Consider the following 57671-nt stretch of genomic DNA (forward strand, 5'->3'; position numbering starts at 1 on the left):
ACGATGGCCCCATCCCGGGCGTCGGTCTTCGCTTCAGCAGTGTGGAGGTCCGCGATCCGGCATATGGTGAAGCCCGCCCGAACCCACGAGCACTTTGTCGGCCTGCGCGACACCGATCGGCAACGCGCCGATCGTGGCTGGTCGGTCCATGGTGAACAGGATCTGGCCGTGTCTCTTCTGCCGCCCGACCGGGTCCCGCAGCTTGGCTTCCTCGTTGGGCACGGCCTTGGCGAAAAGGTGCCTGCCAGCCCGGTTGAGGGCGACCGCACTGTCATGAGTGCTCCCATCCCTGGCTTCGCTAGCCTGGAACCGCGGCATCAGGTCTTGGCATCCAAATGGCGAACGGTCTGGGACGAGTCCCGACCCAGCCCCTCTCAGCGATCACTTGATGCCAGTCAGGCCCGGTTACAACGCCCGCACAGGTCACGCCGATTGAGGCTGCGAAGAAGACTACGAAGAAAGTAACGGGGCATAAGTGCCATTTACGGATGCCGCTTTCGAAGCTCAAATTGAATTCGCGCCCATTTGACCGTTCGATTTTGTCTTCGCGCTCTCCGTCCAGAGCCGCACCGACACGTAGAGATTTCTGCGCAACTCGGGTTCGCCCTTCGCTCTGTTTGCCGAGGATCGGCAACGCTTCACCTTAGACACGATTGGCTCGTTCCGGAATTGCCCGTTCAACTCGCTTCGAGCACCCCTACACGCCATTAAACGAGCGCGCCAGTAGAGGATCGTTCGGTTAACCACATGCGTGTGCGTGATACCAGCGCGAAACCCGCAGAGTCCCGACGAGCCATTGCTCTGGCACCTGTTCGAAACTAAGACTGAGGCACCGGGCACCTTTCTGCGTCTCACCTCACGTCAACTCCCGGGATAGCGCGTCACCGTCGACCAGCTGCCGAACACCATTGAGGAGCACAGACATCATGTATGAACTTTCAAGTCGCCGCCGAATGCTGCTGCGCAACATGGCTGTACTCACCGGGGTCGGGCTGGCTCTATCGCTCGGGATGGCGCCCGCGCAGGCCGCGATCACAGATCCTCCCACGGTCGTGAGTTTCACTTTTGATGATGGCAACGCAGACCAGATGGCCGCGCTGCCGATTTTCGACTCCGCCGGCATGAAGGGCACATTCTTCATCGCTACCGGTTGGATCGGCGCCCAAGATTACATGACCCAGGCTGACCTGGCCACTCTCAAGGCCGGAGGCCACGAGATCGGGGGACACACCGTCAGCCATCCCGACCTAACGCTCGTCCCAGCGGATGAGGTCACGAAACAGATCTGTCAGGGCAGGAATACCCTCGCCGGCTGGGGCTACCCCACCACGGACTTTGCCTACCCGTACGCGAGTCTGAACCCGGCCGTCTCCGCTGCTGTGCAAGCCTGCGGCTTCAATAGCGCCCGCAACCTCGGTGACACGTTCACGCGGTTTGGCGGTACTGCCGGTCTCTTCGCTGAGACGATACCGCCGCTGAATGCCTTCGAGACTCGTGCCCCCGACGAGATCGACTCAACGTGGACGCTCGCGGACCTGCAGAAGACTGTGACCGATGCGGAGACGGCGGGCGGTGGCTGGGTTCAGCTGACTCTGCACCACGTCTGCACCGGGGCATGTGACCCGCTGAATCTGACGATCACCCCGACGCTGCTCCAGCAATTCGTTGACTGGCTCAAACTCCGCGCCGCCACGAACAACACGACCGTCAAGACGGTCGCGCAGGTCATCGGCGGGGCTGTCAAGCCCCTCGTCACCTCGACCAACACTTTCCGCGCCGCTCCCGGCCCAGGCGAGAACGCTGTGCTCAACCCAAGCCTCGAGACGCCCGGAGCCGTTGGACAGACGCCGCAGTGCTGGCAGCCGGGTGGATTCGGTATCAGCACGAGGACGTTCAGTACCGTGACCGCCGCACACACAGGAACCGCCGCTGAACAACTGGTCGTGACAGGTCTGGTCACGGGAGACGCGAAGCTCGCACTCACGCAGGACCTCGGCACCTGTGCGCCGACGGCCACTCCCGGTCATACCTACTCGCTTCGGGCGTGGTACACCTCGACGGCCAACACGCAGTTCGATGTTTACTACCGAAATGCCGTCGGTGGCTGGATCTATTGGACGTCTGGTCCTCAGTACTTGCCCTCGACGACATATACCCAGGTGGCTTGGGACACGCCCCCGGTCCCGGCAGGATCCACCGGGCTCAGCTTCGGGCTCAACCTTATCTCGAATGGCACTCTGGTCACCGATGACTACGCCCTGTACGACACCGTTGGCGCACCGGCGACCGCCGTGACGTCTGCAATCCCCACCATTTCCGGAGTGCCTGGGGTCGGTCTGGTTCTCACGGCCCTTCCTGGCGTTTGGGCTCCGGCTACCGTCACCTTCGCATACCAGTGGTTCGTGGCTGGCGTTGCTGTCGCTGGAGCCACGACGGCAACGTACACGCCGGTACTGGGGGATGTCGGCAAGGCGGTGACCGTAACGATCACGGGCTCGCAGACGGGCCTGCCCTCGGTGGCAGCATCGAGCCCTGCGACTACCCCGGTTGCCCCGGCTGCCGCGGCCACCGTCGCACGGTTGTGGGGTCCTGACGCTTACGGAACCTCGGCGGCCGTGTCCGCGGGTTCATTTGCCGCGGGGGTTCCCGTGGCGTACGTAGCAACCGGAGAAACCTACCAGGACGCGCTGTCTGGTGCGCCTGCGGCGGGGGTGAACAAAGGGCCTGTCCTTCTCGTTCAACAGAACGGGATCCCGGGCGTGATCGCCGCGGAGCTGGCGCGACTCCGACCGGCTCGCATCGTCGTGCTCGGCGGAAACCTTGCCGTCTCGGACGGAGTGTTCGCGACCCTTTCAGGGCTTGCGCCGACGACCAGATTGTGGGGTCCTGACGCCTACGGCACGTCAGCCGCGGTATCGGCAGGTACGTTCGCCCCCGGCGTGCCGGTCGCCTACATCGCCACTGGGGACACCTACCAGGATGCCCTGTCGGGCGCGCCCGCGGCTGGCATAAACAAGGGGCCGGTCCTGCTGGTTCAACCGAACGGAATTCCAGGCGTGATCGCAACTGAGCTGGCCCGGCTTCGTCCCGCACGGATAATCATCTTGGGTGGAAACCTGGCCATTTCAGACGGTGTTGCGGCGGCGCTGGCAGGAATCGCACCGACGACCAGACTTTGGGGACCTGATGCGTACGGAACGTCAGCGGCCGTATCGGCCGGAACCTTTGCAACCGGGGTTCCGGTGGTGTACCTCGCAACTGGGGCCACCTACCAGGATGCTCTTTCGGGCGGGTCTGCAGCGGTCGTGAATGGCGGTCCAGTGCTCCTCGTCCAGCCGAACGGTATTCCCGCAGTGATCGGCGCCGAGCTAACGCGGTTGAAGCCAACGAAGATCGTGATCCTCGGTGGGAATCTGGCGATTTCCGATTCCGTCATGGCGCAGGCGCTATCGCTCGCAAAATAGGACGACCATTGTCGAGCAGCTGAAGAGCAACATTTTTGATGCCCAGGCGGTATCACCGTCTGGGCATTCCTCGAAGAAAATGATTTCGACATCTGTTGGGAGAGGGGTTGCGAACGTGGGAAGTGTGACTTCATACACGACTGCGTCGGGAAAGAAATATCGCGTTTGTTGACGCCGACCCAAAACAGGGCCAATAGTGCCGTTTGAAAACAGGACCACTATGTGTGTTTCTACTATGCCGTATCGGCGGCGGGCTGGTGGCTTTTGAGCCGGTAGCTGTTGCCTTTGAGGCTGAGGACGTCGGCGTGGTGGACGATGCGGTCGATCATCGCGGACGCGACGGTGGGGTCGCCGAAGACCTCGCCCCAGCGCCCGAATGACAGGTTGCTCGTCAAGATCAAGGACGCGTGTTCGTAACGGCTCGCGACGAGCTGGAAGAACAGGTTCGCCGCGTCCTGGTCGAACGGAATGTAGCCGACCTCGTCGCAGATCAGCACGCTGTAACGGCGGAGGCGGATCAGTTCCGCGGCGAGCTTGCCGCGGGAATGGGCCTCTTGGAGGCGGGCGACCCAGCCGGTCGCGGTGTCGAAGAGGACGCGGTGGCCGTGTTTGGCGGCTTGGACGCCCAGCGCGACGGCGAGGTGGGTTTTGCCCGTGCCGGGCGGCCCGAGGAGCACGATGTTCTTCGCCTCGGTGGCGAACACGCTCGTGCCGAGGTGGGCGATCAGGTTCCTGTCCGCGGAGGGCTGGTGATCGAAGTTGAAGTCCTCGAGGGTCTTGTGGCCGGGGAACCGGGCCGCTTTGATCCGCAGGGCCGCACCGGACGCTTCCCGCTCGGAGACCTCACGGGAGAGCACCGCGGCAAGGTATTCCTCGTGGGACCAGCCCGCGTCGCGGGCCTGGTCGCCCAGGCGCCGGAACGCGTCACCGATCCTCGGGGCGCGCAGCGCGCGGGCGTAGTACTCGATCTGAGACGCCGCCCCGCTCACGCGAGCCTCCCCAACTCGAGCAGGCCGGGCCCGATATCGACACCGAACACGTCGTCATAGTCCGACAGGCTCGCCGATTCGACGAACGCGACGTGGGCTTGGGGCCGTTGATGGCGGTGCAGGGTCTGGAACTGGCGCCGGAGCACGGCGGCCTGGGCGACATGGTCAGGGTCGGTGATGGTCAGCTGACGGGCCCAGGCCCGGTCGTGAGAGGTCACGGTGACACCGTTGTGGGCGACGTGGACTTGGTCAAGGTCAGCGCTCACGTCCACGAGCCTGCCGATCAGGGCCGGCGCGACGGAGTAGTCGTTGGAGTGCACCCGGACGTAGTAGTCCCGGGGCAGACGCACCGTGTTCCGGAACAACACGTCTGGCGCCACCGGCGACAACGGCCGCATCGCGGCCCGGTCCTGGTCGATCAAGTCGACCGGGCGGGCGCGCCGGGACCGAGAGTGACGCGCGTTAGCCACGGGCAGCCAGGACGCGAGCTGCTCGTTGAAGTCCTGCGGCGACAGGAACACTCGGCCCGGCATGAACGACGAGCGGAAGAACCGGTTCCGCCGCTCGACCATGCCCTTGGACTCCGGGTCCCGGGCCTTGAGGAGCTTGACCTCGGTGCCGAGAGTGCCCGCGAACGCGGCCGCAGGCTCGGTGAGCTTGCCACGGCCGATGCCGGACTCGTTGTCCCAGAGCAGCCGTCGCGGGACCGCGCGGGCAGCCTGGAGCAGGGACCACATCCCGCCGAGCAGATCCGGTGTCTTCCGAGACGGCAGCATCAGGGCTTGGAAGAACCCCGAGAACGTGGACGTCATCACCAGCACCGGCGGCGTGCCCTGCTGCCCGTGGCCGAGCGGGAGGTCCTCGTGGGGGAACCACAAGTCGCACTGGACCTGCTGTCCGGGCTCGTGCACGAGACGGTCCGCGGGGTCCGGCGGCACGTACTCCGGCCGGATCCCAGCGACTTTGTCCCGGAACACCGACGCAGACCCGAGCCAACCGACCCGTTCCGCGAGCGTTGACGCGGCCATCGTCGGCGTCACGGCCAACAACACCCGAACCTGCGGGGCGAACGCGTCAAAACTCGACCCGACCGCGGGCCGCTGGTACTTCGGCAGCCGGTCCGTTTCCAACGCCCGATCCACCGTTCCCCGAGACACCCCGACGAGCCGGCCGATCTCCCGCTTCGAGTGCTGGCCCGTGGAAAACAGTTGGCGAATCTTCGCCCAATCATCCATATTGATCACCTTCCATAATGGTCGGTGGCCCTGTTTTCAATCGGCGATACTGGCCCTATTTTCGGTCGGCGTTAACAGCGTTCAGTACCGGAAGCCCGACCACAGCTCTACCACCAGACGTGGGTTCTCAACGAAGAAGGAAGCAACGCTGTTCCTCGCCTCGGTTGAAGTGTCGAAGAGTCGCGGCTCCTACGTAGATCCCACGCGCTCTCGGGTAACTGTGGCCGAGTGGATGGATCGCTGGCTCGCGACGCGTAGCGATCTCCGACCTTCCACCATCGATAGGGCCCAAGGCATAATCCGGCGCAATATCGCTCCCGACCTCGGGGGCATTCCCCTCGGCGACTTGGAACGGATGACCGTCCAGGAATGGGCCTCAAGGCTCTCTGAAACCCAAGCGCCTTGGTCCGTGCGCAAAATCGTCAATACGCTGGGGGGCGCGCTGCAGATGGCCGTCGACGATGGCCGGATCACTACGAATCCTGCCGCCCGCCTGAAGCTCCCCAAGGTTTCCAAAGTTTCCAAGACGTACTTGACTCACGAGCAGGTCCATGACCTCGAGGAAGCCGTCGAGGGTCGAGGCGTTGGATATGGACTCGTGGTCCTCGTGTTGAGCTATTGCGGCCTTCGCTGGGGCGAACTGGCCGGACTCACCGTTGCTGATGTTGATGTAAAGCGCGGCCGGCTCGAGGTGCGGCACACGATGATCGAGATCAACGGCTACCTCGAGGAATCCACGCCCAAAGACTATGAGGAGCGATCAATCCCGGTTCCCGCATTCATTCTCTTGAGACTGGAACAGGCAATCGCGGACCGGAAGCCAGGCGACCACGTCTTCGTCGGACAACGAGGCGGAGGTGTGCTCCGCAATCGCATCTTCCGCCGTGGCTTCCTGACTGCGGCAGCCGCGGAAATCGGCGTCCCGGGCCTGACTCCGCATGAGCTCCGTCATACATGCGCAAGCCTTGCTGTATCGGCCGGTGCCAACGTCAAAGCACTCCAAAGAATGCTGGGTCACGCCTCCGCGAAGGAGACTCTCGACACCTACGCGGACCTCTTTGATTCGGACCTCGACAGTGTTGCAGTCGCGCTGAATCAGGTGGCCGTGAAAGTAATTGAAGTCAAATCGAAGTCACACGACGATCTTGAGAACCTCGGGACTGAGACAGATTAGCCGCTGGTCTGGACTTTTATTGGTGTGCCCCCAGGCAGATTCGAACTGCCGCCCCTGCCTCCGGAGGGCAGTGCTCTATCCCCTGAGCTATGGGGGCCCGGGAAAACACTAGGTTACCAGCATCCGGGAGGCCGGTGTTCGCACCGGCACCTAATCGGGAGCGCTGCGGCCATCCGGCGCGGGTGTTCCGCCGCTGCGCTCGTGGTATGCCACCCGCGTTGAGGCGCAACTCCCGCGCTCGGCACAGCGGCCGTCAGCGGGCGGAATCGAGCGCGGGAGTTCCGCCGTTGCGCGGGATTTTTGCCCTCTTCGTCAGGGTGGGGCGAGCTACTTCAGGTGGCCGAGGGCCGCGGAGACGAGGGACTCGGCGTCGCCGGGCTCCAGGAAGTTCGATGAGCTGATCGTGAGCCAGTACGTGTCGGTGAAGACCTGAGCCTCGCCGATGCCGTTGGTCACGGCGAAGAAGCCCTGGACGGTCGGGGGAGTGCCATAGGTCGGGACGATCTTCGACGACGCGACGGCCTTGTCCTGCTGCTGCGTCATGAGCTGCGCGTTGGGCTGGGTGAGCGAGATTTCGATTGTGCCGTCGCTCGACTGGTTGAGCAGGCCGCACGTGAGTCCCTGGAAGGAGGCCGCGGTCTTGGCCGATGAGGATGTCGGCTTGTAGGAGGGGTCGGTGCCGTAGTTCGGGTTGAACGCGTAGACGTCGTCCAGGGTGAGCAGGTCGGTGCACGTCATCGCGACAGCGGTCCCTGCCGGGGTCGGCGTGGGCGTCGGTGTTGCCGTCGCGGCGGCCGATGCGCTCGCTGACGAGGAAGAACCCCCGGTCGCGGGGGCGCTCGCCGAACCGGAGGCCGAGGGCGCTGCATCCGCTGCGCAGCCGGACAAGCCAATGAGACTCAGCGCGCCGACGCAGAGGAAGACTCCGGCGCGCAAGCGCCGGGCGGACGGGGAGGCGGGCGAATCGAAGAGAGTCACGGGTTGACCTTACCAAGCGAGGTCCTCGAAACCGGGCCGGTAAGCTTGGTTTCCGTGACCCCCGCCGAGCTTTCCGAATCCCTGTTCGCCCTGATCCAGCAGTTGGGTGAGCGCCGACGCGCAGAAGGCATCGACACCGGTGGGCTCGACCTCGTCCTGGCCAACGCCGGCGACGTCACCCTCGAACGCCCGCGCAACCGCGACCACGGCGACTGGGCCTCGAGCATCGCGATGAAGATCGCCAAGCCGCTCGGCTACAAGCCGCGCGAGGTCGCCACCGAACTCGCGGCAGGGCTCGAGGCGCTGCCCGACGTCGCCTCCGTCGAAATCGCCGGCCCCGGCTTCATCAACATCCGCCTCGAAGCGGCATCCGCCGGCGCGCTCGCGAAGACCATCGTCGAAGCCGGCCCGGCATACGGCACCGGCCACCTCTACGACGGCATCAAGATCAACCTCGAGTTCGTCTCGGCCAACCCCACCGGCCCCATCCACATGGGCGGCGTCCGCTGGGCCGCCGTGGGCGACAGCCTCGCCCGGGTGCTTCAGGCGGAGGGTGCGGATGTCACGCGCGAGTACTACTTCAACGACCACGGTTCGCAGATCGACCGTTTCGCCCGCAGCGTCCTGGCCGCCTATCTCGGCGAGCACACCCCCGAGGACGGCTACGGCGGAGCGTACATCGGCGACATCGCCGACCAGGTCGTCGCGAAGTACGACGGAACAACCCCGATCGCCGACCTGCCCCGCGAGGAACAGCAGGAAGCCTTCCGCTCGATCGGCGTCGACCTGATGTTCACCGAGATCAAGGAGAAGCTGCACGGCTTCGGCGTCGACTTCGACGTCTACTTCCACGAGGACTCGCTGCACGAGTCCGGCGCGGTCAACCGGGCCATCGAGCGCCTGCGCGGCCTCGGCCACATCTTCGAAGCGGATGGCGCCATCTGGCTCCGTACGACGACCTTCGGCGATGACCGTGACCGGGTCATCATCCGCTCGAACGGTGAACCGGCCTATATCTCCGGCGACCTCGGCTACTACCTCGACAAGCGCGAGCGCGGCTTCGACCAGAACCTGATCATGCTCGGTGCAGACCACCACGGCTACGTCGGCCGCATGATGGCCATGGTCGAGGCCTTCGGTGACGTCCCAGGGGTCAACCTGCAGATTCTGATCGGCCAGATGGTCAACCTGCTCAAGGACGGCGAACCGTTGCGGATGTCCAAGCGCGCCGGCACGATCGTGACCCTCGACGACCTCGTCGACGCCGTCGGCGTCGACGCCGGCCGCTACTCGCTCGTGCGCTCCTCGAGCGACACCGCGCTCGACATCGACCTCGACCTGCTCGGCAAGCACAGCAACGAGAACCCGGTCTTCTACGTGCAGTACGCCCACGCGCGCACCTGCTCCGTCGCCCGCAACGCCGCGGCAGCGGGCGTCGAACGCACCGACTTCGCCCCTGAGCTGCTCGTGCACGACAGCGAGTCCGCCCTGCTCGGCGTGCTCCAGGAATACCCGCGCATGGTCGCCCTCGCCGCCGAACTGCGCGAGCCGCATCGCATCGCCCGGTACATCGAAGAGGTCGCCGGCTACTACCACCGCTGGTACGACAACTGCCGGGTGATCCCGCTTGGCGACGAGCCCGTCACGGAACTGCACCGCACGCGCCTCTGGCTCAACGACGCGACCGGCCAGGTCATCCGCAACGGCCTCGGCCTCCTCGGCGTGGCTGCTCCCGAGCGGATGTGACCGTGGACCGCGACGCCGCAACGGGCAGGGGAGCCGCAACGCGCAGGCGCCGTGGCCTGAGTGGTTTCATCATCGCGACGATCGTGGTGCTCGCCCTCGTCGCCGCCTTCTTCGTCGCCGATGCCGGCGTGCGCAACTACGCCGAGAACCGGGCGAAGGCCGAGATCGCGGCGCACCTGCCCGATTCGGTCACGGGCGACGTGTCCGTCTCGATCGGCGGCCTGTCCGTGATCGCGCAGTACCTGATGGGGAGCTTCGACCGGGTCACCCTGGTCGCTCCCGCCCTCACGGTGAACGGCGTGCCGGCATCCGTTCACCTCGTCGCGACCGACGTGCCCGTCGACCAGGCCAAACAGGTCGGCGACGTGCGCGGAACGGTCGACCTCGACCAGGCGGCGCTCAACACCCTGCTCGCGGCGGCCCTGCCGAAGGGGGCGCCCGCAGCCAACCTCGTGCTCGGCGACGGCACCGTGCAGTACGAGGGCAGCGTGAGCGTCTTCGGCCTGGACATCGGCTACCAGGCCACCGCCACCCCGACCGCTGCGGCCGACTCGCTGCTCTTCACACCGAGCAATGCGACGATCACCACCGGGGCGGGCAGCCTCGATGCGACGGCAATCCTGCCGCTCGTGCTCGGCCAGCAGCCGGTCCGGGTGTGCGTGGCCGGGTACCTCCCCGAGGGCGTCAACCTCGCCGGCGTCGACGTCACACCGGGGCGGGCGCGCATTACGCTGGAGTCGAGCACCCTGACGCTCACCGCGCAGTCGCTGACCACCCTCGGCACCTGCTCCGCCGGCTGATTCGGCGCGCGCACCCCTTGCTCGCTAGAATCGGTGCAGGTTCGCTGTCATACCGGCGGAATCTTCACTGGCTTCAGGGACCAATCCGGGTTCGCTCGCCACTCAGTGAGACACCCACTCGACTTTCCCGTGAGGTTTTCACCCGTGGCCACCAACCCGCTCGCCCCCGACTGGCTCGTCCTGCCCGGAGACGCCAACGCGCTCTCGGCCGGCCTCTGGCCCGCGACCATGCACCGCGCGCCTGCCGGCGACCTCGTCATCGGCGGCGTCTCCGCGCCTGACCTGGCCGCCCGGTTCGGCACCCCGCTCTACGTCATCGACGAAGCGGATGCCCGCGCCCGCGCATCCGCCCTCCGTTCCGCCTTCGAGGCAGAATTCTCCCGCATCGGCACCACGGTCAAGGTCTACTACGCCGGCAAGGCCTTCCTGTCGAGCGAGGTCGCCCGCTGGATGCTCGCCGAGGGACTCAACATCGACGTCTGCAGCGGCGGGGAACTCGCCGTCGCCCTCGCGGCCGGCGCGCCCGGCGCCCGCCTCGGCTTCCACGGCAACAACAAGTCCCTCGCCGAGATCGACGAGGCCTGTGCCACCGGCGTCGGCACGATCGTGATCGACTCGACCGTCGAGATCTCCCGTGTCGCCGCGGCAGCGGCCCGGCACGGCATCGTGCAGAACGTGCGGCTCAGGGTCAACAGCGGCGTGCACGCGCACACGCACGAGTTCCTCGCCACCGCGCACGAGGACCAGAAGTTCGGCATCACGCTCGAGGATGGCCCGCGCCTCGTCGCCCTGATCCGTGCGGAGCCGGCCCTGCGCTTCATCGGCCTGCACTGCCACATCGGTTCCCAGATCTTCGGAGCCGACGGGTTCGCAGAGTCCGCCTCCCGCCTGCTCGCCGTGCACGCCGCGCTCCTCGTCGGCGGGCCTGTTCCCGAGCTCAACCTCGGCGGCGGCTTCGGCATCGCGTACACCGACGCGGACACGCCCACCCCGATCCACGAACTCGCCGCCCGTCTGGCCGACATCGTCGCGGCAGAGTGTGCGGCGCGCGGCATCCCGGTGCCCATCGTCGCCTTCGAGCCCGGCCGCTCCATCATCGGCCCGGCGGGCATCACCCTGTACGAGGTCGGCACCACCAAGGCCGTCGACGTGTCGGGTGCGCCGCGGCTCTACGTGAGCATCGACGGCGGCATGAGCGACAACGCCCGGCCGGCGCTCTATGGCGCCGACTACTCTGTGCGGCTCGCGGGCCGCTCGAGCACCGCGGAGCCCGTGCTCGTACGCGTCGCGGGCAAGCACTGCGAGAGCGGCGACATCGTCGTCGACGCCGACTACCTGCCCGGCGACGTCGGCCCCGGCGACCTCGTCGCCGTCGCCGCGACCGGTGCGTACTGCTACTCCCTCGCGAGTAACTACAACTACCTTGGCCGCCCGCCGGTCGTCGCCGTGCTGGACGGCGCCGCCCGGTTGCTCGTCCGCGGCGAGACGATCGCCGACCTGCTCTCCCGCGACACCGGGATCACCGCCGTCGTCGCGGCCCCCGCCGGCACCGATCAACCGAAGGAAGCCATCCGATGATCGAATACCGCAACCTGCGCGTCGCCCTCCTGGGCGGCGGCAACGTCGGCGCCCAGGTCGCCCGGCTGCTGCTCGAGCAGAGCGAGGAATTCGCCAACCGGGTCGGCGCCGGCCTCGAACTCGTCGGCATCCTCGTGCGCGACGTCAACGCCGAACGCACCGTCGACCTGCCGCACGAGCTCTTCACGACCGACGCCGAGTCCCTCATCCTCGGCGCGGACGTCGTCATCGAACTGCTCGGCGGCATCGAACCGGCCCGCAGCTACATCCTGATGGCGATGAACTCAGGGGCGGATGTCGTCACCGCGAACAAGGCTCTCCTCGCGACCCACGGGCCCGAACTCTTCGCCGTCGCAGACCAGGTCGGCGCCCAGCTCAACTACGAGGCCGCCGTCGCAGGCGCCATCCCGATCCTGCGGCCCTTGCGCGACAGCCTCGGCGGCGACCAGATCAACCGCATCCTCGGCATCGTCAACGGCACCACGAACTTCATCCTCGACCGGATGGACACCGATGGGGACAGCCTCGAGGAAGCCCTCGCCACCGCGACGGAGCTCGGCTACGCCGAAGCCGACCCGACCGCGGACATCGGCGGCTACGACGCGGCGCAGAAGGCGGCCATTCTCGCGAGCCTCGCCTTCCACACCCACGTGCCGCTCGCATCCGTCTACCGCGAAGGCATCACCGAGGTCACGCCCGCGCAGATCGAGTCCGCCCGCAAGGCCGGCTACGTGGTCAAGCTCCTCGCCATCTGCGAACGCATCACGGATGCCGCGACCGGCCAGGCCGGGGTCTCCGCCCGGGTCTACCCCGCGATGGTGCCGCGCAGCCACCCGCTCGCGGCCGTGCACGGAGCGAACAACGCCGTCTTCGTCGAGGCCGAATCCGCGGGCAGCCTGATGTTCTACGGCGCGGGCGCCGGGGGAGTCGAGACCGCATCCGCAGTGCTCGGCGACCTGGTCTCCCTCGCCCGCCGCCACATCGCCGGCGGCCCCGGAGTCGCGGCCTCGATCCACGCCGACCTGCCCGTTTTCGACATCGGCAGCATCACGACCCGCTACGCGGTCACCCTCGAGGTGACCGACGAGCCGGGCGTGCTCGCGACCCTGGCCGGGGTGTTCAGTGACCATGGCGTCTCGCTGGCCCTCGTCGAGCAGTCGATGACCCCCGCACGTCCCCTCACGTCCAGTCACGCGGCCGTCCCGTCCACGGCTACCCTTGTGATCGGAACCCACGAGGCAACGGAGGCGGCACTCGCCGCCACCGTGACCGACCTCGCCGCCAACAGATTTGTCACCACCGTCGCATCCGTTTTGAGAGTTGAAGGAGCCTGATGTCCAGCGAACGAGAGTCCACGCAGGCCGTGAAGACCCAGTCCCGTCAGTGGCGGGGAGTGCTGCGTGAATACGCCGACCGCCTGAACATCACCGACGCGACCCCGATCATCACGCTCGGCGAGGGTGGCACGCCGTTGATTCCCGCCCCCGCGCTGTCGAAGCGCACCGGCGCGAAGGTCTGGATCAAGTACGAGGGCATGAACCCGACCGGCTCCTTCAAGGACCGCGGCATGACGATGGCGATCTCGAAGGCCGTCGAAGACGGCGCGAAGGCCGTCATCTGCGCCTCGACCGGCAACACCTCTGCCTCGGCCGCCGCATACGCGACTCACGCCGGCATCCTCGCGGTCGTGCTCGTGCCGGAGGGCAAGATCGCCCTCGGCAAGCTCAGCCAGGCCATCGCGCACAACGCGCAGCTCCTGCAGGTGCAGGGCAACTTCGACGACTGCCTCGACATCGCCCGCGACCTCTCGGCCAACTACCCGGTGCACCTCGTCAACTCTGTCAACCCCGACCGCATCGAGGGCCAGAAGACGGCGGCCTTCGAGGTCGTCGAGGTGCTCGAAGACGCGCCGGACATCCACATCGTCCCCGTCGGAAACGCCGGGAACTACACCGCGTACACCCGCGGCTACACCGAAGAACTCGAGCGCGGCGCGACCACGAAGCTCCCGCGCATGTTCGGCTTCCAGGCCGCCGGCAGCGCCCCGATCGTGCTCGGCCACCGCGTAGACCACCCCGAGACCATCGCGAGCGCCATCCGCATCGGCAACCCGGCGTCCTGGGACCTCGCCCTCGCGGCGCAGAAGCTCACGAACGGCTACTTCGGCGCGATCAGCGACGCCAAAATCCTCGAGGCCTACCGCATCCTCTCCGCAGAGGTCGGCATCTTCGTCGAACCCGCCTCCGCGATCAGCGTCGCAGGCCTGCTCGAGCGTGCCGAAGCCGGGCTCATCCCCGCCGGCGCGACGGTCGTGCTCACGGTCACCGGCCACGGCCTCAAGGACCCGCAGTGGGCGCTCCGCACCGCGGACGGCGCCGAGATCACTCCGACCGTCGTGCCCGTCGACACCGCCGAAATCGCCAGCGTCCTCGGTCTGGCCAAGAAGTGACCCTGGCCGAAGCCGTGTCCGGTCCTTCCCTCCTCGCCGGACGTTCGGTGACCGTCCAGGTTCCCGCGACGACCGCGAACCTCGGCCCCGGCTTCGACACCCTCGGCCTCGCCCTCTCCTACTACGACCGCCTCGACGTGAGCGTGCGTGAGGAACCCGGCGTGTTCGTCGACGTGCAGGGCGTCGGCGCCGGCGTGGTGCCGACCGACGAGACGAACCTCGTCGTGCAGGCCATCGCGCACACCTTCGCCGCCTATGGGCAGCGGATGCCGGGCCTCGCGCTCGTCGCCCACAACAAGATCCCGCACGGCCGCGGCATGGGATCCTCTGGGGCAGCGATCGTCTCCGGGATCATGGCCGCCAAGGGCCTGCTCGAGGGCATCGTCGACATCGACTCCGAAGCACTGCTCACCCTCGCCACCGAGATGGAGGGGCACCCGGACAACGTCGCGCCCGCACTCTTCGGCGGCCTCACGATCGCGTGGACGACCCCGGAGGGCCCCCGGCACAAGAAGCTGATGGTGCACCGCGGCGTGAAGCCGCTCGTGTTCGTGCCTGAGCAGGCCATGTCGACCGCGCTCGCCCGCAGCCTCCAGCCCGAGACCGTGCCGCACGAGGACGCCGTCTTCAACCTGTCCCGCTCCGCGCTGCTCATCGCCGCGCTCATCCAGAGCCCGGAGCTGCTGCTCGCCGCGACAGAGGACAAGCTGCACCAGAGCTACCGTGCCGCCGCGATGCCCGAGACCAACCGGTTGATCACCCTGCTCAGGGAGCACGGCTTCGCGGCCGTCGTCTCCGGAGCCGGCCCGTCGATCCTCGTGCTCGCGAGCGACCCCGGCCAGCGCCTCGTCGCCGCGGAGCTCGTCGCCGCGAACTCGGAGACCCCCTGGCAGGCACTCATGCTCGCCGTGGACTTCCAGGGCGCGACCGTCACCCGCACGGACGCGGCAGTCGCCGCCTGACCTGAAGCGCGCGAACGGGGGGTGCCGCGGCAGGGGATGGCGCGGCATCCGTTCTCGGAATGCTCTGCTAGAGTCGATGGCGTACCCGAAGAAATCGCCTAACGACCGGTTCCTTTCGATGGTGCATTTCCCGTAACTCACTGCTATCGCGACATCTGTGCGTGGCTGTGTGTGTTCACTTCAATCCACTTTCTGTGGGATTGAACCACCCGCAGCGCCTCCGACGTTGCCACAGCTTCCCCGGTTTTCGTAAATGTTCGTGCCGGGGGAAAGGACAAATTTTCGTGACTGACGTCAACCTCCGCGCAAGTGCCGCGGATTCATCCCGCCTGGGAACCCTCCGTGTCGCAGAGCTTCAGGCTCTCGCGCTCGAACTGGGCATCCCCGGCTCCTCCAAGCTCCGCAAGGGCGAGCTCGTCTCCGCCATCACCGCCGTCCAGGCCGGTGGCGACACCGTGAGCCCCGAGCTCGAAATCCCCGCCTTCGCCGCGACCGAGCCGGTCGTCTCCGAGCAGCTCGTTTCCGAGCCGGCCGTCGCCGAGCCGGCCGCGGCAGCAGCCGCGACCGCGACTCTCGTCGAAGCCCCGCCGCGCAAGTGTGCGCCGCGCCGCGCCACCACCGCGACCGCTGCCCCCGCCGCCGCGCACGTCAACGCTGACGGCGACCTCGGCATCGGCCTCATCCTCCCGGACGCCGCCGCGACGACCCGTCGCACGACGGCCCCCACCACCTACGCCGGTGGCACCGGCACCACGGAGGCCCCTGTCGCCGCCGAGAAGCCGGTCCGCCAGGCGCGCAAGCGCGCCACGTCCGTGTCGGTCAAGGCCGCCGCGGAAGCAGCAGCGACCGAGGCCCCGACCGAGGCGCCTTCCGCCGAAGCTCCCGTCGTCGAGGCTCCCGTCGTCGAGGTTCCCACGAGCGAAGCGCCCGCGTCTTCCGCCGCGACGGATGCCGCAGCGACCGACACCGAGACCGCCGAGGTCACCGAGGCCCCCGTCACGACCGGCCGCTCGCGCCGCAGCAGTGCCCGCGGCAACGGACGCAACGGTTCCGCCCGCAACAGCATCGACGCGCGCAGCCGCATCGACGCCCTGAACGACGAACTCGCACAGGGCACGGCGGGCATCCCCGTCGCGACCGATGAGGACGTCGCGACCGCCGAGGCATCCGCAGACGCTCCCGTCGACCACTTCGCCGGCAACCGCACGGCGGACGCCGAGACGGTCACCGCCGACACGGACACCGACACGGACTCCGACGAGTCCACCGAGCAGGCCGAACAGCCGCGCCAGGGTCGCAACCGTAATCGCAACCGGGGCGGCAACCAGAACCAGGCGGGCGGCGAGCAGGACGACAACTCCCGTCAGCAGAACGGCCGCCAGTCGAACCGCAACCAGAACCAGCAGAACCAGAACGCCGAGCGCGGCCAGGACAACCAGGACCGCAACCAGGACCGCAATCAGGACCGCAACCAGGACCGCAACAACGCGGCGCAGCAGGACCGGAACAACCAGTCCCAGCAGGACCGCAACCAGGACCGCCAGGCGCAGCAGGACCGCAACCAGCAGGACCGCCAGGCCCAGCAGGAGCGCAACCAGGAACGTAACCAGGAACGCAACCAGGACCGTCAGGCCCAGCAGCAGGAGCGCGGCCAGCAGGACCGCAACCAGCAGGACCGTGGCCAGGACGACGACCTGAACAGCCGCAGCAACCGCAACCGGTTCCGTGACCGCAAGCGCCGCGGCGTCACCGCCGGCGACGACTTCGAGCCCGAGCTGAACGACGACGACGTGCTGATCCCCGTCGCCGGCATCCTCGACGTCCTCGACAACTACGCGTTCGTGCGCACCTCCGGCTACCTGCCCGGTGCGAGCGACGTGTACGTCTCCCTCGGCCAGGTCAAGAAGTACAACCTGCGGAAGGGTGACGCCGTCGTCGGTTCCATCCGCCAGCCGCACGAGGGCGACCAGAACGGCCGCCAGAAGTACAACGCGATCGTCAAGGTCGACTCGATCAACGGCCTGTCCGTCGAGGAAGCCGCCAATCGCGTCGAGTTCCAGAAGCTCACCCCGCTGTACCCGCAGGAGCGTCTCCGCCTCGAGACCGAGCCCGGCAAGCTCACCCAGCGCATCATCGACCTCGTCGCCCCGATCGGGAAGGGCCAGCGCGGCCTCATCGTCGCGCCGCCCAAGGCCGGCAAGACCATCGTCATGCAGCAGATCGCGAACGCCATCGCTACCAACAACCCCGAGGTCCACCTCATGGTCGTGCTGGTCGATGAGCGGCCGGAAGAGGTCACCGACATGCAGCGCACGGTCAAGGGTGAGGTCATCGCCTCCACCTTCGACCGCCCGGCCGAGGACCACACCACGGTCGCCGAGCTCGCCATCGAGCGTGCCAAGCGCCTCGTGGAACTCGGACACGACGTCGTCGTGCTCCTCGACTCGATCACGCGACTCGGGCGGGCGTACAACCTGACCGCGCCGCCGTCGGGCCGGATCCTCTCCGGTGGAGTCGACGCATCCGCCCTGTACCCGCCCAAGCGCTTCTTCGGCGCCGCGCGCAACATCGAGAACGGTGGCTCGCTCACCATCCTCGCGTCCGCGCTCGTCGAGACCGGCTCCAAGATGGACGAGGTCATCTTCGAGGAGTTCAAGGGCACCGGCAACATGGAGCTGCGCCTCTCGCGCCAGCTCGCCGACAAGCGGATCTTCCCGGCGGTCGATGTCAACGCATCGGGAACCCGTCGTGAAGAAATGCTGATGAGCTCGGACGAGGTCAAGGTCACCTGGAAGCTCCGTCGTGCGCTTGCCGGACTCGACCAGCAGCAGGCACTCGAGGTCGTCCTCGGTCGCCTCAAGGAGACGTCCTCCAACGTGGAGTTCCTCATGCAGGTTCAGAAGTCGATGCCGTCCCTGAACGGGTCAGACAAGGACAAGTAATGTTCGAGTCTGTTCTGACTCTGCAGGCCGAATTCGACGAGCTGCAGTCTGAACTGGCCGACCCGGAGTTGCACTCCAACCCGGCCCGTTCGAAGAAGGTCAACCGGCGCTACGCCGAGCTGAGCCGTATCATCGCGGCCTGGAACGAGTGGAAAGAAATCGGTGAGAACCTCGACGCCGCCCGGGAGCTCGCGGAGGAGGACTCGTCCTTCGCCGAGGAGATCCCCGGGCTCGAGGTCCAGCTCGAGGACACCTCCGCGAAGCTGCGCCGTCTGCTCATCCCACGCGATGAGCTCGACGCCCGCGACGTGATCATGGAGATCAAGATGGGGGAGGGCGGTGCGGAGTCCGCACTGTTCGCCGCCGACCTGCTCCGGATGTACCTGCACTACGCCGAGTCGAAAAAGTGGAAAACCGAGATCATCGAGCAGACCACGAGCGACCTCGGCGGTATCAAGGACATCCAGCTCGCGATCAAGAGCAACACCAACGACCCCGCTGAGGGCGTCTGGGCGCACCTCAAGTACGAGGGCGGCGTGCACCGCGTCCAGCGGGTGCCGGCGACCGAGTCGCAGGGACGCATCCACACCTCTGCGGCGGGCGTGCTCGTGTTTCCAGAGGTCGATGAGCCCGAAGAAGTCGAGATCAACCACAACGACCTCAAGATCGACGTCTACCGGTCGAGCGGCCCCGGCGGCCAGTCCGTCAACACGACGGACTCCGCGGTGCGCATCACCCACCTTCCGACCGGAATCGTGGTCGCGATGCAGAACGAGAAGAGCCAGCTGCAGAACAAGGAAGCCGGGATGCGCGTCCTGCGCGCCCGCGTCCTCGCCCGGCAGCAGGAAGAGATCGACGCGGCCGCGTCCCTGGTCCGCAAGGGCCAGATCCGCACGATGGACCGGTCAGAGCGCATCCGCACGTACAACTTCCCGGAGAACCGTATCGCCGACCACCGCACCGGCTACAAGGCGTACAACCTCGACACCGTGATGAACGGCGCCCTCGACGCCGTCATCGAGTCCTGCATCCTCGCGGACGAGGCCACCCGCCTCGCCGAAATCGGGGACCACGACTAACCGGTTTCGCGCTCGAGTGTCGCAGAAGATGCCCAGAATCGCCGGTCGAACGGCGATTCTGGGCATTTCTGGTGACTCTGGTCGGCGGCGGCGGCAGATGCCGCGAGCCGGCTAGTCCTCGTCGGAGACCGGGAGACCGCGCGCGCCCTCGATCGTCTGTGCGCGCACCGGCTGGATCGTCGCGGGGATGCCGAGCAGCAGGGACTTCGGCGGGGCGTCCCTCGTGACGACGGCGTTCGCGCCGATCGTGCTCCAGGCGCCGATCGTGATCGGACCGAGCACCTTCGCGCCCGCGCCGATCGTGACGCCATCGCCGAGGGTGGGATGCCGCTTCTCACCGCGGACGACGCCGTGCCGGGTCTTCCCGCCGAGAGTGACGCCGTGATAGAGCATCACGTCGTCGCCCACATCGGCGGTTTCCCCGATCACGACGCCCATGCCGTGGTCGATGAACAACCGGCGCCCGATCCGGGCGCCGGGGTGGATCTCGATCCCGGTGAGGAACCGGGTGAACTGGGAGACCAGCCGGGCGGGCAGGTACAACCCGGCCACCCACATCCGGTGCGCGATGCGGTACGACCAGACGGCGTGCAGCCCGCTGTACGCGAGGAAGACCTCCACGTTGCTGCGGGCTGCCGGGTCGTGGGCGCGCGCCATCGCCATGTCCTCACGGATGCGTGAAATGACTCCCATGTCGGTTTTCAGTTGTTCCCGTTCTTGTTAGTCGAGCAGGTCCTCATACAGCACGGTGGAGATGTAACGCTCTCCGAAGCTCGGGAGGATGGCGACGATGGTCTTGCCGGCGTTCTCCGGCTTCTTCGCCTGCTCGATGGCCGCCCAGACGGCGGAGCCGCCCGAGATGCCGGAAAGGATTCCCTCGTCGGTCGCGAGTGCGCGAGCGGTGGTGAGGGAATCGGCGAGGGTGACATCGGTCACCTCATCGTAGAGGTCGGTGTCGAGAACGGACGGGATGAAGTTCGCGCCGATGCCCTGGATCTTGTGCGGACCCGGCTTGCCGCCGGTGAGGATCGGGGAGTCGATCGGCTCGACGCCGACGATGTGCACGGAGGGCTTGCGTTCCTTGAGCAGTCGTCCGGCGCCCGTGATGGTGCCGCCGGTGCCGATGCCCGCGACGAAGATGTCGACGGCGCCTTCGGTGTCGTCCCAGATCTCAACGCCGGTCGTCGCGAAGTGGATCGCCGGGTTGGCGGGGTTGTCGAACTGACGGGCGAGAATCGCACCGGGCGTGTTCGCGACGATCTCTTCGGCCTTCTCGACGGCGCCGCGCATGCCGGCGGCCCCCGGGGTCAGCACGATCTCGGCGCCATAGGCGCGAAGGAGGACGCGGCGTTCCTTGCTCATGGTCTCCGGCATCGCCAGGATGACCTTGTAGCCGCGGGCCGCTCCGACGAGCGCGAGCGCGATGCCGGTGTTGCCGCTCGTGCCCTCGACGATGGTGCCGCCGGGCAGGAGTTCGCCGGAGGCCTCTGCGGCGTCGACGATCGCGATGCCGATCCGGTCCTTGACGCTCGCGGAGGGGTTGTAGAACTCGAGCTTGACGAGCACGGTCGCGTCGAGGCCCGCCGTGAGGCGGTTGAGCTTGACCAGCGGTGTCCCTCCAACTGCCTTGGTGATGTCGGAGTAGATGCGTGCGGTCATCGCAGTGCCTTTCGGTCGGGTCATCGGGTCATTCGGATCGGGAACCTCGCTCAGCCTACGGCTCCGGCATTGGGAGAGCGCGCTTCATTACGTTACATTCCAAGGTGTGACAACTGAAGACGACGACCATTCCATTCCCGGCACTTTTTCCGCCCCCGACGCGGGCGAAGCGGTCCCGGACGCGGTGGACACGATCCGTGCCCGCACCATCGGCATCCTCGCCGCCGCGGGCATCGCCGACCCCGAGGTCGACGCCGACCTCCTGATCGGCCACGTGCTCGGCCGGAGCCGCGGAGAGGTGCAGGCCGCCGTCATCCTTCGCACCGGTGTCACGTCGGCGGATGCCGCCGCTATCGACGTCCTCGTCTCTCGCCGCGCCCTGCGCGAACCGCTGCAGCACATCACCGGGCGAGCCCCGTTCCGGTCGATCGAACTCCTCGTCGGCCCGGGCGTCTTCGTACCCCGACCCGAGACCGAGCAGGTGGCCCAGTTCGCGATCGACGCCCTCCGCTCCGTGCCCGACCCTGACCCGATCGGCGTGGACCTCGGCACCGGGAGCGGCGCGATCGCGCTCTCCCTCGCCGTCGAAGTGCCGAACGCGCGGATCTGGGCCGTCGAGAACTCGCCGGAGGCCTTCGCCTGGACGACCCGCAACTTCACGGCGGTGAACGCGGCCAATGCGACCCTCGTCTTCGGCGACCTCGCAGACACGGGCATCCTCGCCGAACTCGACGGCACCGTCGCCGTCCTGATCTCGAACCCTCCCTATATACCGGCGGATGCCGTGCCGCGCGACCCCGAGGTGCGTCTCTTCGATCCCGCGCACGCACTCTTCGGCGGGGCGGACGGCCTCGACGTCGTCCGGCACGTCTCGCAGACGGCCCTGCGCCTGCTGCGCCCCGGCGGAGTGCTCGTGATCGAGCACGGCGAACTGCAGGGCGCCGACATCCGTGCCCTGCTGACCGGCGACGGCTGGCGCGCGACCGCGACCCACCGCGACTACACCACCCGCGACCGGGCGACCACGGCCATCCGCCCTACGCCCTGACCCCCACTCCCAGCCTTGGGAAACACCCCTGCACTAGAATTGGGCGCAATGACACGCATCTACGACTGCACGGTTGTCTCGGACTACGCAACCGGCATGAGACTGGCACGCTCGGCGATCGCTCGCGGCGCGCTCGTCGTCATCCCCACCGACACGGTCTACGGCCTTGCCGCCGACGCGTTCAGCCCAGAGGCCGTGCAACGCCTGCTCGACGCGAAGGGCCGCGGCCGGCAGTCGCCGCCGCCCGTGTTGATTCCGGGTATCGGCACCCTCGACGCGCTCGCGGTCAATATTCCTCAGCCCGTGCGGGAGCTCGTCGCGGAATTCTGGCCGGGCGGGCTGACTGTGGTGCTCCACGCCCAGCCCTCCCTGGTCTGGGACCTCGGCGACACCCGCGGCACCGTCGCCCTGCGGATGCCGAGCAACCCGATCGCCCTCGACCTCCTCGCCGACACCGGCCCCCTCGCCGTCTCGAGTGCTAATACGAGCGGCCTGCCGTCAGCGGTCGACGCGGCGACCGCCGCCGAGATGCTCGGCGAGAGCGTCGAGGTCTACCTCGACGGGGGAGTGGCCGGCACCGGCTACGAGCCGATCGGCGACCGGGCCGGCGACACCTCCTCGACGATCATCGATGCGACCGGCTTCCACACCAATGGCGGCAAGCTCGTGATCGTGCGGAAGGGCGTGATCTCCCGGGAGGCCCTCGCAGCCGTCGTCGGCGACGCGCTCGCACCGGAAGGCTTCGTCGCCCCCGTTGCCGCGACTCCGCAGGACGAGGTGCCCGCAGCATCCGCCCGCGAAGACGCGACCGGCGATTCGACCGAAACGGATGTCGCGGGCTAGCCATGACCGTATTCGTCCTGCTGGCCATCGTCTCGGCTGTTGTCACGGCCGTCCTCTCCTGGGTCGTGCTCAAGGTCAGCCACCGCTACAAGATCTATCCGAAGATCCGCCTGCGGGACGTGCACACCCGGCCGACCCCCCGGCTCGGCGGGGTCGCCATCTTCTTCGGCGTTGTCGCGGCCTTCGGGGTCGCCTACCTCATCTCCGCCCAGTTCGCGCCGCTCCGGCTTGTCTTCTCCGATCCTGAGCAGATCCTCGCCATTGTCGGCGCCGCCCTGATGATCGTGCTGCTGGGCGTCGCGGACGACCTCTGGGACCTCGACTGGATGACCAAACTCGCCGGCCAGTTCATCGCGGCAGGGCTCGTCGCCTGGCAGGGCGTCCAGGTGCTCTCCCTCCCGATCGGCGGGCTCACCGTCGGCTCCTCGTGGATGTCGATCCTGATCACCGTCTTCGTGATCGTGCTCGTGATGAACATGATCAACTTCATCGACGGCCTCGACGGCCTCGTCGCCGGGGTCGCCCTCATCGCCAACGGCGTCTTCTTCATCTACAGCTACCTGCTCGTACGGGACACCTCCCCGAGCAACTACTTCAACCTCGCCTCGGTGATCGCCGCGATCCTCGTGGGTGCCTGCATCGGCTTCCTGCCGCTCAACTGGCGTCCCGCCAAGATCTTCATGGGCGACTCCGGCTCCATGCTCGTCGGCCTCCTGATGGCGACCTCGGCGATCGCGATCACCGGCCAGGTCGACCCGACCGCGGTGAACCGGTCCCAGCTCTTTCCCGCGTTCATCCCCATTCTGTTGCCGTTCGCGATCCTGATCATCCCGCTGCTCGATTTCGCACTCGCCGTGTTCCGCCGGGTGCGCGCGGGCAAGTCCCCGTTCAGCGCCGACCGGAAGCACCTGCACCACCGGCTGCTCGACATGGGGCACTCGCACCTGCACGCCGTGCTGATCTTCTACGGCTGGACGGCCGCCGTAGCCGTCGGTTGCCTGCTCTATTTCGTGTTGCCCGTCTACTTCGGCGTGCAGACCTGGTGGGCGACGATCTTCCTGATCTGCGCCCTGGTCGCCTGCACGATCGTGACCCTCGCGCCGCTCAGCCGCTCCAAGAAGATCGAAGCGGCCACCCAGCTTGCCCACCCAGCCACCCTTCCCCACGACATCGTGAAGCTCGATCGCCTCGACGAGGCATCGACGCAAGCCGAGGAGCACGTATGAGCGCCACCCAGCCAGCCGGATCCCTGCAGCCGACGTCCAACCGGGTGTTCCGCAGCATCCTCGTCTACGGCGGCTACCTCGCCGGCGGCATCGCCGTGGTCGGGATGATCGCCGGCGGGCTCGCCGCCGGCGGCATCGGAGTGCTCAGCGCCCTGATCGGCACCGGGATGGCGCTCGTGTTCATGGGGATCACGGCAGGCAGCATCCTGATCGCCAACCGCTTCGCCGGGACCGCAGCCGCCGTCGGCGCGTTCTTCGGAATCGTCCTGGGCGGCTGGCTGCTCAAATTCGTGATCTTCCTCGTGCTCGTCGTGCTGCTCAAGGGGCAGCCCTGGGTGCAGCCGGTCGTGCTGTTCCTGAGTATCATCGCCGGCGTCATCGGATCCCTGATCGTCGACGTGGTGGTCATCCGCAAGAGCCGCGTTCCGTACGTGAGTGATCTGCCCCGCAGCGGAGAACAGAAAAACCGATGAATATTCACCCGCAGGATTCGGCCCGAGGTGGGTTTCTTGGTAGGGTAATGACCGGTTCGCCCCGCAGCGCTGCTTTTGTCGTGCTCGACGTTCCGACCCATTTTTCGTCTTCGCGAGAGCAGAGCTCCCCGCCCCGAACCAGGAGAAAGCGCTGCTAGAAACCGCCGTAAACCTGATGCTCCCGTTGGCTACCGGCGACGGTACCTTCCAAGGTCCATCCATCAATGAGTTCTTCCCCGAGGGCGTCTTCTTCGTGGGGACGCCATTCGAGATCAACCGGATCATGCTCATCCGCTTCATTGCGATGGCCGCCCTGATCCTGCTCTTCTGGCTCGGCACGCGCCGCATGAAGGTCGTACCGACCCGGCTGCAGAGCCTCGTGGAGATGGGCCTCGACTTCGCCAGGGTCAACATCGCGGAAAGCATCCTCGGCAAGAAGGAGGGCAAGCGTTTCCTGCCTCTCCTCACGACGATCTTCTTCCTCGTGCTGTTCATGAACCTCACCGGACCGATCCCGTTCTTCAACATCGCGGGCACGTCGGTGATCGGCGTTCCGCTGCTCCTCGCCGTCATCTCGTACTGCACCTTCATCTACGCCGGCCTCAAGAAGAACCCGGGCAATTTCGTCCGGAACTCGCTCTTCCCGCCCGGCGTGCCGAAGGCGCTCTACATCATCGTGACGCCGATCGAGTTCATCTCGACCTTCCTCGTGCGCCCGGTCACGCTGACCCTGCGACTGCTGATGAACATGATCGTCGGCCACCTGCTGCTGGTGCTGTTCTTCACGGCGACCCAGTTCTTCTTCTTCACGGCCGATGGAGCCTTCAAGCTCTTCGGTGCGGGCACCCTCGTCTTCGGACTCGCGTTCACCCTCTTCGAGGTGCTGATCGCCGTGCTCCAGGCGTATATCTTCGCCCTGCTCACCGCCGTTTACATCCAGCTCGCGGTGGCTGAAGAACACTAACCTCGAACCCGGCACTCGCCGTATTCGTCACAACGGAAGGAAACAAACGTGGACGCAACTACCGTTCTCGCGGCAATCTCAGGAAACATCGCCACTGTCGGTTACGGCCTCGCCGCAATCGGCCCGGCAATCGGCGTGGGTATCGTCGTCGGCAAGACCATCGAGGGCGTTGCTCGTCAGCCCGAACTGGCCGGCCAGCTCCAGGTCCTGATGTACATCGGCATCGCCTTCACCGAGGCGCTCGCGTTCATCGGTATCGCAACGTACTTCATCTTCACGTCCTAATCGTCCTCTTTTTCACCTAGATATGGAGGCATGATGCTTCACGCAGTAATTGCAGCCGCCGCGGAAGAGGCGCACAACCCGCTCCTTCCCGCATGGCCGGACATCATTTGGTCCGCGGTGTGCTTTGTCGTGATTCTGTTCTTCTTCTGGAAGCTCATCCTTCCGAGGATGCAGAAGATGCTCGACGACCGTGCTGAGGCCATCGAGGGCAACATCGCCAAGGCGGATGACGCCCAGCGCAAGGCCGAGGCCGCTCTCGAGCAGTACACGGCCCAGCTCGCCGACGCCCGTGCGGAAGCAGGCAAGATCCGCGACGTAGCCCGTGCGGACGGCCAGAAGATCATCTCCGAACTCAAGGAGCAGGCCGGCGCTGAGGCGGCCCGCATCACCGCGAGTGCCAAGGCCCAGATCGAAGCGGAACGTCAGGCGGCAGTCCTGTCCCTCCGTGCCGAAGTCGGCACCCTGGCCATCGACCTCGCGTCCGGTGTCATCGGCGAAAGCCTGACGGACGACGCGAAGGCGAGTGCCATCGTCGACCGTTTCCTGGCCGACCTTGAGGCCTCGGAGAAAGCAGCTAAGTAATGGGAAGCGCCACCAGGGAAGCTTTGGCCTCAACGAGGGCGGTTCTCGCCGCCCACGGCCGAACGACCGATCTCGCAACGGGCGAAGGCCTGCTCGACTCCGGCCGTGTCATCGGCGACTCTGCGCAGCTGCTGTCTGCCCTGGTCGATCCCGCCGCGGATGCCGCAGCCAAGGCGGCACTCGTTGCCGCCGTGTTCTCGGCGAAACTGACCCCCACGGCACTGGACCTGCTCCAGTCGGTGGCCGCCGCGCGCTGGTCGAGTCACTCCGACCTGCTCGCCGGCATCGAAGAACTGGGGCTGCGGGCCGTTGCGGCCTCTGCCCCGGTCGCGGGTGCCGTGGAAGCGGAATTGTTCGAATTCGGAACGGCCGTCGCGTCGAACGGTGAACTCGAACTGGCACTTGCCTCGAAGCTCGGCGCGGTCAGCGCCAAGGTCGGGCTCATCGATTCCCTGCTCACCGGCAAGGTTTCGGAACAGACCCTCGTGATCGTGCGCCACCTCGTGCAGCAGCCCCGCGGCCGTCGCATCGGTGCACTCCTGCGTTTCTCCGCGACAATCGTCGCGGACGAGGGCGGCACCGCGATTGCGACCGTCTCGACGGCCGAGCTACTGAGTTCCGCACAGCTGGAGCGCCTGCGCACCAGCCTCACGGCACGATACGGACGTACGCTGACGATCAACCAGGTCATCGACCGCTCCCTTGTCGGCGGTGTCCGCGTGCAGATCGGTGACGACGTCATCGACGGCACCATCGCCACCCGCCTCAAGGATTTGAGACTCCAGCTTGCCGGCTGACCTCTGGTCAGACGGAACAGAAAAACCACGAGCGGCAACGCTTCGTTCAAGACAGAACCTGTACAGCCGTACGGGAAAGGGAAGATGATGGCAGAACTAACGATCAGCCCCGATGAGATCCGCGATGCTCTCCAGGACTTCGTCAAGTCCTACGAGCCGAGCAAGACCGCGACCGCGGAGGTCGGCTACGTCACGACAGCCGGCGACGGTATCGCCCACGTCGAGGGCCTGCCCAGCGTGATGGCCAACGAGCTCATCAAGTTCGCCGATGGCACCCTGGGCCTCGCCCAGAACCTCGACGAAGACGAGATCGGTGTTGTCGTGCTCGGCGAGTTCGCCGGCATCGTCGAAGGCATGGAGGTGCACCGCACCGGAGAGGTGCTCTCCGTTCCCGTCGGCGACGGCTACCTCGGTCGCGTCGTGGACCCGCTCGGCGCCCCGATCGACGGCCTCGGCCCGATCGAGAGCGAAGGCCGTCGTGCCCTCGAGCTGCAGGCGCCCGGCGTCATGGACCGCAAGTCCGTGCACGAGCCGATGCAGACCGGCATCAAGGCGATCGACGCGATGATCCCGATCGGCCGCGGACAGCGCCAGCTCATCATCGGTGACCGCCAGACCGGCAAGACCGCCATCGCGATCGACACCATCATCAACCAGAAGGCCAACTGGGCCTCGGGAGACGTGAACAAGCAGGTTCGCTGCATCTACGTCGCCATCGGCCAGAAGGGCTCCACGATCGCCGCCGTCAAGGGCGCGCTCGAGGATGCCGGCGTGATGGAGTACACGACCATCGTCGCCTCCCCGGCGTCCGACCCGGCCGGCTTCAAGTACCTCGCGCCGTACACCGGTTCGGCAATCGGCCAGCACTGGATGTACGCGGGCAAGCACGTCCTCATCATCTTCGACGACCTGTCCAAGCAGGCGGAGGCCTACCGCGCCGTTTCGCTGCTGCTGCGTCGTCCGCCGGGACGCGAAGCGTACCCCGGCGATGTGTTCTACCTGCACTCCCGTCTGCTCGAGCGTTGCGCCAAGCTGTCCGACGCGCTCGGCGCGGGATCGATGACCGGCCTGCCGATCATCGAGACCAAGGCGAACGACGTGTCTGCGTACATCCCGACCAACGTGATCTCGATCACCGACGGCCAGATCTTCCTGCAGTCCGACCTCTTCAACGCCAACCAGCGTCCGGCGGTCGACGTGGGTATCTCGGTCTCGCGCGTCGGTGGCGATGCGCAGGTCAAGTCGATCAAGAAGGTCTCCGGAACGCTCAAGCTCGAACTGGCGCAGTACCGCTCGCTCGAAGCCTTCGCGATGTTCGCATCCGACCTCGACGCCGCCAGCCGTCGCCAGCTCGCCCGCGGCGCCCGCCTGACCGAGCTGCTCAAGCAGCCGCAGTACTCGCCGTATCCGGTCGAGGACCAGGTCGTCTCGATCTGGGCAGGCACGACCGGCAAGTTCGACGAGGTTCCCGTCGAGGACGTGCTCCGTTTCGAGCGTGGCCTCCTCGACCACCTCGGACGCAACACCGAGGTTTTGAAGACGCTGCGCGACACGAACGTGCTGAGCGATGAGACCGTTGAGATCCTCGAGCGTGAGGTCAGCGTCTTCAAGCGCGAATTCCAGACCGGTGAGGGCAAGCCGCTCGCCTCCGTCGGCAAGGAACAGTTCGAAGCGATCACCGCCGACGACGTGAACCAGGAAAAGATTGTCAAGCACCGCCGCTAACCCGCGCGCTGAGACAACCACTATTCACTGAGAAGGAAGCACAGGAGACACATGGGAGCGCAACTTCGGGTCTACCGGCAGAAGATCAAGTCTGCCCAGACGATGAAGAAGATCACTCGGGCCATGGAGTTGATTTCGGCCTCGCGCATTCAGAAGGCGAGGGCGAGGGTTTCGGCCTCGACTCCGTATTCGCAGTCGATCACCCGGGCGGTCTCGGCCGTCGCGACGTATTCCAACGTCGCGCACGTTCTGACCACCGAACCGGAGAAGATCGAGCGCGCCGCGGTCGTCATCTTCACGTCGGACCGAGGCCTCGCAGGAGCATTCAGTTCCCAGGTGCTGCGCGAAGCGGAGTCACTCAGCGAACTGCTGCGCAGCCAGGGCAAGGACGTCGTTTACTTCCTCGTCGGACGCAAGGCCGTCGCCTACTTCGGCTTCCGCCGGCGTGCGTCCGAGCGGGTCTGGACCGGCGGCACCGACCAGCCGCAGTTCGAGATCGCGCGGGAGATCAGCGAGTCGCTGCTCGAGACCTTCCTTCGCGATGCCGAAGACGGTGGCGTCGACGAGATTCACGTGGTGTTCAACCGCTTCGTGAGCATGGTCACCCAGGTGCCCCAGGTCGTCCGCCTGCTTCCCCTCGAGGTCGTCGAAGGCGTGGAGGAGCCCGGAGACGGGCAGGTCCTGCCGCTCTACGAATTCGAGCCGGACGTCGAGACGGTCCTGGACGCGCTCCTGCCGGTGTACATCGAGAGTCGCGTGTTCAACGCGATGCTCCAGTCGGCCGCCGCCGAGCACGCAGCACGCCAGAAGGCGATGCAGTCGGCCGCCGACAACGCCGACAAGTTGATCACGACCTTCACCCGGCTGTCCAACAACGCCAGGCAGACCGAGATCACCTCGCAGATTTCCGAGATCGTGGGTGGGGCCGATGCGCTCTCATCCGCCAAGAACTAAACCAGAGAAGAGAGAGCAATGACTGACATCGCAACCGCGCCAGTCCACGCGCCGGCCCCGACCGTTGCCGTCGGCCGGATCGCCCGCGTCACGGGCCCGGTCGTCGACATCGAGTTCGCGCACGACTCGATCCCGGGCATGTACAACGCACTGAAGACCACCATCGTCATCGGTGACGTCTCCACTGAGATCACCCTCGAGGTCGCCCTGCACCTCGGAGACGACCTGATCCGAGCGATCGCGCTGAACCCGACCGACGGCCTCGTCCGCGGCCAGGAGGTCCGGGACACCGGAGCTCCCATCATGGTTCCGGTCGGCGAGGTCACCAAGGGCCGCGTCTTCAACGCCATCGGTGAGGTGCTCAACGCCGAGCCCGGCGAGAAGATCGAGATCACGGAGCGCTGGCCCATCCACCGCAAGCCGCCGCCCTTCGACCAGCTCGAGGCCAAGACCCAGCTGTTCGAGACCGGCATCAAGGTCATCGACCTGCTCACGCCGTACGTCCTCGGCGGCAAGATCGGCCTCTTCGGTGGAGCCGGCGTCGGCAAGACCGTCCTGATCCAGGAAATGATCCAGCGCGTCGCGCAGGACCACGGCGGTGTCTCGGTGTTCGCCGGAGTCGGCGAGCGCACCCGTGAGGGCAACGACCTCATCAAGGAAATGGAAGAGGCCGGAGTCTTCGACAAGACCGCCCTCGTGTTCGGCCAGATGGACGAGCCGCCGGGAACGCGTCTCCGCGTCGCCCTCTCCGCGCTGACCATGGCCGAGTACTTCCGCGACGTCGCCAAGCAGGACGTGTTGCTCTTCATCGACAACATCTTCCGCTTCACCCAGGCCGGCTCCGAGGTGTCGACCCTGCTGGGTCGCATGCCGAGCGCCGTGGGCTACCAGCCGACCCTGGCCGACGAGATGGGCATCCTCCAGGAGCGCATCACCTCGACCCGTGGCCACTCGATCACGTCGCTGCAGGCCATCTACGTGCCCGCTGACGACTACACCGACCCGGCACCGGCGACGACCTTCGCCCACCTCGACGCCACGACCGAGCTGTCCCGCGAGATCGCGTCGAAGGGCCTCTACCCGGCCGTCGACCCGCTCACCTCGACCAGCCGTATCCTCGACCCCCGTTACCTGGGCGTCGACCACTACAACACGGCCGTCCGCGTCAAGGCGATCCTCCAGAAGAACAAGGAACTCCAGGAGATCATCGCGATCCTCGGTGTTGACGAACTCTCCGAGGAAGACAAGGTCACCGTTTCGCGGGCCCGTCGCATCCAGCAGTTCCTCTCGCAGAACACCTACATGGCGAAGAAGTTCACCGGTGTCGAGGGCTCGACGGTTTCGCTCAAGGACACCATCGAATCCTTCACCGCGATCGCCAATGGTGACTTCGACCACGTCGCCGAGCAGGCATTCTTCAACGTCGGTGGCATCTCCGACGTCGAAGAGAAGTGGGCGAAAATCCAGAAGGAGAACGACTAGCCATGGCAGGAGCCCCGCTCACCGTCAGCGTCGTCTCTGCCGACCAGGAAGTCTGGTCCGGCGAGGCGACCATGGTCGTCGCGCGCACCGTCGAAGGCCAGATCGGCATCCTGCCTGGCCACGAGCCGTTGCTCGCCATCCTGGCGAGCGGCGAAGTGCGCCTGACCCTGCCCGGCGGCGAGAAGATCGTCGCGCAGGCGGAGGACGGCTTCCTGTCGGTCGCCAACAACCAGGTCACGATCGTCGCGCGCAAAGCGGGGCTCGTCTAGCCGTGTCGATCTAGCCCGTGCTGCTCCTGCTGCCGCCTTCCGAGACGAAACGCACAGGCGGTACCGGCGAACCGCTCGATCTGAACCATCTCAGGTACCCGTCGCTGAACGCTCAGCGGCGGGTACTCGTGCGTGAGCTGCGCTCACTCGCCCGGCACCCCGAAGCCATGATGGCCGCCCTCAAGCTCGGCCGCACCCAGTCCGGCGAGGTCGCCCACAACCGGGCGCTCACAACCGCCCCGACGATGGCGGCCCTCGACCGGTACACCGGGGTGCTCTACGACGCGCTCGACGCCCAGACCCTGACCCTCGCCGACCGCGACTGGGCCGCGGCCCACGTGCTGGTCCACTCGGCCCTGTTCGGTCCGATCGGCGCCCTCGATCCGATTCCGGCCTACCGGCTGTCGACGACGAGCCGGCTGCCCGGCCTCGTGCTGAAGCAGCACTGGGGCCCGCGCATCGCGGCACTGCTCGCCCAGGAGTCCGGCCTCGTGCTCGACCTCCGCTCCGCGGGTTACGTCGCCCTCGGTGCCGCACCGGCCCGGGTCGGCTCGGTCGTGCTCCGCGTCGTGACGGAGACCCCCGACGGGCAGGTGCGCGCCCTCAACCACTTCAACAAGACCGCGAAGGGCCGGTTCACCCGTGCCCTGATCCGGAGCGCCCCCGAGCTCGCGACTGTCGACGACTTGCTGGACTGGGCTCCCGGCGCCGGCTTCACCCTGCGTGCGGCGGGGCCCGCCTCGCTCGAGCTTCTGGAAGACGCGCCGCTCGCCAGGGCCCTCGCCTGACGAACCCCGGCACCCGGCCGTATGCTGGCAGCGTGTCCACTCCAACGATGAATGTCACCGTAACCGGCGCCGGCGGCCAGATCGGCTACGCGCTGCTCTTCCGGATCGCGTCCGGCCAGATGTTCGGCCCGACGACCCCGGTCAACCTCCGGCTCCTCGAAATCCCGGCCGGGCTCGCTGCCGCGGCGGGGACGGCCCTCGAACTCGAGGACTGCGCCTTCCCACTGTTGCGGGACGTGATGGTGACGGATGACCCCACGCGCGCCTTCGACGGGGTGAACGTCGCCCTCCTCGTGGGCTCCCGTCCGCGCGGCATCGGCGAGGAACGCGTTGCGCTACTCGAGGGGAACGGCCGCATCTTCGGGCCGCACGGCACCGCCATCAACGCGGGGGCGGCATCCGACGTTCGCGTGCTCGTCGTGGGGAATCCGGCCAACACGAACGCGCTCGTCGCCGCCGCGTTCGCACCGGACATTCCCGCCGAGCGCTTCACCGCGCTGACCCGGCTCGACCACAACCGCGGCGTCGCCCAGCTCGCGGTGCGGCTCGGGGTGCACGTCTCCGAGATCGACGGCCTCGCCATCTGGGGCAACCACTCGGCGACGCAGTATCCGGACGTCTTCCACGCGACGGCCGCTGGGCGACCGGTTCGCGAGCTCGTCGACGTGGACTGGCTCGCCGGAACCTTCATTCCGCGGGTCGAGAAGCGCGGCTACGAGATCATCACCGCGCGCGGCGCCTCCTCGGCGGGGTCGGCAGCCGAGGCGACGATCGACCACGTCTACGACTGGGTGCACGGCACCGGCGCGCGCTGGACATCCGCCGCAATCGTCTCCGACGGCTCATACGGGGTGCCGGAGGGCCTGGTCTGCTCCTTCCCGGTGCGGTCGGTCGACGGCCAGTGGCAGATCGTGCAGGGCCTCGAACTGAACGCCTTCTCCCGGACCCGGATCGACGCATCCGTTGCCGAACTCATCGAGGAACGCGACCACGTGCGCGCCCTCGGCCTTCTTCCCGCCGCCCGCTGACCGCCTCTTCGCTCTCGGCCAGGGTTACCTTTCCGGTCGAAAGTGCCAGATGCGTCGGTCACTCTCGACCGGAAAAGGAACTCTCGCTCGGTCAGGGGGCGCGGTGGCAGCCGGCGATGTGGTCGTCGACGAGGCCCGCGGACTGCATCAGCGCGTACATCGTCGTCGGGCCGACGAAACGGTAGCCGCGGGTGCGGAGATCCTTGCTGAGCGCCGTCGATTCCGGGGTGATCGCCGGGACGTCTCCGAGTTCCCGCGGCCGGATGGCGCGGGCGGGCGGAGCGAAGCTCCAGATCAGGTCGCTGAGACTCTCGCCGAGGTTCTGGGTGACCCTGGCATTGCCGATCGCGGCCTCGATCTTGCCGCGGTGCCGGATGATGGCGGCGTTGTCGAGGAGCCGTTCGACGTCGGCCGCGGTCATGGCCGCGACCCTGTCGACGTCGAAGCCGTGGAACGCCGCACGGAACGCCGGTCGACGACGAAGGATCGTGATCCAGGAGAGCCCGGCCTGGAACCCCTCGAGGCAGAGCTTCTCGAAGAGCCGCTCATCGTCGCGGAGGGGGCGACCCCACTCCTCGTCGTGGTACCGGCGGTACTCGGGGTCGCCGTTCGCCCACGCGCAGCGTACGACTCCGTCGTCACCGGTGCGGAGGGCGCTCGGGGGCACCGCCGGGAGTGCCGTCGCACCGCCCCTGGGTGCCGGGTCGGTCACGAACGGTACTCGATGCCCTCGTGGCCGAGCAACCACTCCTTGGTCGGGATGCCGCTGCCGCCGCTGTAGCCGGTGATGCGGCCGTTGCTCGCGAGCACGCGGTGGCAGCCGATCAGGATCGGCAGCGGGTTCGCGCCGACGGCCCCGCCGATCGCTCGCCCGGAGCCCGGCCGGTCGATGGAGAGGCCGAGTTCGCCGTAACTCGTGACCGTTCCGAAGTCGAGCTCGTCGAGGCGCGCCCAGACCGCACGCTGGAATGCGGTGCCGCCGGCGAGGTGCATCGGAACGTCGAAACGGGTGCGGGTGCCCGCGAAGTACTCGGTGAGCTGTTTCGCGGCTTCTTCGAGCACGGGGGAGGGGTGCTCCGGCTGGGTTTCGAGCGGCAGGTGCCCGTCGCGCTCGATGGCGAGCGTGAGGACGCCGACGTCGTCGCCGGTGAGTTCCAGCCGGCCGATGGGGCTGGGGAGACGGATCAAGGCGGTCGGGATGCTGTCCATGGTTCGACTGTAGTCGGCGTCCGCGCGCGCCTCTGGCGGGTTTCGGACCTGGGGAAATCCCGGCGCGAGCCGCGCCTGGTGGGGAGGCGCGGCATCCGTGCCCGGGCCGGAGGCCTCGGCTCAGGGGATCAGGATCACCTTGCCGAGGGCGCTGCGCGACTCCGCGAGCTGCATCGCGGCCGCGGCCTCGACGAGCGGGAACCGTGCGGCGATCTGCGGGGTGACGATGCCGCGCTCGACGAGGTCGAGGACCGCGGTGAGGTCCTCCCTGTGGTGCCTGCGATAGGCGGCCGGCGTGACCCGGTGCCCGGCCCAGAAGTCGTAGAACAGGGCGCGGTGGCCGCCCGGCAGGGTGTTCCAGAGGGTGAGCCGGGCGAGCAGCCCGATGAAGAGCGGCAGGAGGGACCCGGTGTCCTTGAGGGCCGAGGCGATGCCGTACGAGACCAGGGTGCCTCCGCGAGCAAGCAGGCTCTTCGAGATCCGGGCGCTCGCGAGGCCGAGGTGGTCGAAGGCGGCGTGGACACCGCTGGGGGCGAGCTCGCGGACGCGGGCGGCGAGGTCCGGGTCCGAGTAGTCGACCGGCTCGACCCCGAGGCCGCGGAGGGCCTCATGGTGCCGGGGAGCGGCCGTTCCTATCACCCGGATTCCCGCGTGGCGGGCGAGCTGCACGAGAATCGTGCCGACTCCGCCGCTCGCCCCGTGCACGAGGATGGTCTGGCCGCTCCCGACACGCGCCTTCCGGTGCAGCATCTGCCAGGCGGTGATCCCGTTGACGATGACAGACTCGATGATCGCCGGATCGAGCCCGGCTGGCACCGGCACGAGGTCGGCGGCGGGCACGAGCGCTTCGCTCGCCCAGCCGCCGGTCTTGGTCGCTGCGGCGACACGCCCGCCGATGAGAGCGGAATCGACGCCCGGGCCGACGGCCTCAACGACGCCGACGAGGTCGTAGCCGGGAACGAACGGGAACGCGGGCTGGCCGGGGTAGCGCCCGCGACGCATCGACTGTTCGGCGAACGAGATGCCGCTCGCCTCGACGCGCACCCGGGCCTGGCCGCGGGACGGTGCCGGCAGCATCCGTCGCCGGATCTGGAAGCCGTCCGGTTCGACCACGCCGGGCATCACGATCTCGGTGGTGAGCGTGGGGGAGGCGTTCGGTGTAGCGGTGGCCGTCGCGGGTGTCATTGCGGGCTGGATGTTGTTCGTCATGGTGTTCTCCTGGTGTTGGTGTTGGTGTTGGTGTTGGTGTCGTGTCGGAAACGGGAAGTGGGTGACTGATCACTCACTGATGGCGAGAATGAACGATGCGAGAGAGACGAATGCTGGGTCGGGCTGCGGCGCCCGATGAGGGGGAGCGCGTCAGGGGTGGCGGATGCCGGCCGTGAGCAGGCGCGCCCACTCGGACGGTATCTCGTCGAGTCCGGTGGTGACGATGAGGTGGCAGAGCTGGCCATAGGCGACGAAGCGCTGCACCGCTTCGTCCGATGCCCCCGAGCGTGAGCGGACCAGGGTCGTGATCGATTCGATGCCCCGCCGGAGCGCCGCACCGATCTCGGGAACGCTGGCGGCGGACTGCGCGTGCACCTGGAGCATCAGGAGCGACCTGTCGGCGATGAGGTCGGCGTATGCGCCGCCCATCGCGGAGAGGATGCCGTCGGGGCTCCGGTCGACGCCGGTGTCCGCCCCGCGGGAAAGGGCGGCCCCCGCACGATCGAAGCATTCGTCCAGTGCGGCGACGAAGAGCGCCTCCTTGTTCGGGAACAGTTTGGAGACGTAGGCGGGGGAGATCCTGGCGTGTTCGGCGATCGCCGCGATCGGCGTGCCGAGGTACCCGGTCCGCGCGAACACCTCGATCGCGCTGTCGATGACGATCGATCGGCGCGCTTCGGCGGTGGACAGGCGAACGGTGGGGGCTGGCATGTGAGTGACTGTACACTCACTCTCGGGGAGTGTGCAAGCAGTTTCCGGAAGCCGACGGCTGTTCACGAGAAATTCGCCGGGCATCCGCTTGTGAGTGAGCGCTCACTCATCTAAGCTGGGGGGATGTCAGCCAAGCCGCCCCGTGCCAAGCCGCTGCCGGTCGAGGACCGGAGGGCGATGCTCATCGAAGCGACCCTTCCGTTGCTGCTCGAGCACGGGAACGCCGTCACGACCCGGCAGATCGCCGACAGGGCCGGTATTGCGGAGGGCACCATTTTCCGGGCCTTCGACAGCAAGGACGACCTGATCGATGCCGTCGTCGCCCGGCAGGTCGACCCCGAACCGTTCCGGCGCCGGCTGCGCGGCATCGACACCACCCTGCCCCTCGAGCAACGCATCACCGCGATCGTCGCCCTGATGCGGGACCGGTTCACGACGGTGTTCAGCCTGATGTCCGTGATCGGCCACCGCGGCCCGCACCCCGGCGACGACTCTCGACGGGAATTCGTCGAGATCATCGCGCGGATCCTCGCGCCGGACCTCGACCGGCTCACGGTGTCCGCCGAGCGTGCGGCCCAGGTCATCCGGATGCTGACCCTGGCCGCGTCGGTCCCTCACGTCCGTAACGGGCCCGAGTTCGACGACGCCGAGATCGCCGCCCTGATCCTGCACGGGATCGACGGATCCCCCGCGCCCGGCCCGACGGCGCCCGGCTCACCACTCGTCGACGCCACCCTTCCGGCCCCCGCGCCGGCCACAGACTCCACCCTGATCCCCGCTTTGCCCTAGGAGAACCGATGCTCTGGAAATTACTCGTGAAGTACTTACGGCCATACTGGCGGCTGTTGACGGCGGTGGTGGTGTTCCAGCTCGCGCAGTCGATCGCTTCGCTGTACCTGCCGACGCTCAACGCCGACATCATCGACCAGGGCGTCGCCACCGGTGACACCGGCTACATCCTCCGCACCGGCGGGCTGATGCTGCTGATCACCCTGGCGCAGATCATCTGTTCGATCATCGCCGTCTACTTCGGCGCGAAGTCGGCTATGGCCCTGGGCCGCGACCTGCGCGGCGCGGTCTTCACCCGGGTCGGTGAGTTCTCCGAGCAGGAGGTGACCAGGTTCGGCGCCGCGTCGCTGATCACCCGCTCCACGAACGACGTGCAGCAGGTGCAGATGCTCGTGCTGATGACCTCGACCCTGATGGTTTCGGCCCCGATCCTTTCCATCGGCGGCGTGATCATGGCCATTCGCCAGGACGTGCAGCTGTCCTGGCTGATCGCCGTGAGCGTTCCGGTCCTCCTCATCGCCGTCGGGCTCATCATCGTGCGGATGATTCCCCTGTTCCGCACGATGCAGGTCAAGATCGACACCGTCAACCGGGTCCTCCGGGAACAGCTCACCGGCATACGGGTCATTCGCGCCTTCGTGCGCGAGGACCGGGAGACGGCCCGCTTCGCGGTCGCCAACGAGGACGTCACCGACGTTGCACTTCGCGCCGGCCGCCTGATGGCGCTGATGTTCCCGATCGTGATGCTCGTGCTGAACGTGTCGAGCGTCGCCGTGATCTGGTTCGGCGCCTTCCGGATCCAGGACGGCTCGATGCAGGTCGGTACCCTGATCGCGTTCCTCAGCTACCTGATGCAGATCCTGATGGCCGTCATGATGGCGACCTTCATGGCCGTGATGATCCCGAGGGCGACCGTCTCCGCCGACCGCATCGGCGAGGTGCTCGCCACCCCGTCGAGCGTGCGCCCGCCGCAGAACCCGGTCAACGCCACCGTCGGCCACGGCGAGCTCGAACTGCTCGACGTGGGCTTCGAATACCCCGGCGCCGCGCAGCCCGTGCTCAGCAACGTGAGCTTCCTCGCCCGTTCCGGCGAGACGACCGCGATCATCGGCAGCACCGGCTCCGGAAAGACCACCCTGATCAACCTGATCCCACGGCTCTTCGACGCGACGAGCGGCACCGTGCTCGTCGACGGCGTCGGTGTGCGCGAGCTCAACCCCGACCTGCTCTGGGGTCACATCGGCCTCGTGCCGCAGAAGCCCTACCTGTTCTCCGGCACCGTGCGCAGCAACCTGCTCTACGGCAAGCCCGACGCGACCGAAGCCGAACTGTGGCAGGCGCTCACGATCGCGCAGGCGAAGGACTTCGTCGAGGAGATGCCAGAAGGCCTCGACGCGCCCATCTCCCAGGGCGGCACCAACGTCTCCGGCGGGCAGCGGCAACGGCTCGCGATCGCGCGGGCCCTGGTCAAACGGCCGGAGATCTACATCTTCGACGACTCCTTCTCCGCGCTCGACCTCGCAACGGATGCCCGGCTCCGGGCGGCGCTCAAGGTCGGCACCGACGGGGCCACGATGATCATCGTCGCCCAGCGGGTATCGACGATCATCGACGCCGACCAGATCCTCGTTCTCGAAGACGGCCGGATCGTCGGACGGGGCACCCACGAGGAGCTCCTCGACACCAACACGACCTACCAGGAAATCGTGTCTTCACAGCTCACAGCGGAGGAAGCAGCATGAGCGAGTCAACCGAACGCCCAGCGGCGGCAGCACCGGCCCGCGGGCCAGGCGGACGCGGTCCCGGCGGCGGCCACGGCCCGATGGGCGGAATGAGCATGCCCGTGGAGAAGGCCATGAACTTCGGCCCCTCCGCCAAGCGCCTGATGGGCAAGCTCCGGCCGGAACGGCTCTGGCTCCTGGTCGTCGTCGTGCTCGCCGTGATCAGCGTCACCTTCTCCGTGATCGGCCCGCGCCTCCTCGGCCAGGGCACCAACCTGATCTTCGCGGGCATCGTCTCGAAGGCGCTCCCGGCCGGGGTCACCCAGGACCAGGTCATCGCGGGCCTCCGCGCCTCCGGCGACACCGGCAAGGCCGACCTGTTGAGCGGCATGACCCTGACCCCGGGCCTCGGCATCGACTTCGCCGCGCTCTCCACTGTTCTGCTCTGGGCGATGATCCTCTACGTGCTGTCCTCGGCGTTCAGCTGGATCCAGGCCTACGTGCTCAACGGCGTCGTACAGCGCACGGTGTTCCGCCTCCGCGCGGAGATCGAAGCGAAGATCAACCGGCTTCCGCTCAAGTACTTCGACACCGTTCAGCGCGGCGAGCTGCTCAGCCGCGTGACCAACGACGTCGACAACGTTTCGCAGAGCCTGCAGCAGTCGATGAGCCAGATCGTCACGTCTTTGCTGACCGTGGTCGGCGTCATCGTGATGATGTTCCTGCTCTCGCCGCTCCTGGCCCTGATCGCCCTCGTCACGATCCCGCTCACCCTCGTGACGACGATGCTGATCGCGAAGCGCTCGCAGAAGCTCTTCGTCGGCCAGTGGACCAACACCGGCGAGCTCAACGGCCAGATCGAGGAGACCTTCACCGGCCACGCCCTCGTCAAGGTGTTCGGACGCCAGAAGGAGGTCGAGGAGCGCTTCGCGGCCAAGAACGAGGAACTCAACGTCGCGAGCTTCGGCGCCCAGTTCATCAGCGGCCTGATCATGCCAGCGATGACGTTCATCGGCAACCTCGTCTACGTCGGCATCGCCGTCGTCGGCGGGCTGCAGGTCGCCTCCGGCGCCATGCAGCTCGGTGACGTGCAGGCCTTCATCCAGTACTCGCGCCAGTTCACCCAGCCGCTCGCGCAGCTCGGGTCGATGGCCAACCTGCTGCAGTCCGGCGTCGCATCCGCTGAGCGCGTCTTCAGCCTGCTCGACGCCGAAGAGCAGAGCGCAGACCCCGAGCCCGCTGAGAGCCCGACGGACAACCACGGCCGGCTCACCTTCGAGGACGTGTCGTTCAGCTACTCGGCAGACCAGCCGCTCATCGAGCACATCAACCTCGTCGCGGAACCGGGCCAGACGGTCGCGATCGTCGGTCCGACCGGGGCGGGCAAGACGACCCTGGTCAACCTGATGATGCGCTTCTACGAGCTGGACTCCGGCCGGATCACCCTCGACGGCATCGACATCGCGAAGATGACCAGGGACGACCTGCGCGGCAGGATGGGCATGGTCCTGCAGGACACCTGGCTGTTCGGCGGCACGATCCGGGAGAACATCGCCTACGGCCGTCCGGACGCTTCGGAGGAGGACATCCAGGCCGCCGCGCGCGCCACCTACGTCGACCGGTTCGTGCACTCGCTGCCGGACGGCTACGACACGGTGCTCGACGACGAGGGCGGCAACGTCAGCGCCGGTGAGAAGCAGTTGCTGACGATCGCACGGGCGTTCCTCGCGAAGCCGAGCGTGCTGATCCTCGACGAGGCGACGAGCTCCGTCGACACCCGCACCGAGGTGCTCGTGCAGAAGGCGATGAGCGCGCTCCGCGCCGACCGCACGAGCTTCGTGATCGCGCACCGGCTCTCCACGATCCGCGACGCCGACCTCATCCTCGTGATGGAGTCCGGCCGGATCGTCGAGCTCGGCACGCACGAGGAACTGCTGCTCGCCGGGGGCGCGTACTTCGCCCTCTACAACTCCCAGTTCGCCGCTCCCGTCACCGACGAGGTCTAGGCAGATGCCCGAAGGACGGTTTCCCCGGTCGGTCTACGGACACGGCCGGGAACCGGACCCCCGGTTCAGCCTCGCCAACGAGCGCACCTTCCTCGCCTGGATCCGCACCTCGCTCGCCCTCCTCGCGGTCGGCGTCGCCCTCGAGGTGCTCGAGCTGCCGATCCGGGGGGACTTCCGGGTCGCCTCGGCCGTCGTCTTCCTGGTGCTCGGGCTGCTGGCTCCCGTGCACGCGTGGCTGAACTGGAGCCGGATCGAACGCGCCCTCCGCGAGGACCGGCCACTGCCGGCCCCAGCGCTGTCCGGTGTTCTCGCCGTCGGAATCGTCGTGGGCGGGCTGCTGATCTTCGCGGGCTTGTTTCTGTGAAGCGATGCAGCCCCGTGAAGCGGCGCAGTCCTGTGAAGGGGCGCAGCCCTCTGACGGGGCGCAGTCTCGTGAACAGCGGTCAGTTCCGGTGAGCGGATGCCGGCGGGCGGGGTCGTGACGGAGGTACCGGAGGGCGCCGAGCATCCGTTCGATCCCGGACTGCAACCCGAACGGACCCTGCTGGCGTGGCAGCGCACGGTGCTCGCGCTCGCCGTCGCCGTGGCGGCCGGGGTGCGGTTCGCGGCACCGCTCGTGGGGGTCGTGGCCGTGTTCTTCGGCGCGGCCGGCCTCGCGCTCGCCCTTGCCGCGTACATCGGCGTGCGCTACCGCTACCGGCGAGTGCACGCCGAGTTGCGGGACTCCGCAACGCTCGCCTCCCGTGGTGCGTGGCCGTTCGCGGCGCTCGCCGCCGCGACCTGTGCGCTCGGCCTGCTCGCCGTGCTGTGCGTCGTGGGACGGGTCGTCACGGCGTGACGAACGCCGGGGGTTTCTTCGCCGGTGCTGTTATCGCGCGCCGGCCTCGATCTCGCGGGCGCAGTCGATGCAGAGTTCCGCGGCAGGACGGGCCTCGAGCCGTTCGCGGCTGATCAGCTCACCGCGGCGCACGCACAGGCCATAGGTGCCCTCGTGGATCCTGGCGAGCGCACGGTCGATCGCTGCGGACTTCGCGACGAGTTCACTGTGCACGCCCGACATCCGGGACCACTCCATCGTGAGCGTCGGGCCGTCGGGGTCGTGCTCGTCGTCGTCGGTTCCGCTGTTGCGGGCGTCGAGCACCCCGGAGAGGGTCTCGTCCATGCGGCCCTTGGCCAGGAAGGCGTCGTGGCGTTCTTCGAGGAGAAGACGCTCGAAGCGACGGAGTTCTGCGGCGGTGAAGTTGGCGTGGGTGCGCATGGTTGGTCCTTTCGCGCTGAGGCCACCCGTGGAACGGGCAGCCAGAATGTTCTGACGAGAATACGCCCGGCATTCCGGGCTGTCTCGGGGCTTGCGCATTGGTGCACAACGTGCTCGAACCGGCGCCGGGGGAGGGCGGATGGAGTGGCTGATGGAGTGGCGGGGGGAACCGCGACCCCTATGCGATCGTGACGCTGACCTCGTCGAGACCCGTCGCACCGTCGGGGATGACGTCTTGCCTGATATCCGTCTGGACGAGGCCGGCGGCATCCGTCGCCCGGACCCGAAGGGTGTGTGCACCGGCCGTCGCAGGCCAGGACCAGGTCCACTGGCGCCAGGTGTCGGCCGAGATCGCCGTGGCGAGGGTCGCCTCGGCCCAGGCGCCGCCGTCGACCTGCACTTCCACCCTGCGGATGCCGGTGTGCTGGGCCCACGCGACACCCGCGACGGTCACGGTGCCCGCTCCGGCCCTGGCGCCCGAGCGCGGCACGTCGATCCGGGAGGACACCTTGACCGGGCCCCGCTCGGACCAGCCGCGGTCCGTCCAGTACGCGGTGTGCTGGTCGAACCGGGTGACGTTGAGTTCGACGACCCATTTCGTGGCCGAGACGTAGCCGTAGAGGCCGGGCACGACCATCCGCACCGGGTAGCCGTGTTCGAGCGGGAGCGGGACGCCGTTCATGCCGACCGCGAGGATCGCGTTGCGGCCCGTGTCGGTGAGGACCTCGAGCGGGGTGCTCGCGGTCCAGCCGTCCTGGCTGCGGGAGAGCACCATGTCGGCGCCCGCGGTCGGCACGGCACGGGAGAGCAGGTTCCTGATCGGGTATCCGAGCCACGTCGCGTTGCCGATCAGGTCGCCGCCGACCGGGTTCGAAACGCACATCAGCGTTGTCGTGCTCTCTTCGAGGGGCAGGGCGAGCAGGTCGGCGAAGCTCAGTTCGACCTCGTTCTCGACCATTCCGGTGACCTTGAGCCTCCACGTGCTCGGGTCGATCCTGGGCACCTGGAGTGCGGTGTCGATCCGGTAGAAGTCCGCATTGGCGGTGATGAGCGGCGAGATGCCGTCAACGGAGACGGATGCCGCTGGCGGGATCGCGGGCGCCGTGACGGACGGCGCTGGCAGGGTGAAGAGCGCGCGGGCGGCATCCGCTGCCCGGGTGCCGGCGGACACGACCTGGCCGATCACGAGGGCGACCGCGCCGACGGCAGCACTCGCGCCCGTGTATGCGAGGAAGCGGCGACGGTCGACGTCAGCGCCGCCCGGTGCGGTGTGCGCGGGCGCGGGAGCCGTCTCGGCGCGGAGCCGGGTGATCAGCACGGTCAGGAGCACGGCCGCGACGACCATGGCGACGACGGAGGGAAGGGCGTCGAGGGTCGAAGCGCTCGACCTGCTGAGCACCGCGAACACGGCGAGTCCGCCCGCCGCGACCGTGAGCACGCGCCCGACCGGCGGGCGCAGGAGTTCGAGCACCCCGGCGGCCGCGGCGAGCACCGCTGCGCCGAGGGCGAGGGTCACGATCAGCACGGCCTTGTCGTTCGTGCCGAAGAGGGAGATGACGAGTTCCTTGACCCAGCCGGGCACGAGGTCGATCACGAGGGCGCCGACGGCGAGGACCGGACTGCCGGCCGGCGCGAGCAGCGCAGCGGCCAGTTCGGCGGCGCCGAGACCGGCGAGGGCGGCCGCGATCCCGGCGAGGGCCGCGAGCACGGTGGGCCTGCGGGTCCACGTCCGGCGCGCGCGGGAACCAGGGGAGGGCGTGCGCGCGTCGGGGCCGGTCATCCGTTCAGCCTAAGGCGGCCGCACCGGGGCGCGCCCGCGCATTCCTTACGATTCGCTGGTGTTTTCGCCAGAGTCTCCAGCCGTCGCTTGCCCGTCCTCCGCCCCCTCCGCAGGCAACGGCCAGCGCGATAGGGCAGGATCGAAGGATCATGGCAACTCTGAGCGCCCTCCCGTCCGTCACCGATCCCGACGCCCTGTTCGCGGCATTCGAAGAGTGGGCGACGGACCAGGGCCTCTCGCTGTACCCCGCCCAGGAGGAGGCGCTCATCGAGATCGTCTCGGGGGCGAACCTGATCCTGAGCACGCCGACCGGAACCGGGAAGTCCCTCGTCGCGGTCGGAGCGCACTTCGCCGCGCTCTCCGCGGGCAAGCGCAGTTTCTACACCGCGCCGATCAAGGCGCTCGTGAGCGAGAAGTTCTTCTCCCTCGTCGAGATCTTCGGCGCGGAGAACGTCGGGATGATGACGGGGGACTCCTCGGTCAACTCGGACGCCCCGATCATCTGCTGCACGGCCGAGATCCTCGCGAACCTCGCCCTCCGCAGCGGCGAGGACACCCAGGTCGACCAGGTCGTCATGGACGAATTCCACTTCTACGGCGACCCCGACCGCGGCTGGGCCTGGCAGGTGCCGCTCCTCCTGCTGCCCCGGGTGCAGTTCATCCTGATGAGCGCGACCCTCGGGGACGTGACCGAGATCGCCGACGACCTCGCCCGCCGCACCGGCCGGCCGGTCGCGGTCGTCACGGGCGTCGAACGCCCGGTCCCGCTCAACTACTACTACGAGACCACGCCGGTGCACGAGACGGTCGAGGACCTGCTCAAGACCGGCCAGGCGCCCGTCTACATCGTGCACTTCTCCCAGGCCGCCGCCCTCGAACGCGCGCAGGCGCTCTCGAGCGTCAAGGTCGCCACCAAGGAGCAGAAGGAGGCGATCGCTGAGCTGATCGGCGAGTTCCGCTTCACGACGAGCTTCGGCAAGACCCTCTCTCGGCTGATCCGGATGGGCATCGGCGTGCACCACGCCGGCATGCTGCCGAAGTACCGCCGACTCGTCGAGCAGCTCGCCCAGCGCGGCCTGCTCCGGGTGATCTGCGGCACCGACACCCTCGGAGTCGGCATCAACGTGCCGATCCGCACGGTGCTCTTCACCGCCCTGACAAAGTACGACGGCGTCAAGATGCGCCAGCTCAACGCCCGCGAGTTCCACCAGATCGCCGGGCGCGCCGGCCGGGCCGGGTACGACACCGCGGGAACCGTCGTGATCCAGGCCCCCGACCACGAGACCGAGAACCTCAAGGCGATCGAGAAGGCCGGGGACGACCCCAAGAAGAAGCGCAAGATCATCCGCAAGAAGGCGCCGGAGGGCTTCGTGTCCTGGGGCGAGCCCTCGTTCCAGCGCCTCGTCAGCGCAGAGCCGGAGACTCTGCACTCGAGCATGCAGATGACCGCGGCGATGCTGATCAACGTGATCGGCCGCGGCGGCGACGCCTTCGCGCACGTCTACGAGCTCGTGTTCGACAACCACGAGCCGTGGAAGCGCCAGCTCGGGCACGCCCGCCGTGCCCTCGGCATCTACAAGACGCTGCGCGCGGCCGGGATCGTCGAGCAGAGCGCGAGCGGGGACATCCGCCTGACCGTCGACCTGCAGCCGAACTTCGCTCTCAACCAGCCGCTCTCGCCGTTCGCGCTCGCCGCGTTCGACCTGCTCGACCCGGAGTCGCCGACCTACGCGCTCGACATGATGTCGATCGTCGAGGCGACCCTCGACGACCCGCGCCCGGTGCTGATGGGCCAGCAGTTCGCCGCCCGCGGCGAAGCTGTCAACGCGATGAAGCGCGAGGGCATCGAATACGACGAGCGGATGGCGCTGCTCGAGGAGATCACCTGGCCGAAGCCCCTCGAGGAGCTGCTGACCTACACCTTCACGACCTACAAGGAGTCGCAGCCCTGGATCGCGGACTTCGAGCTCAGCCCCAAGACGGTCGTGCGCGACATGTACGAACGGGCGATGTCGTTCGGTGAGTTCATCGCGTTCTACAAGCTCGCTCGCTCAGAGGGCGTCGTGCTGCGCTACCTGTCCGACGCCTACCGGGCCGCCCGGCAGACCATCCCGGACGAGGCCAAGACCGAGGACCTGCTCGACCTGATCGAGTGGCTCGGCGAACTCGTGCGCCAGGTCGACTCGAGCCTCCTCGACGAGTGGGAGGAGCTCATCCACCCCGACCTCGAAGCGCACGAGCAGGGCGCCGTCTCCGTGCTGCCGCCGCCCCCGCGCCGGCTCACCACGAACGTGCGCGCCTTCCGGATCCTCGTGCGCAACGAGCTGTTCCGGCGCGTTCAGCTCGCGGCGCTCGAGAACTACGACGCGCTCGGCGAGCTCGACCGCGAGCACGGCTTCACGGCGGATGCCTGGGGAGACGCCATGGACGGATACTTCGCCGAACACGACGAGGTCCTCACCGGCGCCAACGCGCGCGGGTCCGGCATGCTGATCCTCGACGAGGGCGCAACGGAGTGGACCGTGCGGCAGATCCTCGACGACCCGGCGGGCGATCACGACTGGGGGATCAGCGCGACGATCGATCTCGCCGAATCGGACGACCTCGGCGCCGCGCACGTCCGGGTCACGGCGGTCAATCGGCTCTAAGGTCGGCCCGTGCCTGGTGCAGACCGTACCTGGTGCTTGGAGCGCGGTGGCGGCGGGCGGCGGGTGCCCCGCGGAGTAGCGTGGAAGCATGAGTGCAGCCGACAACATCGCCCGTCCGATCCGATCCGCCGTGATCGGCTTCGGCCTCTCCGGGAGGGTGTTCCACAGCCCGTTCCTCGCCGCGAACCCAGAATTCTCCCTCGACGCGATCGTCACGGGCGACCCCGTGCGGCGCCAGCAGGCTGCAGAGACCTATCCGGGTGTGCGCCTGATGCACACCGTCGACGAGCTCCTCGCCGCAGCGGACGACCTCGACCTCGTCGTGATCGGCTCCCCGCCGGGCAGTCACGTCGCACTCGCCCATGCCGCGCTCGACGCGGGCCTCGCCGTCGTTATCGACAAGCCGTTCGCTCCCACGAGCATCGCAGGCCAGGGGCTCATCGAGAAGGCCAAACGCCTCGGCCTGCTGCTCACCGTGTTCCAGAACCGGCGCTGGGACGGTGACTTCCTGACCCTGAAGGCGCTCATCGCAGAGGGCGCCCTCGGCGAGGTGCGGCACTTCGAGTCGCGGTTCGAGTTCTGGCGCCCGACACCGTCGGCCAAGGCCTGGAAGGCGAGCGCCGGCATCCGTGAGGGCGGCGGGATTCTCTTCGACCTCGGCGCGCACCTCATCGACCAGGCCCTGCAGCTCTTCGGGCCGGTCGACGACATCTACGCAGAGATCGCGACCCGCGTGCCCGGCGGGAACGCCGACGACGACACCTTCGTGTCGCTGCACCACGGTTCCGGGGTGCGATCGCACCTGTGGATGAACGGGACCGCCGCCCAGGTCGGGCCGCGTTTCCACGTGCTCGGCTCTGAATCGGGGTACACGAAGTGGGGCCTCGACGGCCAGGAGGCCACCCTCGCCGCCGGTGCTCTTCCGACGGATGCCGGTTTCGGTATCGAGCACGAGTCGGCCTGGGGCATGCTCGGGCTCGACGGCGCCCAGCACGCGGTGCCCACCGAACCCGGCGACTACGCGGCCTTCTACCGGGGACTCGCCGACGCGCTGCTGCGCGGTGCGCCTGCTCCCGTCGACCCGGAGGACTCGCTGCGCGTGGTCGGGATCATCGAGCGGATCTTCCGCCAGACCCGCTAGCGGCATCCGCTCGCCGGGCGGTCGAACGTCGACGTCGAGCGCTGGTGTTGCGCCGCTCCGCGCGTGGTCGACCACCCGCGCACCGGCGGAACACCCGCGCTCGGTGCGGTGGATGCCCGCTTAAAGTAAGCGACCGGCCCCGGCCGGACCGGGCAACCGTGTGCTCGCCCGCGCATCACGTTCTTCCGGTCCGACCGATGCCGGTCGGCTTCAGCGCCCCAACACGTTGGGACTGGTTGTACTCTCGTTCACCGAGATGAACGAGCAGTGTGGATTGACTGAACGAGAGGTGCCGTTTCCCGGCCTCCCGGCGACCGGGTATCGGCGCCGGTTCCACCCTGCCGGACGAAGCTGCCGGGAAGGCGCGTGCGGGCTGTGGAGCGATCCGCGGGGAATCTGATGCGCGTGCGCCGGGAATGGCGTGTGACTAGCGCTTCGTGGTCCAGTCGAGGTTGATGACGTCGTTGATGTAGATGTCCTCGCCGAGGCCGGGCACCGACGGATTCATCCGGAGGAGCTGTTGCACGGGCACGTCGAAGCGCTGCGCGATCGCGAAGAAGTCGTCGCCCTCGACGACCGTGTAGGTCTGGAGTGCGCCGGCGCCGTTTGACGCGGCGGATCCCTCGGCGCCCGCTGTCGCTCCCAGATCGGTCGCAGGCCCCTCCGGAATCGGCGCGACGGGGATTGCAGCGGCGTTCGGGGTTGTCGTGGGTGCCGATCCCTTCGGCGGGTTGGGGATGAGCGGCACCTCCACGGGCGTCGGGGTGGGCGTGGGCGTCGGCGTCGGCGTGGGAGTCGGTGTCTGGGTGACGACGACGGTGGCCGTGACGACCGCAGGCGCCGGAGCCGCCGCGCACCCGGACAGGCCGAGAACGAGGATCCCGGAGACCAGGATCGCGGTGGATGGGCCCGCGGCCCGGAATGAGTGCTGGGACGACCGAATACGCATGAGACCCCCGGAATGCCGTGAACGTGATGAATGCGGCGCGACAGGGGAACGAAAGGGCTGCGCCCGACATCCGTATCGCGTGTGCCTGCCCAGTTTAGGCTGGTCGGGTCAACATTCGATCACGTTGACGGCGAGACCGCCCTCGCTCGTTTCCTTGTACTTCGTCATCATGTCGAGGCCGGTCTGGCGCATGGTCTCGATGACGGTGTCGAGGGAGACGAGGTGGGTGCCGTCGCCGTGCAGGGCGAGGCGGGCAGCGGAGACCGCCGTCGACGACGCGATCGCGTTGCGCTCGATGCACGGCACCTGCACGAGGCCTCCGACGGGGTCGCAGGTGAGACCGAGGTGGTGCTCCATCGCGATCTCGGCGGCGTTCTCGACCTGGCGCGGGGTGCCGCCGAGCACCGCGCAGAGCGCGCCGGAGGCCATCGCGCACGCTGATCCGACCTCGGCCTGGCAGCCGCCTTCCGCGCCGGATATGGAGGCGTTGGCCTTCACGAGGGATCCGATCGCGGCCGCCGTGAGCAGGTAGCGGCGGATGCCCTCGGCGTTCGCCCCAGGGACGAACCGCAGGTAGTAGTGCCCGACGGCCGGGATGATTCCCGCCGCACCGTTGGTCGGTGCCGTGACGACGCGGCCTCCGGAGGCGTTCTCCTCGTTGACCGCGAGGGCGAAGGCGTGCAGCCACTCGGTCGAGGTGTCTCGCTCGCGCAGGGGCAGCAGCTCATATTCCTCGAGCTGCATGCGAATGGCGGCGGCACGGCGCTTGACCTTGAGGCCCCCGGGAAGGGTGCCGGCCGTGGCCAATCCGGCCTCGACGCAGACGTGCATCGCGTCCCAGATCGCGTCGAGCCCGGCGTCGAGGGCTTCGGCCCCGTGGATGGACTCCTCGTTCTCGCGGGCGATCGCGGCGATATCGACCCCGCGGGCATCGCAGAGTGCGAGCAGCTCGGCGCTCGAGTCGTAGTCCATCGGCCGGGGAGAGGTCGTCGGCGGAACCATGGGGTCGCCCTCGCGCCGGATGAAGCCGCCTCCGATCGAGTACCAGGTCTCCTCGAACAGGGGGAGGGCATCCGTCGCCGACCACGCTTGCAGGGTGAGCGCGTTGGGGTGGCCGGGCAGCCTGGTGCGCGCTTCGAAGCGGATGTCGCCGCGCTCGACCGCGATCGCGTGGCGGCCGTCGAGGAGCAGCGTTGCGCCCTCGTCCAGGTCGGCCCACGATCCGTGGACGGCGGCAGGGTCGCAGGTCTCCGGGTGCAAGCCGGTGAGACCGGCGAGGACGGCGTCGGGGGTGCCGTGGCCGAGGCCCGTCGAGCCGAGCGAACCGTAGAGCGAGCAGCTCACCCGGGTGACCTCGCCGAGCCGGCCGCTTTCGGTGAGGTGGGCGGCGAAGGCGCGGGCGGCCCGCATCGGGCCGACCGTGTGGGAGCTGGAGGGGCCGATCCCGATGGAGAACAGATCGAGGGCCGAGACATACGCGGACATCCGTCCATCGTATGCGCGTCGGCCGCCCGCGTCCGGGGGCGCGCGGTCGCCCTGTCCGGGTGTCGGCTCGCCCGGCCGGTGCTGAGGTGTCGCAGATCGACGTTCCCTGGGCCGGGGAACGTCGATCTGCGACACCTCAGCCGGTCTGTGACGCCGCGCAACTCGCGGGCTGGGCCGGTGCCCGCGCAGGCTGGCAGGATGGGCGCATGAGCCTCGGATCAGTTGTGCACACCGCCCCCGTCGAGCGCGTCGGCACCGTCGTCATCGGCGGCGGTGCCATGGGATCGGCGACGGCGTGGCAGCTCGCGCGGCGCGGACGGCCCGTGCTCCTCCTCGAGCGCTTCGAGCCGGGCCACAAGAACGGCGCCTCGCACGGCGCATCGCGCAACTTCAACACCGCGTACGCCGATCCCACCTACGTCGGCATGCTCGCGGAGGCCGTGCCGCTCTGGCGCGAGCTCGAGGCCGAGTCGGGGGCCGCGGTCTTCGACCAGGTCGGCGTGGTCAACCATGGGCCGAACCCGGCGTTCGACGCCGTCGCGGATGCGCTCCGCTCAGCGGGGCTCGGAGCCGAGTTCCTCACTCCGGAGGCGGCGGGGGAGCGTTGGCCGGGCATCCGCTTCGACGGCCGGGTGCTGCACAACCCCGACGCCGGGCGCATCAACGCGGATGCTGCGGTGGCGGCACTGCAGGCGGCCGCGGCCGCAGCAGGGGCCGAGGTTCGGAACGGTGTGCGGGTGCTGCGGGTCGACGTGCTCGGGGACGACCGGGTGCGCGTGACGACGGAGACCGGCGTCATCGAAGCGCGACACGTCGTCGTCACGGTCGGCGCGTGGACCTCCGGCCTGCTCACCGGGGTGCTCGCGGTGCCGCGGCTTCGGGTGACCCAGGAGCAGCCGGCGCACTTCGCCCAGCGCGACGCGGCGGCCCAGGACTGGCCCGGCTTCAACCACGCCCGCGACACCACGGACCCGCGGTACGGCTACTGGTACTCCCCGGTCTACGGCATGCGCACCCCGGGAGAGGGGATCAAGGCCGGCTGGCACGGTGTCGGTCCGGTCACCGATCCGGACCGACGCAGCTTCCTGCCCGAGCCCGTGCAGCTCGCGGCCCTGCAGCGCTACGTGCGCGAGTGGTTGCCGGGTGCCGATGCCGACGTCCTCGAGCCGGTCAGCTGCACATACACGACCACGGCAGACGAGGACTTCGTGCTCGACAGGGTCGGACCGGTCACGGTCGGCGCGGGCTTCAGCGGGCACGGGTTCAAGTTCACGCCGACGGTCGGGCGGATCCTCGCGGACCTGGCCACGTATGCCGCGGCCGCGCCGCCCCGCTTCGCCCTGTCCCGGACACCCAACGCTGGCCCCGGCGGCTGGCTCGCCCGCGGCTGATCCGCGCGGCGCCACGTGCGCCGCTGCCCGACCAGCCCGCGCGGCACCCGCGCTCGCGGCACCCGCGCTCGCAGCACCCGCGAGAGTACACTTTTGGCCCTTAAACTTGCGGTTTAAGGGCCAAAAGTGTACTCTCGCGGGACCCGAAGCGTGCGACACGTGGTATCGCTGCGGCGCGACCCGACCTGCGCGAACCGCGGCGGTCGACCCGCGACAGGCGACCGGTCAGGCGAGGAGGACGGCGCCGTAGGCGAGGGCGGCGATGAGCGCCCAGGAACCGAGGCCGACCGTTAGGGCACGTCCGCCGGTGCGCACGAGCACCTCGAGCTGCACGGCAGCGCCGAGGCCGAAGAGCGCGGTCGCGAGTAAGTAGGTCTGCAGGGTGTCCGCGACGAGGAGCACACCGTCGGGCAACGGCACGAGGGTGCGCAGCACCACGGCAGCCAGAAAGCCGACGACGAAAAGCGGAACGATCGGGGGATGCCGCGTCGAGGCATCCGCGGACACCGCAGCGAGGGTGCCGGTCCGCAGGGGCATCGCATCCGAGGTCGAGGCTGCCGCGCGGCCGTCTCTGCGGCGTTCCTGCAGGGACACCCCGGCGACGATCGGCGCGAGCATGAGCACCCGGGTGAGCTTGACGACGATCGCCACGGCGAGGGCGGCCGGCCCGGCGACCTGCGCGGTGGCGACGACCTGGCCGACATCGTGCACGCTCGCGCCGACCCACTGGCCGTACTGCAGGGCGTCGAGGCCGAGCGGATGCCACAGGACGGGCAGGACCGCGATCGCGAGGGTACCGCAGAGGGTGACGAGGGCGATCGGTGTGGCGGTGTCGTCGTCGTCCGCGTGCACGACGGCACTCATGGCGCCGATCGCGGACGCGCCGCAGACCGAGAATCCGGTCGCGATCAGCAGGGGCTGCTGCCCGGGCAGGCCGATCCTCCGACCGAACCACAGCGTGCCGAAGAAGGTGAGAACGACGATCGCGATGGTCGTCGCGATCGTCACCCAGCCGAGGCCGAGGATGTCGACGAGGCTGAGCTTGAGGCCGAGCAGCACGATTCCGAGGCGCATGATGCGTTTGGAGGCGACCGAGAGGCCCGGCGCGAGCACTCCGGTGAGTTGCCGGCGCGCAACCGGCAGTTGGCCGGCGACGATTCCGAACACCACGGCGGCCGTGAGAAGCGGGATCCCGGGGACGAGGGCGTGCACGAGCCCGGCAAGGAGTGCGGCGGCGACCGCGACGAGCACGCCCGGCAGCCACATGGATTCGAGCCTACTCCCGCGTCACCGGCGCCCGTCCCTCACGCCGAGCGCTGGCGTTGCGCCGCTCCGCTGGTGGTGCACCACCCGCGCAACGGCAGAACACCCGCGCTCGGCGGAAAGCCGTCAGCGGTGGTGGAAGCGCGCGACCATGGGGCAGTCGAACGGATCGCGGGCGGCGAGGCCGACCGTGTTCAGGTACTCGATGACGATCCCGTACGACTGGAACAGGCCCGTCTCCGTGTACAGGATGTTGTGCGACTGGCAGTATTCCTTGGTGATCTCCTGCGCCTTCCGCAGGTGCGGGCGGGCCATGTTCGGGAACAGGTGGTGCTCGACCTGGTAGTTCAGGCCGCCCATGAAGGTGTCCATGAAGGTGCCGCCGCGGATGTTGCGCGAGGTCAGGACCTGGCGGCGCAGGAAGTCGACCTTGCTGTCGTGGGGGAGTTGCGGCATCCCCTTGTGGTTCGGGGCGAAGGATGCGCCCATGTAGACCCCGAAGACGGCGAGCTGCACGCCGATGAAGGCGAAGGCCATGCCGAGCGGCAGGAAGTAGAAGATCACGGCGACGTAGAGCACGATGCGGGTCGTGAGCATGCTGATCTCGAGCCAGCGCTTGTCGACCTTGCCGCGGCCGAAGACCGTGCGGAAGCCCTGGACGTGAAGGTTGAAGCCCTCGGCCATCAGGAGCGGGAAGAACAGGTAGCCCTGCTTGCGCGTGACGAACGAGCCGAGCCAGGACACCTTCGCGGCGTCCTCCTCGCGGAAGACGATGAAGTCGGGGTCGATGTCGGGGTCTTTGCCGATCACGTTCGGGTTGGCGTGGTGGCGGCTGTGCTTGTTCATCCACCAGGCGTAGCTGATGCCGACGAAGAGGTTCGCGAGGATACGGCCGGCCTTGTCGTTGGCGGGTCCGGACTCGAACACCTGCCGGTGCGAGGCCTCGTGGGCGAGGAACGCGAACTGGGTGAGGATGATGCCGAGCACGCCGGCGATGATCAGCTGGTACCAGCTGTCGCCGAGGAGCACGAAACCGGTGCCGAGACCCGCAGTTGCGAGGATGAGCATGCCGAAGACGAACCAGTAGAACCCGGTCGCGCGCTTCAGGAGGCCCAGGTTGCGCACAGTGTGCAGCAGCGAGGAGTACTCGGTGGTGGGATTCTTCGAGTCGCCACCCCGACGGGTCTTGACGATGCGCACCGTGGGTGCGACGGATGCTTCCGACATGAGGCCTTTGGTTTGGATCTGGACTTCTCAGTCGGTTCTGGAGCAATCACTCGTGGTGCAGATAGAAGTATCCTACGGGCGCACCCCCGGTCCGTGGGTCGGATTCACAACGGTTTCCCAGTCGCTATATGGCCCAAACGGCATATGAAGAGTCCTCAAATCGCCGAAACGGCACGAAACCGCAGGGTCTCCTTCGCCCGGAATTCCGGGGATCCGGGCGCGGCTATCGCCAGCTCGGCAGCCAAATATGCATCTGCCAGAACGAGAACGGGATCTGCATTCCCGTCCAGAGCGGGTAGAAGAAGGCGCTGACCAGCACCGCAGCCACGAGGTAGCCGATCAGCACACGGATGCCGACGGTCCGGTCCGGTTCGCGCGTCACGGCGTCCGCCCCGACCCCGCCGGTGCCCGGCGCGAGTCCGAGCACGAGACCGATCACGAACGTGAGCGCGAGGATCAGGTACGGCTCGAAGGCGATCGAGTAGAACTGGAAGACCGTTCGGCCGGTGTACATCAGCCAGGGCAGGTACCCGGCGACCATGCCCATCAGAATCAGGCCCACCCGCCATTCCCGGTACCGGGCGAGGCGATAGACGAGGTAGAGCACGGCGGCGGTCCCGGCCCACCAGATCAGCGGGTTGGCGATCTCGGTGATCGCCTCTGAGCAGGTCGAGAAGCTGCAGGTGCCCTCACCGGCCGCAGACGACTGGTAATACATGCTCGTCGGGCGCACCATGAACAGCCAGGTCAGCGGGTTCGACTGGTACGGGTGCGGCGTGACGAGGCCGACGTGATAGGTGTATGCGGCGACCTGGTAGTGCCAGAAACTCTGGACGACATGCGGCACCCAGGCGAATGCCCCGGTCCAGGCCGTCTCGGGTGAGTCTGCCCAGGTGCGGTAGAAGCCGCCCGTGGTGACGAACCAGCCCGTCCACGAGCTGAGGAAGGTCACGACCGCGATCGGCACCATCAGCAGGAAGCTGATCGGACCCTGCTTGAGGATGGCACCGCTCGCCCAGAACGGGATGCCGGCCCGCCGGCGGGTGAGGGCGTCCACGACCACGACGTAGACGCCGAAAGCGGCGAGGAAGTACAGGCCGGACCACTTGACGCTCATGGTCAACCCGAAGGCGAGGCCCGCGGCGAGGAGCCACGGCCGGAACCACATCGCGGGCCCCCAGCCGGGCCACTCGCCCGTCTCCGCCCGTTTCGCCATCCAGGCGGCAAGGCGGGTCGCGTGCCACTCCCGGTCGAGCAGGATCGCCCCGAACCCGAGAAGCGCGAAGAACATCACATAGTTGTCGAGCAACGCCACCCGGCTCATCACGATCGCGTTGCCGTCGATCGCGAACAGGAACCCGCCGATGACCGCGAGCAGGGTCGAGCCGAACAGCTTCCTGATGATGAGCATCAGCAGCACGACCGCGAGAATGCCGATCAGGGCCGTCACGATGCGCCAGCCCCAGCTGTTTCCCGGCCCGAATGCGGCCATCCCGAGTGAGATCAGCCACTTCCCGAGCGGCGGATGCACGACGAACGATCCGACGTCGGTGAAGATATTCGCATTGCCGTTTGCGAAGATCTCGTCGGCCTTGTCCGGCCAGGTGGACTCGTAGCCGTTGTTGAAGAGGCTCCAGGCATCCTTGACGTAGAAGGTCTCGTCGAAGACGAGCGCGTGCGGGGAGCCGAGGTTCCAGAGGCGGAGAACGGAGGCCACGACGACCACGAACAGGGGGCCGGCCCACGGGAACCAGCGGCGTATGAGGAGCACGCTGACCATCGTAGTGAGCGGTGGTTATGCGCGGACTGCGAGACTGGGGGAATGATCATCCTCGCTGCCACCCCGATTGGAAACCTCGGCGACGTCTCGCGCCGGCTGGTCGAGGCGCTCACGACCGCCACGGTCATCGCGGCGGAGGACACCCGCGTCACCGTGCACCTGCTCAAGGCCCTCGCGATCGAGAACCGTCCGCAGTTGATCAGCCTGCACGACCACAACGAACGGGTGAAGGCGGCTGAGCTCGTCGAGCTGGCCCGGGACACCGACCTGCTCGTGCTGAGCGACGCCGGCATGCCGACCGTCTCCGACCCCGGCTTCCACCTCGTCGACGCCGCCGTCGCAGCCGGCGTCACGGTCACCGTGCTGCCCGGCCCGTCCGCAGTGCTCACCGCCCTCGCCGTCTCCGGGCTGCCGACCGACCGGTTCACCTTCGAGGGCTTCCTGCCCCGCAAGCACGGCGACCGGATGTCTGCCCTCCGCGAGGTGGCCGACGAACGCCGCACCATGGTCTTCTTCGAGTCGCCGAACCGGCTCGCCGCCTCCCTCATCGACCTCGCCGAGGTGCTCGGCGCCGACCGCCGCGTCGTGGTCTGCCGCGAGCTCACCAAGTTCTTCGAGGAGGTCAAGCGCGGCACCGCCGCCGAACTGGCCGAGTGGGCGGCAGCGGGCGTCAAGGGCGAGATCGCGATCGTCGTCGCCGGGGCCGAGAAGCGCGTGCTCGACCTCGCGACCGGGGTCGCGGAGGTGCTCGCCCAGGTCGCGGCCGGCGCCCGGCTCAAGGAGGCCGCAGCAGACGTGTCCGCGGTGTCCGGCCTCGGCAAGCGCGACCTCTACGAGGCCGCCCTCGCGCAGAAGCCGGGGGCGCGTGGGCCGGCCGCGCCGCAGCATCCGCCCCTGCCGTTCTGACCCGAACCGAGGCGGGACGTAACCCGGCCCGGGGCATCCGTTGCTCCCAATAGACTGGGGGCATGTCCGCCGGAGCATCCTTTTACATCACCACGCCCATTTTCTATGTGAATGATGTGCCCCACATCGGTCACGCGTACACGGAAGTGGCCGCAGACCTCCTCGCGCGCTGGCACCGGCAGGCCGGCGAGGACGCCTGGCTGCTCACCGGTACCGACGAGCACGGCCAGAAGATCCTGCGGACCGCGACCGCGAACGGCGTCACCCCGAAGGAATGGGCCGACCGCCTCGTCGAGACCGCGTGGAAGCCGCTGCTCAAGACTGTCGACATTCGCAACGACGACTTCATCCGCACGACCGACGAACGCCACGAGGTCAACGCGCAGAAGTTCCTGCAGCACCTCTACGACGCCGGCCATATCTACACGGGCGAGTACGAGGGCTTCTACTGCGTCGGCTGCGAGGAATACAAGCAGCCGAGCGACCTGATCGAGGGCACCGGCGAGTTCATCGGCCAGCAGGTCTGCGCCATCCACTCCCTCCCGGTCGAGCTGCTCCACGAGAAGAACTACTTCTTCCGGATGAGCACCTTCGCCGAGCGCCTGCTCGCCCTCTACGAGGAAGACCCCGACTTCGTCCAGCCCGAGAGCGCCCGCAACGAGGTCATCTCCTTCGTGAA

Annotated in this window: 50 protein-coding genes and 1 tRNA gene (1 of these 51 only partly in view); 34 read left to right on the plus strand and 17 right to left on the minus strand. The window is 67.8% G+C overall.

Annotated elements, in window-relative coordinates; translation table 11 throughout:
- Window positions 1-926 precede the first annotated feature (926 nt).
- Complete coding sequence (locus RHM57_RS02940; RefSeq protein WP_322136271.1) at window positions 927-3464, plus strand: cell wall-binding repeat-containing protein; 2538 nt, start codon at window positions 927-929, stop codon at window positions 3462-3464.
- 233 nt (window positions 3465-3697) lie between these two features.
- Here RHM57_RS02940 and istB read toward each other — a convergent pair whose 3' ends face one another.
- Together istB and RHM57_RS02950 are read right to left on the minus strand one after the other, a co-directional pair.
- Window positions 3698-4453 (minus strand): IS21-like element helper ATPase IstB, encoded by a 756-nt coding sequence (istB, locus tag RHM57_RS02945; protein WP_322136270.1) that lies wholly within the window; start codon window positions 4451-4453, stop codon window positions 3698-3700.
- The gene (locus RHM57_RS02950; protein ID WP_322136269.1) at window positions 4450-5688 is read right to left on the minus strand and encodes a Mu transposase domain-containing protein; all 1239 of its coding nucleotides are present in this window, start codon (window positions 5686-5688) and stop codon (window positions 4450-4452) included. The genes istB and RHM57_RS02950 overlap by 4 nt, the downstream gene beginning before the upstream one ends.
- Before the next feature lies 1 nt (window position 5689).
- Here RHM57_RS02950 and RHM57_RS02955 point away from each other — a divergent pair, with 1 nt between their 5' ends.
- A complete protein-coding gene (locus RHM57_RS02955) occupies window positions 5690-6862 on the plus strand; it encodes a site-specific integrase (protein WP_322136268.1) in 1173 nt (390 codons plus the stop codon).
- A 25-nt stretch (window positions 6863-6887) separates the two neighbouring features.
- On the opposite strand, the gene RHM57_RS02960 is transcribed toward RHM57_RS02955, so the two are convergent.
- Window positions 6888-6959 (minus strand) — tRNA-Arg (locus RHM57_RS02960).
- 230 nt (window positions 6960-7189) lie between these two features.
- On the minus strand, window positions 7190-7840 hold the full coding sequence (locus RHM57_RS02965) for a hypothetical protein (protein WP_322136267.1): 651 nt from the start codon (window positions 7838-7840) through the stop codon (window positions 7190-7192).
- A 54-nt stretch (window positions 7841-7894) separates the two neighbouring features.
- On the opposite strand from RHM57_RS02965, the gene argS reads away from it, so the two are divergent.
- The 8 genes from argS to prfA all read left to right on the plus strand — a co-directional run bounded on the left by argS (window position 7895) and on the right by prfA (window position 19396).
- The gene (gene argS / locus RHM57_RS02970) at window positions 7895-9586 is read left to right on the plus strand and encodes an arginine--tRNA ligase (RefSeq protein ID WP_134564081.1); all 1692 of its coding nucleotides are present in this window, start codon (window positions 7895-7897) and stop codon (window positions 9584-9586) included.
- A 2-nt stretch (window positions 9587-9588) separates the two neighbouring features.
- A complete protein-coding gene (locus tag RHM57_RS02975) occupies window positions 9589-10386 on the plus strand; it encodes a DUF2993 domain-containing protein (protein ID WP_322140691.1) in 798 nt (265 codons plus the stop codon).
- A gap of 144 nt (window positions 10387-10530) precedes the next feature.
- Window positions 10531-11964 carry a diaminopimelate decarboxylase gene (gene lysA / locus RHM57_RS02980; protein ID WP_322189584.1) on the plus strand — a complete coding sequence of 478 codons (1434 nt, stop codon included), beginning with the start codon at window positions 10531-10533 and terminating at the stop codon, window positions 11962-11964.
- The gene (locus tag RHM57_RS02985) at window positions 11961-13298 is read left to right on the plus strand and encodes a homoserine dehydrogenase (protein ID WP_134448135.1); all 1338 of its coding nucleotides are present in this window, start codon (window positions 11961-11963) and stop codon (window positions 13296-13298) included. The genes lysA and RHM57_RS02985 overlap by 4 nt, the downstream gene beginning before the upstream one ends.
- Complete coding sequence (gene thrC / locus RHM57_RS02990; protein WP_134448137.1) at window positions 13298-14413, plus strand: threonine synthase; 1116 nt, start codon at window positions 13298-13300, stop codon at window positions 14411-14413. The genes RHM57_RS02985 and thrC overlap by 1 nt, the downstream gene beginning before the upstream one ends.
- Window positions 14410-15375 (plus strand): homoserine kinase, encoded by a 966-nt coding sequence (thrB, locus tag RHM57_RS02995; RefSeq protein ID WP_416172934.1) that lies wholly within the window; start codon window positions 14410-14412, stop codon window positions 15373-15375. The genes thrC and thrB overlap by 4 nt, the downstream gene beginning before the upstream one ends.
- Before the next feature lie 284 nt (window positions 15376-15659).
- Window positions 15660-18317: a transcription termination factor Rho gene (rho, locus tag RHM57_RS03000; protein ID WP_322136264.1), complete on the plus strand. Its 2658-nt coding sequence runs from the start codon at window positions 15660-15662 to the stop codon at window positions 18315-18317.
- Window positions 18317-19396: a peptide chain release factor 1 gene (gene prfA, locus RHM57_RS03005; protein WP_134448141.1), complete on the plus strand. Its 1080-nt coding sequence runs from the start codon at window positions 18317-18319 to the stop codon at window positions 19394-19396. Before rho ends, prfA begins: the two co-directional genes overlap by 1 nt.
- A gap of 111 nt (window positions 19397-19507) precedes the next feature.
- Here the strand turns inward: prfA and epsC are convergent, their stop codons facing one another.
- Both epsC and cysK read right to left on the minus strand, forming a co-directional pair.
- A complete protein-coding gene (gene epsC, locus RHM57_RS03010; protein ID WP_134558685.1) occupies window positions 19508-20089 on the minus strand; it encodes a serine O-acetyltransferase EpsC in 582 nt (193 codons plus the stop codon).
- A 27-nt stretch (window positions 20090-20116) separates the two neighbouring features.
- Window positions 20117-21055 (minus strand): cysteine synthase A, encoded by a 939-nt coding sequence (gene cysK / locus RHM57_RS03015; RefSeq protein WP_134448145.1) that lies wholly within the window; start codon window positions 21053-21055, stop codon window positions 20117-20119.
- 133 nt (window positions 21056-21188) lie between these two features.
- Between cysK and prmC the strand changes: the two genes are divergently transcribed.
- From prmC to RHM57_RS03085, 14 genes are all read left to right on the plus strand, one after another.
- Window positions 21189-22103 (plus strand): peptide chain release factor N(5)-glutamine methyltransferase, encoded by a 915-nt coding sequence (prmC, locus tag RHM57_RS03020; RefSeq protein ID WP_370294889.1) that lies wholly within the window; start codon window positions 21189-21191, stop codon window positions 22101-22103.
- 48 nt (window positions 22104-22151) lie between these two features.
- The gene (locus RHM57_RS03025; RefSeq protein WP_322140693.1) at window positions 22152-22946 is read left to right on the plus strand and encodes an L-threonylcarbamoyladenylate synthase; all 795 of its coding nucleotides are present in this window, start codon (window positions 22152-22154) and stop codon (window positions 22944-22946) included.
- A gap of 2 nt (window positions 22947-22948) precedes the next feature.
- Window positions 22949-24172: an MraY family glycosyltransferase gene (locus RHM57_RS03030; protein WP_134448150.1), complete on the plus strand. Its 1224-nt coding sequence runs from the start codon at window positions 22949-22951 to the stop codon at window positions 24170-24172.
- A complete protein-coding gene (locus RHM57_RS03035; RefSeq protein WP_134448155.1) occupies window positions 24169-24645 on the plus strand; it encodes a hypothetical protein in 477 nt (158 codons plus the stop codon). The genes RHM57_RS03030 and RHM57_RS03035 overlap by 4 nt, the downstream gene beginning before the upstream one ends.
- A gap of 175 nt (window positions 24646-24820) precedes the next feature.
- A complete protein-coding gene (atpB, locus tag RHM57_RS03040) occupies window positions 24821-25609 on the plus strand; it encodes a F0F1 ATP synthase subunit A (protein ID WP_134448157.1) in 789 nt (262 codons plus the stop codon).
- A gap of 48 nt (window positions 25610-25657) precedes the next feature.
- The gene (gene atpE / locus RHM57_RS03045; RefSeq protein ID WP_134448159.1) at window positions 25658-25894 is read left to right on the plus strand and encodes an ATP synthase F0 subunit C; all 237 of its coding nucleotides are present in this window, start codon (window positions 25658-25660) and stop codon (window positions 25892-25894) included.
- Between the two features lie 33 nt (window positions 25895-25927).
- The gene (locus RHM57_RS03050) at window positions 25928-26476 is read left to right on the plus strand and encodes a F0F1 ATP synthase subunit B (RefSeq protein WP_134558703.1); all 549 of its coding nucleotides are present in this window, start codon (window positions 25928-25930) and stop codon (window positions 26474-26476) included.
- Complete coding sequence (locus RHM57_RS03055; protein ID WP_134448161.1) at window positions 26476-27273, plus strand: F0F1 ATP synthase subunit delta; 798 nt, start codon at window positions 26476-26478, stop codon at window positions 27271-27273. The genes RHM57_RS03050 and RHM57_RS03055 overlap by 1 nt, the downstream gene beginning before the upstream one ends.
- 87 nt (window positions 27274-27360) lie before the next feature.
- On the plus strand, window positions 27361-28998 hold the full coding sequence (gene atpA / locus RHM57_RS03060) for a F0F1 ATP synthase subunit alpha (RefSeq protein WP_134448325.1): 1638 nt from the start codon (window positions 27361-27363) through the stop codon (window positions 28996-28998).
- A 51-nt stretch (window positions 28999-29049) separates the two neighbouring features.
- A complete protein-coding gene (locus RHM57_RS03065; protein WP_134448163.1) occupies window positions 29050-29952 on the plus strand; it encodes a F0F1 ATP synthase subunit gamma in 903 nt (300 codons plus the stop codon).
- An 18-nt stretch (window positions 29953-29970) separates the two neighbouring features.
- On the plus strand, window positions 29971-31434 hold the full coding sequence (gene atpD / locus RHM57_RS03070; protein WP_134448164.1) for a F0F1 ATP synthase subunit beta: 1464 nt from the start codon (window positions 29971-29973) through the stop codon (window positions 31432-31434).
- A 2-nt stretch (window positions 31435-31436) separates the two neighbouring features.
- Window positions 31437-31703: a F0F1 ATP synthase subunit epsilon gene (locus RHM57_RS03075; RefSeq protein ID WP_134448166.1), complete on the plus strand. Its 267-nt coding sequence runs from the start codon at window positions 31437-31439 to the stop codon at window positions 31701-31703.
- A gap of 17 nt (window positions 31704-31720) precedes the next feature.
- Window positions 31721-32491 (plus strand): peroxide stress protein YaaA, encoded by a 771-nt coding sequence (locus tag RHM57_RS03080; protein WP_322136263.1) that lies wholly within the window; start codon window positions 31721-31723, stop codon window positions 32489-32491.
- A 32-nt stretch (window positions 32492-32523) separates the two neighbouring features.
- A complete protein-coding gene (locus tag RHM57_RS03085) occupies window positions 32524-33519 on the plus strand; it encodes a malate dehydrogenase (protein ID WP_322136262.1) in 996 nt (331 codons plus the stop codon).
- A 91-nt stretch (window positions 33520-33610) separates the two neighbouring features.
- Here the strand turns inward: RHM57_RS03085 and RHM57_RS03090 are convergent, their stop codons facing one another.
- From RHM57_RS03090 to RHM57_RS03105, 4 genes are all read right to left on the minus strand, one after another.
- On the minus strand, window positions 33611-34186 hold the full coding sequence (locus RHM57_RS03090; RefSeq protein ID WP_322137345.1) for a DNA-3-methyladenine glycosylase I: 576 nt from the start codon (window positions 34184-34186) through the stop codon (window positions 33611-33613).
- Window positions 34187-34227: 41 nt separating this feature from the next.
- Window positions 34228-34728 carry a methylated-DNA--[protein]-cysteine S-methyltransferase gene (locus tag RHM57_RS03095; RefSeq protein ID WP_134561989.1) on the minus strand — a complete coding sequence of 167 codons (501 nt, stop codon included), beginning with the start codon at window positions 34726-34728 and terminating at the stop codon, window positions 34228-34230.
- A gap of 120 nt (window positions 34729-34848) precedes the next feature.
- Window positions 34849-35937, minus strand: a complete 1089-nt coding sequence (locus tag RHM57_RS03100; protein ID WP_322136261.1) for a medium chain dehydrogenase/reductase family protein — start codon at window positions 35935-35937, stop codon at window positions 34849-34851.
- A gap of 150 nt (window positions 35938-36087) precedes the next feature.
- Window positions 36088-36648 (minus strand): TetR/AcrR family transcriptional regulator, encoded by a 561-nt coding sequence (locus tag RHM57_RS03105; RefSeq protein ID WP_134558693.1) that lies wholly within the window; start codon window positions 36646-36648, stop codon window positions 36088-36090.
- A 123-nt stretch (window positions 36649-36771) separates the two neighbouring features.
- Between RHM57_RS03105 and RHM57_RS03110 the strand changes: the two genes are divergently transcribed.
- The 5 genes from RHM57_RS03110 (at window position 36772) to RHM57_RS03130 (ending at window position 42002) form a co-directional block, all read left to right on the plus strand.
- The gene (locus tag RHM57_RS03110; RefSeq protein WP_322136260.1) at window positions 36772-37437 is read left to right on the plus strand and encodes a TetR/AcrR family transcriptional regulator; all 666 of its coding nucleotides are present in this window, start codon (window positions 36772-36774) and stop codon (window positions 37435-37437) included.
- A gap of 8 nt (window positions 37438-37445) precedes the next feature.
- A complete protein-coding gene (locus tag RHM57_RS03115; protein ID WP_134448180.1) occupies window positions 37446-39179 on the plus strand; it encodes an ABC transporter ATP-binding protein in 1734 nt (577 codons plus the stop codon).
- A complete protein-coding gene (locus RHM57_RS03120) occupies window positions 39176-41164 on the plus strand; it encodes an ABC transporter ATP-binding protein (RefSeq protein WP_322136259.1) in 1989 nt (662 codons plus the stop codon). Before RHM57_RS03115 ends, RHM57_RS03120 begins: the two co-directional genes overlap by 4 nt.
- A 4-nt stretch (window positions 41165-41168) precedes the next feature.
- Window positions 41169-41528: a YidH family protein gene (locus tag RHM57_RS03125; protein WP_134448184.1), complete on the plus strand. Its 360-nt coding sequence runs from the start codon at window positions 41169-41171 to the stop codon at window positions 41526-41528.
- 114 nt (window positions 41529-41642) lie between these two features.
- Window positions 41643-42002, plus strand: coding sequence for a DUF202 domain-containing protein (locus tag RHM57_RS03130; RefSeq protein ID WP_174774597.1), 360 nt, complete (start codon window positions 41643-41645; stop codon window positions 42000-42002).
- Between the two features lie 30 nt (window positions 42003-42032).
- Here RHM57_RS03130 and RHM57_RS03135 read toward each other — a convergent pair whose 3' ends face one another.
- The gene (locus RHM57_RS03135) at window positions 42033-42422 is read right to left on the minus strand and encodes a TraR/DksA family transcriptional regulator (protein WP_166787332.1); all 390 of its coding nucleotides are present in this window, start codon (window positions 42420-42422) and stop codon (window positions 42033-42035) included.
- A gap of 178 nt (window positions 42423-42600) precedes the next feature.
- On the minus strand, window positions 42601-44202 hold the full coding sequence (locus RHM57_RS03140; protein ID WP_322140694.1) for a molybdopterin-dependent oxidoreductase: 1602 nt from the start codon (window positions 44200-44202) through the stop codon (window positions 42601-42603).
- Between the two features lie 149 nt (window positions 44203-44351).
- Here RHM57_RS03140 and RHM57_RS03145 point away from each other — a divergent pair, with 149 nt between their 5' ends.
- Both RHM57_RS03145 and RHM57_RS03150 read left to right on the plus strand, forming a co-directional pair.
- Complete coding sequence (locus tag RHM57_RS03145) at window positions 44352-46850, plus strand: DEAD/DEAH box helicase (protein WP_322189585.1); 2499 nt, start codon at window positions 44352-44354, stop codon at window positions 46848-46850.
- A gap of 88 nt (window positions 46851-46938) precedes the next feature.
- Complete coding sequence (locus tag RHM57_RS03150; RefSeq protein ID WP_322136254.1) at window positions 46939-47991, plus strand: Gfo/Idh/MocA family oxidoreductase; 1053 nt, start codon at window positions 46939-46941, stop codon at window positions 47989-47991.
- Between the two features lie 427 nt (window positions 47992-48418).
- Here RHM57_RS03150 and RHM57_RS03155 read toward each other — a convergent pair whose 3' ends face one another.
- Together RHM57_RS03155 and RHM57_RS03160 are read right to left on the minus strand one after the other, a co-directional pair.
- Window positions 48419-48940 (minus strand): LysM peptidoglycan-binding domain-containing protein, encoded by a 522-nt coding sequence (locus RHM57_RS03155; protein ID WP_174775150.1) that lies wholly within the window; start codon window positions 48938-48940, stop codon window positions 48419-48421.
- Between the two features lie 108 nt (window positions 48941-49048).
- The gene (locus RHM57_RS03160; RefSeq protein WP_322140695.1) at window positions 49049-50425 is read right to left on the minus strand and encodes an L-serine ammonia-lyase; all 1377 of its coding nucleotides are present in this window, start codon (window positions 50423-50425) and stop codon (window positions 49049-49051) included.
- Window positions 50426-50631: 206 nt separating this feature from the next.
- Between RHM57_RS03160 and RHM57_RS03165 the strand changes: the two genes are divergently transcribed.
- Window positions 50632-51816, plus strand: coding sequence for an FAD-dependent oxidoreductase (locus RHM57_RS03165; protein WP_322136252.1), 1185 nt, complete (start codon window positions 50632-50634; stop codon window positions 51814-51816).
- Between the two features lie 225 nt (window positions 51817-52041).
- Here the strand turns inward: RHM57_RS03165 and RHM57_RS03170 are convergent, their stop codons facing one another.
- The 3 genes from RHM57_RS03170 to RHM57_RS03180 form a co-directional block, all read right to left on the minus strand.
- The gene (locus RHM57_RS03170; protein WP_322136251.1) at window positions 52042-53082 is read right to left on the minus strand and encodes a YeiH family protein; all 1041 of its coding nucleotides are present in this window, start codon (window positions 53080-53082) and stop codon (window positions 52042-52044) included.
- Window positions 53083-53205: 123 nt separating this feature from the next.
- The gene (locus tag RHM57_RS03175) at window positions 53206-54306 is read right to left on the minus strand and encodes a fatty acid desaturase family protein (protein ID WP_134448201.1); all 1101 of its coding nucleotides are present in this window, start codon (window positions 54304-54306) and stop codon (window positions 53206-53208) included.
- Window positions 54307-54529: 223 nt separating this feature from the next.
- The gene (locus RHM57_RS03180; RefSeq protein WP_322136250.1) at window positions 54530-56077 is read right to left on the minus strand and encodes a dolichyl-phosphate-mannose--protein mannosyltransferase; all 1548 of its coding nucleotides are present in this window, start codon (window positions 56075-56077) and stop codon (window positions 54530-54532) included.
- Between the two features lie 51 nt (window positions 56078-56128).
- Here RHM57_RS03180 and rsmI point away from each other — a divergent pair, with 51 nt between their 5' ends.
- Together rsmI and metG are read left to right on the plus strand one after the other, a co-directional pair.
- Entirely contained in the window at window positions 56129-56992 is an 864-nt protein-coding gene (gene rsmI / locus RHM57_RS03185; RefSeq protein ID WP_134448205.1) for a 16S rRNA (cytidine(1402)-2'-O)-methyltransferase, read from the plus strand.
- Window positions 56993-57054: 62 nt separating this feature from the next.
- Window positions 57055-57671, plus strand: the start of a protein-coding gene (gene metG / locus RHM57_RS03190) for a methionine--tRNA ligase (protein WP_134448207.1). Its footprint extends 946 nt past the window's final position; the window shows 617 of its 1563 coding nt (coding positions 1-617); the start codon lies at window positions 57055-57057; its stop codon lies beyond the right edge, outside the window.

Origin of the sequence: Cryobacterium sp. 10S3, from assembly GCF_034344045.1 — a bacterium.
In the GTDB taxonomy this organism is placed as follows: domain Bacteria; phylum Actinomycetota; class Actinomycetes; order Actinomycetales; family Microbacteriaceae; genus Cryobacterium; species Cryobacterium glucosi.

What these genes read in the sequence shown, in the direction of transcription:
- RHM57_RS02940 (WP_322136271.1), top strand. Translation starts at nt 927, where the DNA reads ATGTATGAACTTTCAAGTCGCCGCCGAATGCTGCTGCGCAACATGGCT.
- RHM57_RS02950 (WP_322136269.1), bottom strand. Translation starts at nt 5,688, where the DNA reads ATGGATGATTGGGCGAAGATTCGCCAACTGTTTTCCACGGGCCAGCAC.
- RHM57_RS02985 (WP_134448135.1), top strand. Translation starts at nt 11,961, where the DNA reads ATGATCGAATACCGCAACCTGCGCGTCGCCCTCCTGGGCGGCGGCAAC.
- thrC (WP_134448137.1), top strand. Translation starts at nt 13,298, where the DNA reads ATGTCCAGCGAACGAGAGTCCACGCAGGCCGTGAAGACCCAGTCCCGT.
- prfA (WP_134448141.1), top strand. Translation starts at nt 18,317, where the DNA reads ATGTTCGAGTCTGTTCTGACTCTGCAGGCCGAATTCGACGAGCTGCAG.
- epsC (WP_134558685.1), bottom strand. Translation starts at nt 20,089, where the DNA reads ATGGGAGTCATTTCACGCATCCGTGAGGACATGGCGATGGCGCGCGCC.
- cysK (WP_134448145.1), bottom strand. Translation starts at nt 21,055, where the DNA reads ATGACCGCACGCATCTACTCCGACATCACCAAGGCAGTTGGAGGGACA.
- RHM57_RS03025 (WP_322140693.1), top strand. Translation starts at nt 22,152, where the DNA reads ATGACACGCATCTACGACTGCACGGTTGTCTCGGACTACGCAACCGGC.
- RHM57_RS03030 (WP_134448150.1), top strand. Translation starts at nt 22,949, where the DNA reads ATGACCGTATTCGTCCTGCTGGCCATCGTCTCGGCTGTTGTCACGGCC.
- RHM57_RS03035 (WP_134448155.1), top strand. Translation starts at nt 24,169, where the DNA reads ATGAGCGCCACCCAGCCAGCCGGATCCCTGCAGCCGACGTCCAACCGG.
- atpB (WP_134448157.1), top strand. Translation starts at nt 24,821, where the DNA reads ATGCTCCCGTTGGCTACCGGCGACGGTACCTTCCAAGGTCCATCCATC.
- RHM57_RS03050 (WP_134558703.1), top strand. Translation starts at nt 25,928, where the DNA reads ATGCTTCACGCAGTAATTGCAGCCGCCGCGGAAGAGGCGCACAACCCG.
- RHM57_RS03055 (WP_134448161.1), top strand. Translation starts at nt 26,476, where the DNA reads ATGGGAAGCGCCACCAGGGAAGCTTTGGCCTCAACGAGGGCGGTTCTC.
- atpA (WP_134448325.1), top strand. Translation starts at nt 27,361, where the DNA reads ATGGCAGAACTAACGATCAGCCCCGATGAGATCCGCGATGCTCTCCAG.
- RHM57_RS03065 (WP_134448163.1), top strand. Translation starts at nt 29,050, where the DNA reads ATGGGAGCGCAACTTCGGGTCTACCGGCAGAAGATCAAGTCTGCCCAG.
- atpD (WP_134448164.1), top strand. Translation starts at nt 29,971, where the DNA reads ATGACTGACATCGCAACCGCGCCAGTCCACGCGCCGGCCCCGACCGTT.
- RHM57_RS03075 (WP_134448166.1), top strand. Translation starts at nt 31,437, where the DNA reads ATGGCAGGAGCCCCGCTCACCGTCAGCGTCGTCTCTGCCGACCAGGAA.
- RHM57_RS03095 (WP_134561989.1), bottom strand. Translation starts at nt 34,728, where the DNA reads ATGGACAGCATCCCGACCGCCTTGATCCGTCTCCCCAGCCCCATCGGC.
- RHM57_RS03100 (WP_322136261.1), bottom strand. Translation starts at nt 35,937, where the DNA reads ATGACGAACAACATCCAGCCCGCAATGACACCCGCGACGGCCACCGCT.
- RHM57_RS03105 (WP_134558693.1), bottom strand. Translation starts at nt 36,648, where the DNA reads ATGCCAGCCCCCACCGTTCGCCTGTCCACCGCCGAAGCGCGCCGATCG.
- RHM57_RS03110 (WP_322136260.1), top strand. Translation starts at nt 36,772, where the DNA reads ATGTCAGCCAAGCCGCCCCGTGCCAAGCCGCTGCCGGTCGAGGACCGG.
- RHM57_RS03115 (WP_134448180.1), top strand. Translation starts at nt 37,446, where the DNA reads ATGCTCTGGAAATTACTCGTGAAGTACTTACGGCCATACTGGCGGCTG.
- RHM57_RS03120 (WP_322136259.1), top strand. Translation starts at nt 39,176, where the DNA reads ATGAGCGAGTCAACCGAACGCCCAGCGGCGGCAGCACCGGCCCGCGGG.
- RHM57_RS03125 (WP_134448184.1), top strand. Translation starts at nt 41,169, where the DNA reads ATGCCCGAAGGACGGTTTCCCCGGTCGGTCTACGGACACGGCCGGGAA.
- RHM57_RS03135 (WP_166787332.1), bottom strand. Translation starts at nt 42,422, where the DNA reads ATGCGCACCCACGCCAACTTCACCGCCGCAGAACTCCGTCGCTTCGAG.
- RHM57_RS03140 (WP_322140694.1), bottom strand. Translation starts at nt 44,202, where the DNA reads ATGACCGGCCCCGACGCGCGCACGCCCTCCCCTGGTTCCCGCGCGCGC.
- RHM57_RS03145 (WP_322189585.1), top strand. Translation starts at nt 44,352, where the DNA reads ATGGCAACTCTGAGCGCCCTCCCGTCCGTCACCGATCCCGACGCCCTG.
- RHM57_RS03150 (WP_322136254.1), top strand. Translation starts at nt 46,939, where the DNA reads ATGAGTGCAGCCGACAACATCGCCCGTCCGATCCGATCCGCCGTGATC.
- RHM57_RS03155 (WP_174775150.1), bottom strand. Translation starts at nt 48,940, where the DNA reads ATGCGTATTCGGTCGTCCCAGCACTCATTCCGGGCCGCGGGCCCATCC.
- RHM57_RS03160 (WP_322140695.1), bottom strand. Translation starts at nt 50,425, where the DNA reads ATGTCCGCGTATGTCTCGGCCCTCGATCTGTTCTCCATCGGGATCGGC.
- RHM57_RS03165 (WP_322136252.1), top strand. Translation starts at nt 50,632, where the DNA reads ATGAGCCTCGGATCAGTTGTGCACACCGCCCCCGTCGAGCGCGTCGGC.
- RHM57_RS03170 (WP_322136251.1), bottom strand. Translation starts at nt 53,082, where the DNA reads ATGTGGCTGCCGGGCGTGCTCGTCGCGGTCGCCGCCGCACTCCTTGCC.
- RHM57_RS03175 (WP_134448201.1), bottom strand. Translation starts at nt 54,306, where the DNA reads ATGTCGGAAGCATCCGTCGCACCCACGGTGCGCATCGTCAAGACCCGT.
- rsmI (WP_134448205.1), top strand. Translation starts at nt 56,129, where the DNA reads ATGATCATCCTCGCTGCCACCCCGATTGGAAACCTCGGCGACGTCTCG.